Below are 57,671 nucleotides of genomic sequence, written 5' to 3'. Positions count from 1 at the left end.
TCTTGTGGTCGGTGGAGGTGATCCACTTGACGAGGACGTTGCCCTTGCGCTCGACCGTCGGGGCGCCGAACGGCTGCGACGACGCGGGTCGAGCCGGTGCGGTGGTGGTGCTCATTCGCCTTCGTGCTCCTCACTCAGTTCGGGCGCGCCCGTTCCGGGCAGGTTCTGGTTCCGGTCGTACTCGGTCGAGAGCTGGCCCTCGTTGCCCGAGTCGCGGAGCTCCTCGATGTAGTCCTCGTACTCGGCCTGCGAGACGACCTCGACGTTGAAGAGCATGAGCGAGTGGTACTCGCCGCAGAGCTCGGCGCACTTGCCGGCGTAGGTCCCCTCGCGCTCGGGGACGAACGACATGTAGTTCGTCTTGCCCGGGAACATGTCCTTCTTGTAGAGGAAGTCGACCACCCAGAACGAGTGGATGACGTCGCGCGACTCGAGCGCGATCTCGACGTTGGCACCGACCGGGAGCACCAGCGTCGGCAGTTCGTCCTGCTTCACCGACCCGGGGTCGCCCTCATCGTCGAGCTGGGCCTGGATGCCGGCGGTGTAGACGTCCTCGTTGACGTAGTTGAAGTCCCACGCCCACTGCTTGGCGATCGCCTCGATCTTGACGTCGATCTCGCCTTCGGCGAAGCGCTGCTCGATGACCTGCTGGTCGCGAGCGGTGAAGGCGAAGAAGCCGAGCACGAGGATCAGCGGCACGATCGTGTAGAACACCTCGATCGGCATGTTGTACCGGAGCTGCACCGGCAGGCCCGTCTGGCCCTTGCGGCGGCGGTAGGCGACGACGGCCCAGATGGTGAGTCCCCACGTCACGACGCCGACCACGAGCAGCACGATCCACGACGTGACCCACAGGCCCGAGACGCGCTCGGTGTGATTGGTCGCGGGCGGCTCGCCCTCGACGAAGCCGGGGAGGAATCCGTTCAGCTGAGCAGTCGTGCATCCGGCGAGGACGAGGCTGAGCGTCGCTGCGATCGGAACAGCAGCCCATCGGAGACGGCGATTGTGGCGCACCGGTGACCTTTCGGGAGATTCGAAGGCGCTTCTCAGCGAAGCGCATTGATCAGGTCTAGCCTACTCCGAGTCGGCGGCCCGCTCGTGCACCATCAGCGTGCGTTCAGCCCGATGTGCATCCGATCCGCCCGGTCGCGGCCCGAAACGCGACGAGGGAGACCGCGGTGGCGGTCTCCCTCGTGCGAGGTCCGGTGCGGGTCAGTGGAACGAGTCGCCGCAGGCGCAGCTGCCCTGCGCGTTGGGGTTGTCGATCGTGAAGCCCTGCTTCTGGATGGTGTCCTCGAAGTCGATCGTCGAGCCGTCGAGGTACGGGACGCTCATCTTGTCGACGACCACCTCGACGCCCTCGAAGTCCACGACCGCATCGCCGTCGAGCAGGCGCTCGTCGAAGTACAGCTGGTAGATGAGGCCGGAGCATCCGCCGGGCTGGACGGCGACGCGCAGGCGCAGGTCGTCGCGACCCTCCTGCGAGAGGAGGCTGCGCACCTTGTCGGCAGCCGGATCGCTCAGCTTCACGCCGTGGCGGGCGTCGGTGATCGTGTCGCTCATATCGCTCCTCGAAGAAGTACGGTCAGCCCGATTGTACCCGCGTCGGATGCGCGTTCGCCCTGTGGCGGCATCCGCCCGGCGCCCGGGCCGCGGACGTCACTCCCCCGTACGCGCCTCGAGGCGTGCAAGCAGGAGTGCCTCGGCCAGCACCGCGCGGCGGAAGACGCCGAGATGCAGGGACTCGTTCGGGCTGTGGGCGCGCGAGTCGGGGTCCTCGACGCCCGTCACGAGGATCTGCGCGTCGGGGAACTCCTGGACGAGCTCGGCGATGAAGGGGATCGACCCGCCCACGCCGATGTCGACGGGGTCGACCTCCCACGCGTCGGCCATCGCGGCCTTCGCCTCCGCCACGGCCCATCCGCTCGTGTCGACGAGGAACGGCTGGCCGGTGTCGATGTCGTCGATCTCGAGATGAGCGCCGAACGGCGCGTGGGCGAGGAGGTGCGCCCGCAGCGCCTCGAGGGCGTCGGCGGCGTCCTGCCCGGGGGCGATGCGCGTGCTCAGGCGCACCGCGACGCTCGGGATGAGCGTGTTCGACGCGTTGGCGACGCTGGGGGCGTCGATCCCGGTGACGGTGATCGAGGGCTGCGCCCAGATGCGCGAGAGGATGCTGCCACGCCCGATGGGGCTCACCCCGTCGAGGAGACCCGCCTCCGCCCGGAGCTGCGCCTCGTCGTACTCGGGCGTCTCGAGGTCGGCGGACGTGAGCCCGGGCACCGCGACCGAGCCGTCGGCGTCGTGCAGCGTACCGAGCAGGCGGATGGCGGCGAGCATCGCATCGGGGACGGCCCCGCCGAACATGCCCGAGTGCGAGGCGTGCGCGAGCGTCGAGACCGTGAGCCGGAACGTCACGTTGCCGCGCAGCGCGACGGTCAGCGCCGGCGTGTTGACGTCCCAGTTGTTGGAGTCGGCGACCACGATCGCATCCGCCTCGAGCAGCTCGCGGTTCTCCCGGAGGAACGCGGAGAAGGATCGCGACCCGAACTCCTCCTCCCCCTCGACGAAGACGGCGATGCCGAGGTCGAGGTCGCCGCCGAGCACGTCGACGAGCGCACGGATGGCGCCGACGTGCGCCATGACGCCGGCCTTGTCGTCGGCGGCGCCGCGACCGTACAGGCGATCGCCGCGGAGCGTCGGCTCGAACGGCGTCGAGTCCCAGTCCTCGTCGCGCCCCGGCGGCTGCACGTCGTGGTGGGCGTACAGCAGCACCGTGGGGCGGCCGTTCCGCGCCGTGCGCCGGGCCACGACCGCCGGTTGGCCGAGTTCGGCGCCCTGGCCGATCGGTGCCCGGCGGACGTCGACGACGTCGAACACGCCGAGGCCGCGGAGGAGGTCCGCGACCGCCTCTGCGCTGCGCGCGACGTGCTCGGGGTCGAACGCCGCCCACGAGACCGACGGGATCCGCACGAGATCGGTGAGGTCGGCGACGGTCGACGGGAAGCCCGCCTCGACGGCGTCGCGGATGCGCTCCACGATCGATGCGGCATCGGCGCCGGTCTCGGAGGAAGGGTCGGTTCGGGTCTGGCTCATGCGGCTAATCTTAAGAGGAACCGATTCGACGAGGACTCCCCCGTGGCCAAGCATCCCAAGACAGAGACGCCCGCTCCCGCACCCGACGACGCCGCATCCGCGACGCCGAAGGTCGGCAAGGGCGCACCCACCCCCACCCGCGCCGAGCGCGAGGCCGCGAACCGGCGCCCGCTCGTGCCGAACGACCGCAAGGAGGCCGCGCGACAGGCCCGGGCCAAGGCCGCCGAGGCGCGCGAGCGCGCCCGGATCGGCATGGCGGCCGGCGACGAGAAGTACCTGCCCGCTCGCGATCGCGGCCCGCAGAAGAAGTTCGTCCGCGACTACGTCGATGCGCGCTTCAGCATCGGCGAGATCCTCATCCCGGTGATGTTCGCGGTGATCGTGCTGACGTTCGTCCCGAGCTACGAGGTGCAGACCATCGGCATCTTCGCACTCTGGGGCTTCTTCCTGATCTCCGTGGTCGACGTCATCATCCTGGGCGTCACCCTGCAGCGGAAGCTCGCGGCGAAGTTCGGGGCGACCCGGGTCGAGCGCTTCCGCTGGTACGCCGCGATGCGTGCCCTCCAGCTGCGGCCGCTCCGCCTGCCGAAGCCGCAGGTCAAGCGCGGCCAGTACCCGGCCTGAGTCCGCTCAGACGACGACGGATGCCGCGGCTTCGCGCCGCGGCATCCGTCGTCCTCGTTCGGGCTGTCAGCCGCGCCGGTACGCGCCCAGCCGGATGAGCGGGATCCGCGTCTCCTCATCGGTGAGCGACCCGTGCTGGCCGACCATCTCCTCGCCGCGCCGGTCCGCCTCGCGACGGTCGTAGTACGCGACGCCCGTGCGGGCGGCGACGAGCACGTCGGCGATGCGGTCGAGGTTCCGAGGTTCGACGTCGCCGTAGAGCCCCGCGGCGATCGCCTCGTCGCGCGAGACGACCCACGCGCGCTCACCCTCGGCGTCGCGCCACCGCTCGAGCACGGCAGCGCGCGCCGATTCGTCGAGTCCGGGCTCGAGCACGAGGCCGAGGCACCGCGGCTCGCCCGCGACGTGGCGGACGCCGTCGACCAGGCCCGGGACGGCATCGATGAACAGGTGCCGGTGCGGCGGCACGTCGAGCACGCCGTGGTCGGCGGTGACGAGCAGGCCCGTGCCACGCGGCATCCGTCGTTCGAAGTCGGCGACCTCGGCGTCGAGCGCCTCGAGGGCGGCGAGCCACCGGTCGGACTCCCATCCCTGCGCGTGCGCGATCTGGTCGAGCTCGGACACGTACACGTAGACGAGCGCCGGGCCCTCCTGCAGCACCTGGAGCGCCTCGGCGAACCGGTCGTGGATCTTCGCGCCCGCGCGGTACTCCGCACCGCGCAGCACCGCACGGGTGAACCCGGAGGTCGCGTAGCGCGTGCCCCCGACCGCGATCGCACGCACGCCCCGCTCGACGGCGCGATCGAAGACCGTGTCGTGCGGCTGCCACGTCTCCGGGACCATCCGATCGTCCCAGCCGCTGAGCTGGTTCACGACGCGGTCCTCGGCGCGGTCGGGTACCCGGTAGCCGACGAGGCCGTGCGCGCCGGGCATGAGGCCGGTCGCGAAGCTCGCGATCGCGGCGGCCGTGGTCGAGGGGAACACCGTGCGGATGACGTCGCGCTTGGCCATCGCGGCCGACAGGAAGCGGGCGTGGCCCGCGCGGGCGCGCAGGTTGCTCGCGCCGAGCCCGTCGACGAGCACGACGACCGCCGACTCGACGGCAGGGAGGTCGAACGGCCCCGCTCCCCCGCCGATCGAGGCGAGCGCTGCGGGCAGCACGCCGGTGAGCCGCGGGGCTCCGTCGGCGGGCACCGGTAGCATTGCTGGCATCGCGCCCAGTCTGGCACAGGCCGGGCGCGGCCCCGTTCCCCGCGCGTGCTGCCCCGCACGCCCTGCGTAGAGACGACGAATGACCCCAGGCACGAGCGAACCCTCCTCAACACCGATCGCCGAGCGGATCGACGAGATCGACGTCGCGGAGGAGATGCAGGGGTCCTTCCTCGAGTACGCGTACTCCGTCATCTACTCGCGCGCCCTGCCCGATGCGCGCGACGGGCTGAAGCCCGTGCAGCGCCGCATCCTCTACATGATGAGCGACATGGGGCTGCGGCCCGAGCGCGGCCACGTGAAGTCGGCGCGCGTCGTCGGCGAGGTCATGGGCAAGCTCCACCCGCACGGCGACAGCGCGATCTACGACGCGCTCGTGCGGCTCGCACAGGCCTTCACGCTCCGGGTGCCGCTCGTCGACGGCCACGGCAACTTCGGCTCGCTCGACGACGGACCGGCCGCCGCGCGGTACACCGAGGCGCGGATGGCTCCGGCCGCCGTCTCGATGACGGAGGACCTCGACGAGGACGTCGTCGACTTCATCCCGAACTACGACAACTCGCACCAGCAGCCGGAGGTGCTGCCCGCGGCGATCCCGAACCTGCTCGTCAACGGCGCGAGCGGCATCGCGGTCGGCATGGCCACGAACATGGCGCCGCACAACCTGGTCGAGGTCGTCGCAGCGGCGCGGCACCTGCTGCTCCACCCGGAGGCCACGCTCGACGAGCTCATGGAGTTCGTGCCCGGCCCCGACTTCCCGTCGGGCGGCACGATCGTCGGCCTCTCGGGCGTCCGCGACGCGTACGCGACGGGGCGCGGCTCGTTCAAGACGCGGGCGAAGGTGTCGGTCGAGCAGCTCACGCCGCGCAAGACCGGCCTCGTCGTCACCGAGCTGCCCTACCTCGTCGGCCCCGAGAAGGTCATCGAGAAGATCAAGGACGGCGTCACCGCCAAGAAGATCACGGGCATCGCGGATGTCGCCGACCTCACCGACCGCACGAAGGGGCTCCGCCTCGTCATCGGCGTGAAGACCGGCTTCAACCCGCAGGCCGTGCTCGAGCAGCTGTACCGCATGACGCCGCTCGAGGACTCCTTCAACATCAACAACGTCGCGCTCGTCGACGGGCAGCCGCAGACGCTCGGGCTCAGGGAACTCCTCGACGTCTACCTCGCGCACCGGATCCGCGTCATCACCCGGCGCTCCGAATTCCGGCTCGCGCGCCGGCGCGAACGCCTGCACCTCGTCGAGGGCCTCCTCATCGCGATCCTCGACATCGACGAGGTCATCCAGGTCATCCGTTCGAGCGACGACGCCGAGGCGGCGCGCACGCGCCTCGAAGAGGTGTTCGACCTCAGCCGGCTGCAGGCCGAGTACATCCTCGAGCTGCGCCTGCGTCGCCTCACGAAGTTCTCGCGCATCGAGCTCGAGGCCGAGCGCGACAACCTGCTCGCCGAGATCGCCGCGCTCGAGGAACTCCTCGCGAGCGACGTGCGCATCCGTGCGCAGGTCTCCGAGGAGCTCGACCGCGCCGCCGACCTGTTCGGCACGCCGCGCCGCACGATGCTCACGGAGGCCCGCGTGCAGCCGAAGACCCGCAAGGCGATCGACCCGGCGACGCTCGAGCACGCGGATGTCCCGTGCCGAGTGATCCTCGGCGCCACCGGGCGGATCGCCCGCGTCGACGCCCCCGATGGCGAGGCATCCGTCGCCATCACTCCCCCGAGCCGCCGTTCCAAGCACGATGCGGTGCGATCCGAGGTCGCGACCACGAGCCGCACCGAGATCGGCGCGGTCACCTCGAAGGGCCGGCTGATCCGCTTCTCGCCGATGGACCTGCCCGAGCTCCCGCCCAACTCGGTGCAGCTCGGGGCGGGCGTCCGCATCGCGGACTACCTCGCCCTCGCCGACCGCTCCGAGCAGGTCCTCGCGGTCGTCTCGCTCGACTCGCAGCAGCCGATCGTCCTCGGCACCGAGCAGGGCGTCGTCAAGCGCGTCGCGCCCGGCAACCACCCCAACCGGCCCGACTTCGAGGTGATCGCTCTGAAGCCCGGCGACCGCGTCGTCGGCGTCTCGCAGGGCGGCGATGACGACGAGCTCGTCTTCGTCACGAGCGACGCGCAGCTCCTGCACTTCCCTGCGTCGACGGTCCGCCCGCAGGGCTGTCCGGCCGGCGGCATGGCCGGTGTGAAGCTCGACGCCGGTGCTCGCGTGGTCTCCTTCACGGTGCTGCGTCGGGCCGACGTCGAGTCGGCCGTGGTGGTGACCGTGGCGGCCACCGGCGACACGCTGCTCGGCGCCGACCCCGGCGCGGCCAAGGTGTCCGACTTCGCGGAGTTCCCCGGCAAGGGGCGCGCGACGGGCGGCGTCCGGGCGCACCGCTTCCTCAAGGGCCAGGACGGCCTCTCGGTCGCCTGGGTCGGTCCCGGTCCGGCGCACGCGCTCGGCACGGACGGCTCGGTCCGCGCGCTGCCCCCGGGCGGCGCGAAGCGCGACGGGTCCGGGCAGACGCTCGACGCGGTCGTCGGCGTGATCGGCCGCGCCATCCGCTGAGCGGGTGCGGCCGAGACGACGCCTCGCCCTCAGGCGTCGATACGGTCGCGCGTGAGCGCCGCGGCGCTGTCCACGATGAACTCCTTGCGCGGGGCGACCTCGTTTCCCATGAGCAGCTCGAACACCCGCCCGGCGTTCTCGGCGTCGGCGACGCCCACGCGACGGAGGGTCCGGTGCCGGCGATCCATGGTCGTCGAGGCGAGCTGGTCGGCGTCCATCTCGCCGAGACCCTTGTAGCGCTGGATCGGGTCCTGGTAGCGCTTCCCCTGCTTGCGCAGCGTCGCGAGAACGCCCGCGAGCTCCTTCTCCGAATACGTGTAGATCACGTCGTTCGGCTTGGAGCCCGGGTTCATGGCGACCACGCGGTGCAGCGGCGGCACGGCGGCGAAGACCCGGCCGTCCTCGATCATGGGCCGCATGTACCGGAAGAAGAGCGTGAGCAGCAGCGTGCGGATGTGGGCGCCGTCGACGTCGGCGTCGCTCATGATGATGACCTTGCCGTAGCGCGCCGCCGAGAGGTCGAAGCTGCGGCCGGAGCCGGCGCCGATGACCTGGATGATCGACGCGCACTCGGCGTTGCCGAGCATGTCCGCGATGCTCGCCTTCTGCACGTTCAGGATCTTGCCGCGGATCGGCAGGAGCGCCTGGTGCTCGCTGTCGCGTGCGAGCTTCGCGGTGCCGAGCGCCGAGTCGCCCTCGACGATGAACAGCTCGCTCTGCGCGACATCCGTCGACCGGCAGTCGACCAGCTTCGCCGGAAGGGACGAGGTCTCGAGGGCGTTCTTGCGCCGCTGCGTCTCCTTGTGGGTGCGCGCCGAGATGCGCGCCTTCATCTCGGAGACGACCTTCTCGAGCACCATCGACGTCTGCGCCTTGTCGTCGCGCTTCGTGGAGGCGAATCGCTCGCCCAGCGCCTTCTGCACGACGGATGCCACGATCGAGCGCACCGCGGGCGTGCCGAGCACCTCCTTGGTCTGGCCCTCGAACTGCGGCTCGGGCAGGCGGACGGTGAGCACGGCCGTGAGGCCCGCCATCACGTCGTCCTTGTCGAGCTTGTCGTTGCCGACCTTCAGTCGTCGGGCGTTCTGCTCGACCTGCTGTCGGATGAACTTGAGCAGCCCCTGCTCGAAGCCCGACTGGTGCGTGCCGCCCTTCGGCGTCGCGATGATGTTCACGAAGCTGCGCATGACCGTGTCGTAGCCGTTGCCCCACCGCAGCGCGATGTCGACGTGGCAGTGGCGCTCGACGTCGGTGGGGATCATGGCGCCGTGCTCGTTCAGCACGGGCACGGTCTCGGTGAACCGGCCGTCGCCGGTCAGGCGCCAGACGTCGGTCACCGGGCCGTCGACGGCGAGGTGCTCCGCGAACTCCGAGATGCCGCCGTCGAAATGGAAGCGATGGGTCTCCGGTGCCTCACCGCGCTCGTCGGAGACGGTGATCGTGAGGCCGGGGACGAGGAACGCGGTCTGCCTGGCTCGGTTCAGCAGGTCCTCCAGCTGGAAGCTCGCACCGCGCGTGAAGATCTGCGGATCGGCCCAGTAGCGCACCCGGGTTCCGGTGACCGACTTCGCGACACGCCCGACCTTGCGGAGCTCGCTCGACTGCTCGAACGGGCGGAACGTCGCGCTCGGCGACCGGGTGCCGTCGTCGTCGAAGACGCCGGGCTCGCCGCGGTGGAAGGACATGGCCCAGGTCGAGCCCCCGCGGTCGACCTCGACGTCGAGGCGCTCCGACAGCGCGTTCACGACCGATGCGCCGACGCCGTGGAGACCGCCGGAGGCCGAGTACGACCCCGACCCGAACTTGCCTCCCGCGTGCAGCTTCGTGAACACGACCTCGACGCCCGTGAGGCCGGTCTTCGGCTCGACGTCGACCGGGATGCCGCGTGCGCGGTCGCGCACCTCGACGCTCTGGTCGGCGTGCAGCACCACGTCGATCTCGGTGCCGTGGCCCGCCAGGGCCTCGTCGACCGAATTGTCGATGATCTCCCAGAGGCAGTGCATCAGGCCGCGGGAGTCGGTCGAACCGATGTACATGCCGGGTCGCTTGCGGACCGCCTCGAGGCCCTCGAGGACGGAGAGGTGGCGGGCGGAATAGTCGGAGCTCACGTCGCACAAGCCTACTGAGGGCCACCCCTTGCCCGGCTCAGGCGCTTCGCGCAGAGCGAAATGCGGGGTCGCACGGAAGGTTCGCAGGCGGAGTCGTGTTTTCATTGAGTGACGGAAACGGCTCGTGAACGACGGAGGAGGCGCCATGAACCAGATCACCGACACCGGTGCGGTCGACGAACTCGACACCCAGCACGAGCTGACGGCACTCGATCGCTGCGACGCCTGCGGTGCGCAGGCCTACATCCGCGTGGTCGTCGCGAGTGGCGAACTGCTCTTCTGCGCCCACCACGGTCGCAAGCACGAGGAGAAGCTCTCGCAGATCGCCCACAGCTGGCACGACGAGTCGAGCCGGCTCCTCACCGACACGCGCAACTGACGCGGTCCCACGACGCCAGAATGCCCCCGGAGGAATCCGGGGGCGTTCCGTCGTTCATGGTGAGCCGGGCGGGTGGCCCGGTTCAGGCGGAGGCGGATGCCGCGATGCCCGCGGCACGCAGCTGCAGCGTCCGCGCGCCGTCCGCGTACCGGTCGACCTCTGCGGCCCGCTCCCCCGGCGAATACTCGAGTCCCGCCCGTTCGCACGCGCGCGAGAGCATCGCATCGGCCAGTCGCGGGTTCTTGGCCAGCACAGGGCCGTGCAGGTGGGTGCCGATGACGTCGCCCATCCGGACCCCCTCTTGGCCGGACCCTCGGCCGTTGCCCGACCCGGCCTGGACGCGTCCCACGGGCGACGCCTCGGCGCCGACGTAGTCGCGGGCGTGGTTCTCGAAGCCGACGAGGAGCCCCAGTCCGCCCGATGCCTTCACGACGAGGTCGCCGGCGACGCGCGCGTCGCGCGGGACCGCGCGGCCCGCGACGATGCCGAGGCCCTCGACGGTCGTGCCGTCGGCGAGTTCGATCCCCCAGCTCAGCAGTTCCCAGCCCGTGCCGACCGCGAGGATCGGAACGCCCTCGGTGCCCCAGCGACGGAGCTCGTCGTGGAGCCCGAGCAGGACCTGCCTGCTGCGCTCGAGCGACGCGTCGCTCCCGGAGCCGAGCACGACGGCGTCGACGCGGTCCGGGAGGTCCGCGGCATCCTCGACGGGGACGACGCGCGCATCGATGCCCGCCCACCGTGCGCGGGTGGCGAGGACCGCCGCGTTCTCGGCGTCGCCGTTGGTGTTCTGGAGCGAGGGCAGCAAGGAGACGATGGTGAGGGTCATTCCGCTCCCGTGAGTCCGAGGTGCGTGCGGGTGCGCCGCATCGCGTCCGCCGAGAAGACGATGGTCTTCACGCCGTTCGCCGGCGCGGGCGCGGCCAGGAAGTCTTCGAGGGCCCGGACGAGGTCGTGCTCGACCCGTTCGATCCCGACACCGTCGTAGGCGAGCATGAGGGCGGCCTCGTCGGCCTTGGAACCGCTCACGATCGAGACCCGTCCGAGCGACGAGGCATCCGTCGGCCAGAAGTACGACGGGTCGCGGACGTCGGAGCCGATCGCGAAGAGGATCTGCTCGGTGCCCGGCGCGATGCTGTCGACGTTGAGCTGGTAGCTCGACGGGTTCTGCACGAGGACGAAGTCGACCTCCTGCCCGCGGACTGTGACCCGCTCGCCACGGCCGAACACGGCCGGGATGGCGCTCAGCGCCCGCGCGGCGACCTCGGCGTCGAACCGCTCGCCGAGCACCTCGCGTGCCGTCGCGTACGCCGCGGCCGCGTCGACGGCGTAGTGCGTGCCGCGGGCAGGCAGCCCGATCGCGACGTCGCGCCCGGCGTCGGCGAGCACTGCCGACGCGCCGTCGACGGATGCCACGACGACGCCGTCGGCCGGGTCGAGCCGCTCGGCGCTCGTCTCCGTGTGGCCGAGGCCGCGCGGAGACGCCGCGAGCACGTCGGCCGACACGCCGAACCGGCGCACCGCGACCCCGTCGTCGAGGTTCGCCGCGAGGCGCTCGAGGTAGGCGTCGTCGGCGTTCGCGACGACCGCGCCGTGGGCTCGCGCCGCGATCTTGGCCAGCATGGCGGCGACCATCTCGGAGTCGTGGAACCGGTCGATCTGGTCGACCATCACGTTCGTGAGCGTGACCACGCGGGCATCGACGCCCTCCATGACCCGGGCGCCGTGCCCCTCGTCCATCTCGAGCACGGCGACGTCGCCGGGAACGCGGCCGCGCCAGTCGGCCTGTTCGAGGAGCGCCGACGTGAGCCCTTGGCTGATGTTCGCGGTCGACGGGTTGGTGAAGACCCGCTCGCCGTGCGCGCGCAGGATGGCGACGAGCATCTTCGTCGTCGTGGACTTGCCGCTGGATCCGGAGACGACGACGAGTCCCTCGGGGAAGCCGGACAGCGTCGTGCGCAGGTAGCCGGGGGCGATCGTGTTGACGACGAGACCGGGGACCGCGGAACCGCCGCCCGGCTTGCGCAGCCGAGCGGCGATCCTGGTCAGCCGGCCGACGAGGATCGCCGGCGCGTACTTCACGGGCGGCCTACTCGAGGTAGTCGCGGAGCGACTGCGACCGCGACGGGTGACGGAGCTTCGCCATCGTCTTGGACTCGATCTGGCGGATGCGCTCACGGGTCACCCCGAAGGTGTCGCCGATCTGGTCGAGCGTCTTCGGCATGCCGTCGCCGAGGCCGAAGCGCATGCGGATGACGCCGGCCTCGCGCTCGCTGAGCGAGTCGAGCAGCGACTCCAGCTGCTTCTGCAGCATCGTGAAGCCGACCGCGTCGGCCGGGACGACCGCCTCGGTGTCCTCGATGAGGTCGCCGAACTCGCTGTCGCCGTCCTCGCCGAGCGGCGTGTGCAGCGAGATCGGCTCGCGGCCGTACTTCTGCACCTCGATCACCTTCTCGGGGGTCATGTCGAGTTCCTTCGACAGCTCCTCCGGCGTGGGCTCGCGGCCCAGGTCCTGGAGCATCTGGCGCTGCACGCGGGCGAGCTTGTTGATGACCTCGACCATGTGCACCGGGATGCGGATCGTGCGGGCCTGGTCCGCCATCGCCCGGGTGATCGCCTGGCGGATCCACCACGTCGCGTAGGTCGAGAACTTGAAGCCCTTGGTGTAGTCGAACTTCTCGACCGCACGGATGAGGCCGAGGTTGCCCTCCTGGATCAGGTCGAGGAACTGCATTCCGCGACCCGTGTAGCGCTTGGCGAGCGAGACCACGAGGCGCAGGTTCGCGCCGAGCAGGTGGCTCTTCGCCCGCTGGCCGTCACGCGCGACCCACTGCAGCTCACGGCCGAGCTGCGAGCGCTTCTCGGCGTCGGACATGTGCGAGAGCTTCTCCTCCGCGAAGAGGCCCGCCTCGATCCGCATCGCCAGCTCGACCTCTTCGGCCGCGTTCAGCAGCGCGACCTTTCCGATCTGCTTCAGGTAGTCCTTGACCGGGTCGGCGGTCGCACCGGTGATCGTCGAGGAGTAGACGGGGACCTCGTCCTCGTCGTCGGACGCACGGAGGACGATCGCACCGGTCGGGTGGGGGTCGACGGGCGCGGGCTTCGCCTCCTCGTCGTCACCGGAATCCTCGGTCGGCTCCTCGACCGCGGCCGCCTCCTCGGAGGCCTCCTCGACCGCGACGTCCTCGATCTCGGCGTCCTCGTCGAGCTCGTCGTCGTCGCCCTTCTTCGCGCCGGCCCTGGCCGTCTTCGCCTTGCCGCCCTTCGCGGTGGAGGTGCGCGGGGTCTTGGAGGCGGTCGTGCTGCGCGTGCCCCCGGTCTCGCCGTCGGCCTTCGCGCGCTTGGCCGCGGCGGTCTTCGTGGTCGCGGCCTTCGCCGACGTCGACGTGGCCGTCGACTTCGGCGCGGCCCGCTTGGTCGTGCCGGCGGCGCGGGGCGCCTCGGCCGACTCGTCGGTCTTCGCCGTGCTGGTCTTGGCTGCCATGTGTACTGAACCTCTTCCTCACCGTCGCACCGCACTGCCCCTGGGCGGGCCTGCGGAGATGCGTGACTGCGTCGCGACCCGGTGATTTCGGACACGATGAGGACCCATGTCAAGTCCGCGGCGTTGGCGACGGCAGTCGCACGGCGGACCAGAACGGGTCCTTCCCCCCATTATACAGGCCGCAGCGCGTCGACCGTCCGCAACGACGCGGGTTCCGGGACGCGATCCGACCTCCACGGGGTGCAACGCCGCCGATGGCGCCGGAATTCCCGCGACGGGCGTGCGCTCAGTGCTCGTCGGCGTCGCGATTGCGTCGCCTGGCGAGGAACTTCTCGAGTTCCGCACCGATCTCGTCGGCCGAGGGCAGCTCGCCGTCCTCGTCGGTGAGCGGCGAGCGCAGCGTGGTCCCCTCCATGTAGTCGTCGTGACGTTCCTCGAGGGTGCGGACGAGCTTCGCGAGCTCCCCGTTCTCGGCCACCTGCTCGTCGATGCGCGCGGTGAACTCGCGCCCCTGCTCCCGGAGCGCGTCGGTCGGGAAGATCCGCCCGGTCGAGGCGCTCACCGACTCGAGCGCCGCCACCGCCGCCGACGGGAACTCGGCGTCGGAGAGGTAGTGCGGCACGAGCAGCACGAACCCCGTCGTCGGATGACCGAGCGCCTGGAGCCGGTATTCGACGAGGTGCAGCGCGTTCGCGGGCACCTGAGTCGTGGGGCGCCAGATCGACATGGCCTCGATGAGGTCCTCGCGATTGCCGCTCACGGTCACGCCGATCGGACGCGTGTGCGGCACCGGCATCGGGATCGAGTTGATCCACGTGGTCGAGCCGACCTCGAACCGCTCGATGAGTCCGAGCACGGCCGCACCGAACCGCTCCCACTGGAAGTCGGGCTCGAAGCCGGTGAGGAGCAGGAACGGCTGCCCGATCTCGTCACGGGCCAGGTCCAGCGAGAGCCGGGGCGGGCGGTAATCGGTGAGGTGGTCGCCCTCGAACAGGATGAGGGGCCGCCGCGCCCGGTAGTCGAGCAGCTCGTCGGCGTCGAACGTCGCCACGACCTGCGTGTCGAGCGTGGACAGGAGGTACTCGGTGGTCTGTGCGACCGCCGATCCCGCGTCGGCGAACCCGGTGAGACCGGCGACGAGCGGGAGTCCGAGGGGCACCTCGACGTCGGCATTGAGCTCGTACAGGGAGCGGGGGTCGCGCATACCTCAAGGGTACCGACGGGCGAGCCGGGCCCGGCCGCGCGAGCGCGCCGGCGGTCATGCCCAGAGCGAACAGGCAGATGCGGCCGGGGACGGGGCGAACACCTACGATCGGACGCATGTCCGTTCCCACGATCGAACTCGCGACCTCACCCGCAGCACCGACCGACGCCGAAGCCGTCGTCGTGCCCGTCAGGCGCACGGGCGATGGGCCCGTGCCGCTCGTCGAGGACGGGTTCGAGTGGGTCGCCGCGGCCCTCGAGCGACTCGGCGCGAAGGGCGGGCTCGACGAGGTGACGAAGCTCATGGCCCCGGACCGCGACGGCCTCGTCGTCGCGACGGGCGTCGGCGAGGTGACGGATGCCGCCTCGCTGCGCCTCGCCGGCGGCGCCGCGTTGCGCGCGCTCGCGTCCACGTCCGCGGTGGCGCTCGCGGCCCACGGGCTCGACGCGGAGCTCGCCGCGGCATTCGTCGAGGGCGCCGCGCTCGGCGCCTACACCTTCATCGAGTACCGCGACGGCCCCACCGGGCCCGATCGGCTCGACCTGCACACCGCCCACGACGCGGAAACCGTCGGGGTCGACCGCGTCCGCGCCGTCGCGTCGGCCGTCGCCCGGACCAAGGACCTCGTCAACACCGCTCCGAACGACCTGCCTCCCGCGGTCCTCGCCGACCTCGCGTCCGAGGCCGCTCGTGCGGCGGGCGTCGAGGTGCGCGTCTACGACGAGGCGGCGCTCGCCGACGGCGGGTTCAACGGCATCCTCGCCGTCGGCGGCGGCTCGTCGCGACCGCCCCGGCTCGTCCGCCTCGACTACACGCCGGCCGAGGCATCCGCTCACCTCGCCCTGGTCGGGAAGGGCATCACCTTCGATTCCGGCGGGCTGTCGCTGAAGCCCGGTGCGTCGATGGTCGGCATGAAGTCCGACATGGCCGGCGCGGCCGCGGTGCTCTCCGCCATCGTCGCGCTCGCCGAGCTCGGGGCCCCCGTGCGGGTGACCGGATGGCTCTGCCTCGCCGAGAACATGCCCTCGGGGACCGCGGCCCGACCGAACGACGTCATCCGCATGAAGGGCGGCACCACCGTCGAGGTGCTGAACACCGACGCGGAGGGACGCCTCGTCATGGCCGACGCGCTCGCCGCGGCGAGCGAGGAGCAGCCCGACGCGATCATCGACGTCGCGACGCTCACCGGGGCCCAGGTCGTCGCGCTCGGGAACCGGATCACCGGGCTCATGGGCGACGGCGACCTCGTCGAGCGCGTGCGCGCCGCCGCCGACGCCGCCGGCGAACCGACCTGGCCGATGCCGCTGCCCGAGGACCTCCTGCCCCTGCTGAAGTCCGACGTCGCCGACCTCGCGAACACGAAGCTCGGCACCGTGGTGCCCGGGATGCTCCTCGCCGGGGTCTTCCTGCAGCAGTTCGTCGGCCGCCGCGAGGGCGAGGACGCACCGCGCATTCCGTGGGCGCACCTCGACATCGCGGGGCCGTCGTACAACACCGCGGGGCCTTGGGGATTCACCGGCGCAGGCGGCACGGGGGCCGCCGTCCGGACCCTCATCGCGCTGGGCGAGCGCGCCTCCGCCAAGTAGTAAGGTCGTCTGGGGCGATCCTCGCCCCAGACGTTCCCCGGCCACGAAACCGGGTGACTCGCGCCGCAGATCCGATGCGCAAGGGAGATCCGTTTGTCCGAGCAGAACTTTGACCTCGTCATCCTCGGAGGCGGCAGTGGAGGGTACGCAGCGGCGCTGCGCGCCGTCCAGCTCGGCCTCAGCGTGGCCCTCGTCGAGAAGGACAAGCTCGGCGGGACGTGCCTGCACCGCGGATGCATCCCGACGAAGGCGTTGCTGCACGCGGCCGAGGTCGCGGACAGCTCGAAGGAGTCGGCGAAGTTCGGCGTGCGCTCGACGTTCGAGGGCATCGACGTCGCCGCGGTGACCCGCTACCGCGAGGGCATCGTCTCGAGCAAGTTCAAGGGCCTGCAGGGTCTCATCAAGGCACGCGGCATCACCGTCGTCGAGGGTGAGGGCCGACTCGACGGGGCGAACACCGTCGTGGTCGGCGAGCAGCGCCTCGTCGGCAAGAACGTGGTGCTGGCCACCGGCTCGTACTCGCGCACGCTGCCCGGACTCGAGCTCGGCGGCCGGGTCATCACGAGCGAGCAGGCGCTCGAGCTCGACTTCGTCCCGAAGAAGGTCGCGATCCTCGGCGGCGGCGTGATCGGCGTCGAGTTCGCGAGCGTCTGGCGCTCCTTCGGCTCCGACGTGACGATCATCGAGGCGCTCCCCCATCTCGTGCCGAACGAGGAGGAGTCGATCTCGAAGCAGCTCGAGCGCGCCTTCCGCAAGCGCGGCATCGACTACAAGCTCGGCGTCCGCTTCCAGGGCGTCACGCAGCACGACGACGGCGTCGTCATCACGCTCGAGAACGGCGACACGGTCGAGGCCGAGCTGCTGCTGGTCGCCGTCGGTCGCGGCCCGGTCACGCAGAACCTCGGCTACGAGGAGGCGGGCGTCACGATCGACCGCGGCTTCGTGATCACGAACGAGCGCCTCGAGACCAGCGTGCCCGGCGTCTACGCCGTCGGCGACATCGTCCCCGGCCTGCAGCTCGCCCACCGCGGCTTCCAGCAGGGCATCTTCGTGGCCGAGGAGATCGCGGGCCTGAACCCGATCATCGTCGAGGACGTCAACATCCCGAAGGTGACCTACTGCGAGCCCGAGGTCGCCTCGATCGGCTACACCGAGTCCCGCGCGGCCGAGAAGTACGGCGCCGACCAGGTCTCGTCGTACGAGTACAACCTCGCGGGCAACGGCAAGAGCCACATCCTCGAGACGAGCGGGTCGATCAAGGTGGTCCGCGTCAACGACGGCCCCGTGGTCGGGGTGCACATGATCGGCGCCCGCGTCGGCGAGCTGATCGGCGAGGCACAGCTGGCGGTGAACTGGGAGGCCTACCCCGAGGACATCGCGCCGTTGATCCACGCGCACCCGACGCAGAACGAAGCGCTCGGCGAGGCGTTCCTCAAGCTCGCGGGCAAGCCGCTCCACGCGCTCTGAGCCCGTCGCGCCGAAACACGACTGCAATAAGCTAGAACGCGTCACACGCTGTGAAGGAGACAAGCGAATGAGCGAATCCGTCAGCCTCCCGGCACTCGGCGAGAGTGTCACCGAGGGCACGGTCACCCGCTGGCTGAAGAACGTGGGAGATCGGGTCGAGGTCGACGAGCCGCTGCTCGAGGTGTCGACCGACAAGGTCGACACCGAGATCCCGTCGCCCGTCGCGGGCGTCATCGAGGCGATCCTCGTCCAGGAGGACGAGACCGTCGAGGTCGGCACCGCGCTCGTCACGATCGGCGACGGCTCGGGTGCCGAGGCGCCGCAGGCCGCCCCGGCGCAGGAGGCTCCGGCTCCGGCGCAGGAAGCTCCGGCCCCGGCGCAGGAGACCCCCGCTGCCGAGGCACCGCAGGCAGCGCCCGCGCAGGAGGCCCCCGCCCCGGCGCAGGAGGCGCCCGCTCCGGCTGCGACGCAGGCTCCGGCCCCAGCCGCCGAAGCTGCCCCGGCGGCGCCGGCTCAGGAGGCCGCGCCTCAGGCCGCACCCGCGCCTCAGGCCGCACCGGAGCCGCAGGCGGCGCCCGCGCCTCAGGCCGCACCCGCGCCTCAGGCCGCACCGGAGCCGCAGGCGGCGCCCGCTGCCGCACCGGAAGCTCCCGCGGCGCAGCAGCCCGCCCAGGCCGCTCCCCCCGCGTCGGGCGGTGGCGCGCACGCCGGCACGTCCGGCTACGTGACCCCGATCGTCCGCAAGCTCGCGAACGAGCAGGGCGTCGACCTCGCGTCGGTCACCGGCACCGGCGTCGGTGGCCGCATCCGCAAGCAGGACGTGATGTCGGCCGGCGCACCTGCGGCCTCGGCCGAGGCGCCCGCCGCGAAGGCCGAGCGCCAGCCGCTCGAGACCTCGCCGCTTCGCGGTACGACGCAGCCGATGACGCGCCTGCGCAAGGTCGTCGCCGAGCGTGCCGTCGTCTCCATGCAGTCGACGGCCCAGCTCACGTCGGTCGTCGAGGTCGACGTCACGCGCGTCGCCCGCCTGCGCGACCGCGTCAAGGGCGCGTTCCAGGAGAAGACCGGGACGAAGCTCTCGTTCCTCCCGTTCTTCGCCCTCGCCGCCGTCGAGGCGCTTCGCGCCTACCCGATCATCAACTCCACGGTCGACGGCGACGCCATCGTCTACCCGGAGCGCGAGAATCTGAGCATCGCGGTCGACACCGAGCGCGGCCTGCTCACCCCGGTGGTGCGCGATGCGGGCGAGCTCGACATCGCCGGCCTCGCCGGGCAGATCGCCGACCTGGCCGAGCGCACGCGCAACAACCAGCTCAAGCCGGACGAGCTCGCCGGCGGCACGTTCACGTTGACCAACACCGGTTCGCGCGGCGCGCTGTTCGACACGCCCGTCGTGTTCCTGCCGCAGACCGCGATCCTCGGCACCGGCGTCGTCGTGAAGCGCCCGGTCGTGATCTCGGAGGACGGCTCCGACGCGATCGCGATCCGCTCGATGGTCTACCTCGCGCTCTCGTACGACCACCGCATCATCGACGGTGCCGACGCGGCGCGCTTCCTCACCGCGGTCAAGGCCCGCCTCGAGGAGGGCGACTTCGAGGGCGACCTCGGCATCTAATCGAACCACTCACGCAGACGCCAGCCGGCCTCGCTCCGCATCATGAGGAGCGAGGCCGGTTCGCGTCCGTCCGCTCCCGGAACACTGAGGACCACGGCGTCACCGAGGTCGGCCGCGACCGCGATCGCAGCCAGGTCGGCCTGCGGGGTGTTCCCCGCGGTCTCGGACGCCATCGACGCGAGGTCTCGCGCCTCGATCGGCGAACCCGGCTGCGCGTAGGCCGCGACGCACGCGAGGTCCCGGCTCGCCAGGCAGCCCGCCCTGACCTCGAGCAGGGCGGACGCCGCCTCGACCGGGTCCACCCGCTCCGTCTCATCGCCCGGCTCGACTCCGCCGTTCGCCCTGCTCGGTTCGCCGTCGGGCCCGGGCGCGCTCGGCGCAGCAGGGGCCTCCGAGGACCCCGACGACGGCTCCCTGCCGGCAGCACCGACGGCGACCTGCTCACCCGGCGCATCGGCCGAGCCCACGCCTGCCGTGGCGGGCGGCACCGCGGTCAGCAGGAGCACGAGCGCTCCCGCACCCACGAGGCCGCCGGTCGCAAGCACGGTCCGGCGACCGCCGGCCCAGTCGCGCCACCGGCGACGCAGGGTCGCCACGGGGCCGGCGTCGAGTGTTCCGGCGAGCCCGTCCACGATCCCCGGCAGTTGCGCCAACTCGGCGAGCCGGTACGCGCCCGTCCCGGCCGGCATCGCCGCGGGCGCGTCCGCCGACATCGACCCGGTCGGCGCGGGCGAACCGGGCGAACCCGCCGGTGGCGCCGTCCGGTGAGGTGGGAGGGCGACCGCATCCCGACCGGCACCTCCGCCGACGGGATTGCCGGTCGCCACCCGGGAGGGCACCGGTCCGGCAGCCCTCGTCGTGCGCGATGCGCCGATGAGGGGGGTCGGCTCGGCTGCGGCGAACAGCGCACGCTCGACGGCCCCGTGATCGGGAACGAACGGGCGCGCGAGCAGCATCCCGCGCGTGAGGGCGACCACCTCGGCGAAGCGGCTCGGCGCCGCGGAGGCACCGGCGAGCTCGTCGAGCAGGGCGATCAGGGCGCCGTGCGCCGCCCGCGACCGCTCGACCCGTTCGGTCGCGGGCACCGTGGCATCCGTCCGGCGAAGCGCGCCGAGGCCGATGAGCCGCGGGCGACCGGTGTCGTCGACGAGGACGTCGGAGGACGCGAGGCGCGAGTGCACGAGCCCGCGGCGGGCCAGTTCGCGCACGGCGACGACGAGTGGCGCGGCCGCGGTGACGACCTGGCCCGCCGACAGCGGCCCCTCGGCCAGGACGGACGCGAGCGACCGGCCCCCGAGGCGCTCGACGACGACGCACGCCCGACCGTCCGGGAGGGTCGCGACGTCGACGAGCCTCGGCAGGGTGCCCGTCGGGTCGTGCTCCATCGCGTCGATCTCGACCGCGATCGCCGCGTCGTCGGCGGCGAGGTCGTAGGTGCGGAGGACCACCAGCGCGGGCTCCGGGTCGGGCAGGTCGGGCGAGGGATTCGGCGCCTGTCGGGCGACCGCGAGGTGCACGTCCGCACGTTCGCCCGACGCGAGCCGGCGCAGGAGCCGGTATCCGCCGAGCACGGCCTCCGCGGCGGGCACCTCCCCTCGCGCCGGACCGGAGTCGACGAGGACCGGAGCGGGGGAAGCGCGGCGGCGGAACCGGATGGCCATGCCCGCGATGCTCGCGGACCGGACGCTCCTGCCCACCGGGTGCTCGTCACCCGGTGGACGGCCGCACGCGGAGTCGGACGGTGGAGGACGGGACCCCGCCTAGACTGGTCCCCATGCTCGACTACGTCGACACGGGGCTAAGCGCCAACTCCGTGCCGTACAGCGAGGGCCTCTCCCTCCAGCGCGCCGTCCATCAGGCGGTGGTCTCCGGTCAGCGACCGGACACCGTCATCCTCCTCGAACACGAGCCGGTCTACACCGCCGGCAAGCGGACCGCCCCCGACGAACGTCCGACCGACGGTACGCCCGTCGTCGACGTCGATCGGGGCGGGAAGATCACCTGGCACGGTCCCGGCCAGCTCGTCGGATACCCGATCCTGCGCCTCGCCGAACCCATCGACGTCGTCGGGTACGTCCGCCGGCTCGAGAGCGTCCTGATCGACGTCCTCCGGACGCACGGCATCGACGGCACCCGCGTCGACGGGCGCTCGGGGGTCTGGATCGTCCGCGACGGCGTCGAGGAGAAGATCGCGGCGATCGGCATCCGCGTCGCCGAGGGCGTGACCATGCACGGCTTCGCGCTGAACTGCTCGAACTCCCTCGAGCCCTACGGGAAGATCGTCGCCTGCGGAATCCGCGACGCCGGCGTCACGACGATGTCGCGCGTGCTCGGACGGACGGTCGGCCCGGCCGACGTCGCCGGCACGGTGCGCGCCGCGCTCGACGCCGAGTTCGCGTCGGCGGTGGCAGCATGAGCGCGGATCCCGCCGGCCGCCGGATGCTGCGCCTCGAGGTCCGCAACGCCGAGACCCCGATCGAGCGCAAGCCCGAATGGATCAAGACCCGCGCGAAGATGGGGCCCGAGTACCGCCAGCTCCAGCAGCTGGTGAAGGGCGAGGACCTGCACACGGTCTGCCAGGAGGCGGGCTGCCCGAACATCTACGAGTGCTGGGAGGACCGCGAGGCGACCTTCCTCATCGGCGGTTCGCAGTGCACGCGGCGGTGCGACTTCTGCCAGATCGACACCGGAAAGCCGGCGGACTACGACGTCGACGAGCCGCGGCGCGTCGCCGAGTCGGTGGTGCGGATGCAGCTGCGGTACTCGACCGTGACGGGCGTCGCACGCGACGATCTGCCCGACCAGGGCGCGTGGCTGTACGCCGAGACGATCCGCCAGATCCACGGGCAGTCCCCGAGCACCGGGGTCGAGATCCTCGTTCCGGACTTCTCGGGTGAGCCGGACCTGCTCGGCGAGGTGTTCTCAGCGCGGCCCGAGGTCTTCGCGCACAACGTCGAGACGGTCCCGCGCATCTTCAAGCGCATCCGTCCGGCGTTCCGCTACGAGCGTTCGCTCGACGTGATCACGCAGGGCCGCGACGCGGGCCTGATCACGAAGTCGAATCTCATCCTCGGCATGGGCGAGGAGCGCGCCGAGGTCTCGCAGGCCCTCCACGATCTCCACGACGCGGGCACCGACATCATCACGATCACGCAGTACCTCCGACCGAGCCCGCGTCACCTTCCGGTCGCACGCTGGGTGCGTCCGGAGGAGTTCGTCGAGCTCAAGGCCGAGGCGGAGGAGATCGGCTTCCTCGGCGTCCTGGCGGGGCCCCTCGTGCGATCGTCCTATCGTGCGGGGCGGCTGTGGGCGCAGTCGATGCACGCGAAGGGCCGCGAACTCCCGTCGGAGCTCGCCCACCTCGCCGACGCGTCGCTCGGATTCGCCCAGGCGGTCGGCTGAACCACCGCCCAACGGCCGGTGACGAGGGGCCGTCCGGATGCCGCGACTCGCGGTCCGGACGGCGCCCTCGCCGCCGGTATCCTTGACGCATGGCACGCACCAAGGACGCCGGGTCCGCTCCCAAGCCCCCGAAGGAGCCCGGCCGCATGAAGCAGATGTGGCAGGTCTTCCAGATGACCCGCCGCTACGACTCCAGCGCCCAGTGGCTCATGCTCCTCGGCTTCCTCGCACCCGTCGCCGTCGGGCTCGGTCTCGCGCTCTGGCTGAGCGGCGGCAACGGCTTCACGATCGCGCTGTGGGTCATCGCCGGCGTCCTCGCCGGCCTCCTCATCGCCCTCGTCATCCTCGGCCGTCGTGCCGAACGCGCCGCCTATTCGCAGATCGACGGTCAGCCCGGCGCGGTCGGCGCCGTGCTCCGCAGCGGCCTGCGCGGGAACTGGGTGGGCAACGAGATGCCCGTGGCCGTGAACGGCAAGACGCAGGATGCCGTCTACCGCGCCGTCGGCCGCGGCGGCGTCGTGTTGATCAGCGAGGGTCCGCGCTCGCGAACCCAGCGCATGCTCGACGATGAGAAGCGCAAGGTCTCGCGCGTACTCCCGAACGTCCCGGTGACGACCCTGTCGGTCGGCCACGAGGAGGGCTCGGTCGAGCTGCACCGTCTGGCCGCGACCCTTCGCAAGACCAAGCGCTCGCTCACGAAGCCCGAGGTGCTCGCCGTGACGAACCGCCTCAACTCGCTCCAGGCGCCGCTGCCCATCCCGAAGGGCATCGACCCCATGCGGGTGCGCCCGCAGCGCGGTCGCATGCGCTGACCCGCGACGGCTCCCTGCGGCATCTGCTCGACCGGAGCGGATGCCGCAGCCGTGTCCGGGCGCGCTCCGTCGGGTGCGCACCCGAGGCCTACGACCGGCGGGCGTGGTGCCCGGCTGCGCGGCGCGACCCGGCTCGGCGTCAGGCGCGGATCAGGACCGTGCCTGCGACCTTGTCGTGGAAGCCGCGCTGGTCCGAGTCCCAGACGAGCGCGGGGACGACGACCACCAGCAGCAGCGTGCGGACGACCGGTCGCCAGAACCCGACCCATCCCCCGCGGATCGGCACGACGCGCATGCCGAGGAGCCGGTGCCCGACGCTGCCGCCGATCGTCGGGATGAAGAGCACCTGCATGAGCGCGAAGATCCCCAGGGTCGCCCAGGAGTGCGCGTTGGTCGCGTACGGCCCCACGAGCAGGGCGATGACGTTCGCGAGCGCCCAGTCGACGAGGAGTGCCGCGATCCGCCGACCGACTCGCCCGACGGAGCCGACGCCCTCCTCCGGAAGTCCGAGCCGCTCGCCCGGATAGGTGCTGGGAGGGATGTCGCCGGTCGGGCTCGCGGGGTCTGGCACCGGACGAGTCTACCGATCGGCCGTCGTGTAACACGGTCGAAACATTAGTGACACGGCAGGGAAACCCCACCCGGATAACGTCGCAACCGGTCGAACGACTGCGTCCTCGCCCCCAACCTTCCCTTGGAGCACCGTCACATGTTCAGTGATTCTTCCGAAGTCCTCAAGTTCATCAAGGAGACGGACGTCAAGTTCCTCGACATCCGCTTCACCGACCTCCCGGGCGTGCAGCAGCACTTCAACATCCCGGCCGCCACCGTCGACGAGGACTTCTTCACCGTCGGCCAGCTGTTCGACGGCTCCTCGATCCGCGGCTTCGCGTCGATCCACGAGTCCGACATGCAGCTGATCCCGGATGTCTCCACGGCCTACGTCGACCCCTTCCGCGCCGAGCGGACGCTGATCATGGTCTTCGACATCTACAACCCGCGCAACGGCGAGATCTACGGCAAGGACCCGCGCCAGGTCGCGAAGAAGGCGGAGAAGTACCTCGCCTCGACCGGCATCGCCGACACCGCGTTCTTCGCCCCCGAGGCCGAGTTCTACATCTTCGACGACGTGCGCTACGAGGTGAAGCAGAACTCCAGCTTCTTCTCGGTCGACTCCAGCGAGGGCGCGTGGAACTCCGGCCGCGAGGAGGAGGGCGGCAACCTCGCCAACAAGACCGCGTACAAGGGCGGCTACTTCCCCGTCTCGCCGGTCGACCAGCACGCCGACCTCCGCGACGACATCGTGCTCAAGCTCATCGAGGCGGGCCTCGAGGTCGAGCGTTCGCACCACGAGGTCGGGACCGCCGGCCAGGGCGAGATCAACTACAAGTTCGACACGATGGTCCACGCGGCCGACGACATCCTGAAGTTCAAGTACATCGTCAAGAACACGGCGAACGAATGGGGCAAGACCGCCACGTTCATGCCGAAGCCGCTCTTCGGCGACAACGGCTCGGGCATGCACACCCACCAGTCGCTCTGGAACGACGGAAAGCCGCTGTTCTACGACGAGGCGGGCTACGGCGGGCTCTCCGACGTCGCGCGCTGGTACATCGGCGGCATCCTGAAGCACGCCCCGGCGATCCTCGCGTTCACCAACCCGACGGTGAACTCGTACCACCGCCTCGTCCCGGGCTTCGAGGCACCGGTCAACCTCGTGTACTCGGCGGGCAACCGTTCCGCGGCGATCCGCATCCCGATCACGGGCACGAACCCCAAGGCCAAGCGCATCGAGTTCCGTGCGCCGGATGCCTCGGGCAACCCGTACCTCGCGTTCGCGGCGCAGCTCATGGCGGGCCTCGACGGCATCAAGAACCGCATCGAGCCGCACGAGCCGGTCGACAAGGACCTCTACGAGCTCCCGCCCGAGGAGGCCAAGGCCATCCCGCAGGTGCCGGGTTCGCTCGACGCCGTGCTCGACGCGCTCGAGGCCGACCACGACTTCCTCCTCGAGGGCGGCGTGTTCACCAAGGAGCTCATCGAGACCTGGATCGACTACAAGCGCGAGAAGGAGCTGAAGCCGCTGGCCCAGCGTCCGCACCCCTTCGAGTACGAGCTGTACTACGGCGTCTGATCTCTCTCCCCCATCCCCCCAGAGAGCCGAGGGCCCGTGCCGCGATCGCGGCACGGGCCCTCGTGTCGTTCCCGGCGACCGCCGCTCGTCGACGCGGGGCGGGGTGGGACGGGCGCCGGGGCGACCCGTGGTGCGTCAGCCGATGGTCGGCTCGCGCCGCGGTTCGACGCCGTAGAACCCGCGTTCGAACACGGCACGCGCGCGGCGCGTGACGGCGAGGTAGTCGTGTTCGAGCGCCGTCGCTGAGCCGGGCGGGTAGCCCATGATGCGGGCGACGCCCTCCAGCTGGGTGCGCTCCACCGGAAGCACGTCGGTGGTCCGGTCGAGCCAGAGGGTGAGGGCCGAGCGGGCGCGCGACGCGAGCATCCATGCCGCCCTGAGCGTCTCCGCGTCGTCGGCGGTGACGAGTCGCGCGTCGACGGATGCGGCGAGGGCGTCGAGCGTCGACGTGGTCCGCAGCTCCGGGACGCGCGCGGCGTGCTCGAGCTGGATCAGCTGGACGAACCACTCGACGTCGCTCAGCGATCCCCGGCCGAGCTTCAGGTGGCGCGTCGGATCGGCGCCCTGCGGAAGGCGCTCGTTCTCGACGCGCGCCTTGATGCGCTTGACCTCGCGGACCTCCTGGTCGGCGATGCCGCTCGGATACCGCACGCTGTCGGCGAGCTCGGTGAAGTCGTCGATGAGCGCAAGGTCGCCCGCGACCCCACGCGCCCTGAGCAGCGCCTGCGCCTCCCAGGTGAGCGACCAGCGGGCGTAGTACGCCCGGTACGCGTCGAGCGATCGCGCGACGACGCCGTTGCGACCTTCGGGCCGGAGACCGGCGTCGAGCTCGAACGGCAGTCGCGCGTCCTCGCTCGTGCGGACGAGCTCGGACACGATCTTCAGTGCACGCGTGTGCGCGGCATCCGGTTCGGCGGTGGTCGGTCGGTAGACGTAGAGGATGTCGGTATCGGAGCCCAGGCCGAGTTCGCGGCCCCCGAACCGGCCCATGCCGATGACGGCGAACTCGATGCCGTCGTCGCCGCGGCGGATGGCGCGGAGCAGCGACTCGAGGTGGGCCTCCACGACGTCGCTCAGACCATGGCCGAGCTCCTCGACGGTGCAGACGTCGAGGATGGCGGCCAGTGCCAACCGGAGCACCTCACGGCGTCGCATCGCCCGCAGGACCTTCGCCGCGGCATCCGGCTCGCCGTGCCGGGCGAGCACCGCATCGCCCTCGTCGCGGAGCGAGGACAGCTGTCGGGGTCGGAGCTCGTCGAGGTCCTCCAGCCACGCGACCGCCTCGGGGATCCGCTCGAGGAGCTCTCCCGCGAAGCGGGAGCCGGAGAGCACGCGCGTGAGCCGCAGCGCGGCGTCCGAGGAGTCCCGGAGCAGGCGAAGGTACCAGTGCGTGGTGCCGAGCCCGTCGCTGATGCGGCGGAACGCGAGCAGGCCGTAGTCGGGGTCGGCGCCGCCGGCGAACCAGGAGATCAGCACCGGCATCAGGTGCCGCTGGATCGTCGCCCGACGGGAGACCCCGGCCGTCAGCGCAGCGATGTGCGCGAGCGCGCCCCGGGGGTCGGTGAAGCCGATCGCGGCGAGCCGTGCCTCGGCCTGCTCGCTCGTGAGCTCGAGGCCGTCGGCGGGCAGCGCGGCGACCGCCGAGAGGAGGGGCCGGTAGAAGAGGCGCTCGTGCAGCCCGCGAACGCGACGACGAGTCGCCTGCCAGGCCGCCGTGAGCTCGTCGGCGGTGCGCGCGAGCCCTGAGGCGCGGGCGAGGACGCGGCGCTCGGCGTCGTCGCGCGGCATGAGGTGCGTGCGGCGGAGCCGTGCGAGCTGCAGACGGTGCTCGAGCACCCGCAGCACCCGGTAGTCGCGCGAGAACTCGGCGGCCTCCTCGCGGCCGACGTAGCCGTGCTCGGCGAGCGCCGCGAGGGCGGGCAGCGTGCCGGCCTGGTGGATCAGGTCGTCGGATGCGCCGTGCACCAGCTGGAGCAGCTGCACGGTGAACTCGATGTCGCGGAGGCCGCCCGGGCCGAGCTTCAGCTGAACGTCGACCTCGTCGGACGGGATGTGGTCGGTGACGCGCTCTCGCATGCGCTGGACCGACTCGACGAACCCCTCGCGCGACGAGCTCGACCAGACCTTCGGCGCGACGCCCGCCGCGTAGCGCGCGCCGAGGTCGGCGTCGCCGGCGAGCGGACGGGCCTTCAGGAGGGCCTGGAACTCCCAGCTCTTCGCCCACCGGTCGTAGTACTGCAGGTGCGATTCGAGCGTTCGGACGAGCGCCCCGTCCTTGCCCTCCGGCCGGAGGTTGGGGTCGACCTCCCAGAGGGGAGGTTCGATCCCGGGCTCGCCGATCGCGCGCATCATCGTCATCGCGAGCCGCGTCGCGATCTCGATCGCGCGTGAGGTGGCGACGACCTCCTCGTCGGCGGACTCCGCCACGAAGATGACGTCGACGTCGCTGACGTAGTTGAGCTCGCGGGCGCCGGCCTTCCCCATGCCGATGACGGCGAGCCGCGTGGCGTCGACCTCCGGCGCAGGGAACCGGCCGGGCGCGGCCGCCTCGCCCTCGCCGCGTGCGGCGAGTCGGCGCGCGAGGTGCAGTGCCGCCTCGATCGCGCCGCCCGCGAGGTCGGCCAGGCCGGATGCGACGGTGTCGAGCGCATCCACGGCGTCGGTGCGGGTCAGGTCCCAGATCGCGACACCGGCGAGCGCTCGGCGGTACCGGACGCGCAAGGAGCGGGCGCCGGCATCCGCCAGCTGCGCGGTCGGCGCGTCGACGGATGCCACGGCCTCGACGAGTTCGCTCGAAGCCTCCAGGGCGGACGGCGGCGGCACCGGCGGCTCGTGGAACAGCGCCAGTTCGCCGGGGTTCCGGAGGAAGAACTCGGCGAACCCTCGGGAGGCGCCGAGCAGCCGCGCCGCCCGGTCGAGCGCGGGTGGGTCCTGCAGGATCGCTCCGACCGCGTCGGGCGCCCGCTCGTGGAGCCGCAGGAGCTCGGCGAGCGCCTGGTCGGGGTCCGCGGCAGCGCCGAGCGCGTCGACCAGGGCTTCGGGCTCGGTCGCGGCCGCCTCGGCGAGTTCCGTGGACTGCGTCGCCGTGAGGTCGAGGTCGTCGAAGCCGGCGCGCGCGAGCGCTCCGAGCGTCGGGGCGGTGCGCGTCATCCGATGCCGACCGTCAGAGGATCTCGAGGTTGCGCTGCAGCTCGAACGGGGTGACCTGCGTCCGGTAGTCGCGCCACTCGGCGCGCTTGTTCGCGAGCACGTAGTTGAAGACGTGCTCGCCGAGCGTGTCGGCGACGAGCTCGGAGGTCTCCATGTACTCGATCGCGTGGTCGAGGCTCGCGGGCAGCGGCCGGTAGCCGAGCGCGCGGCGCTCGCTGTCGGTCAGCGCCCACACGTCGTCCTCGGCCTCGGACGGCAGCTCGTAGCCCTCCTCGATGCCCTTGAGGCCCGCGGCGAGCAGCAGCGAGAACGCGAGATAGGGGTTCGCCGCGGAGTCGATCGCGCGGTACTCGACGCGTGCGCTCTGCCCCTTGTTGGGCTTGTACAGCGGCACGCGCACCAATGCCGAGCGGTTGTTGTGGCCCCAGCAGATGAAGCTCGGGGCCTCGTCGCCGCCCCAGAGGCGCTTGTAGGAGTTCACGAACTGGTTGGTGACGGCCGAGATCTCGTTCGCATGACGGAGCAGGCCCGCGATGAACTGCCGGCCGATCTTGGAGAGCTGGTACTGGGCGCCGGGTTCGTAGAACGCGTTCGCGTCGCCCTCGAAGAGCGAGAGGTGCGTGTGCATGCCCGAGCCGGGCTTGTCGGAGAACGGCTTCGGCATGAACGTCGCGTAGACGCCCTGCTCGATCGCGACCTCCTTGACGACCGTACGGAAGGTCATGATGTTGTCGGCCGTGGTGAGCGCGTCCGCGTAGCGGAGGTCGATCTCGTTCTGGCCCGGTCCCGCCTCGTGGTGGCTGAACTCGACCGAGATGCCGAGGTCCTCGAGCATGCGGACGGAACGGCGTCGGAAGTCGTGCGCGGTGCCGCCGGGCACGTTGTCGAAGTAGCCCGCCGAGTCGACCGGCTGCGGTCCCTCCGGCCCGTACTTCGAGGACTTGAGCAGGTAGAACTCGATCTCGGGGTGCGTGTAGAAGGTGAACCCGGCATCGGCGGCGCGGGCGAGCGTGCGCTTCAGCACGTTGCGCGGGTCGGCGACCGCCGGTTCTCCGTCGGGCGTCGTGATGTCGCAGAACATCCGCGCGGTGGGATCGATGTCGCCCCGCCACGGCAGGGTCTGGAAGGTCGTGGGGTCGGGGAACGCGAGCAGGTCGGATTCGAAGGTTCGGCTGAGGCCCTCGATGGCGGAGCCGTCGAAGCCGATCCCCTCGGTGAAGGCCCCCTCGACCTCGGCCGGCGCGATCGCGACCGACTTCAGCGTGCCGACGACGTCCGTGAACCAGAGCCTGACGAACTTGACTCCTCGTTCCTCGATGGTCCGGAGAACGAAGTCGCGCTGCTTGTCCATGCACACCCTTCCTCGATGCTCTCAGCGTAGTCGGTCGGGCTCCCCGGTCCCGTCCGGATGACGCCGGTGCTGTGCGAGACTGGCGCCATGTCCGACCACGCATCCGACGGCGCAGCGACCCCCTCCGAGGCCCCCGTGGCCGAGAACCCCTACGGCGGTGCATCGACCACCACGAGCGGCCCGAAGCGCGTCCGCACCCGGCACTTCCAGAACGCCAAGCGCGACGGCATCAGGATCACCGGGCTCACGAGCTACGACCAGCTCACCGCGCGCATCTTCGACGAGGCCGGCATCGACTTCCTCCTCGTCGGCGACTCGGCGGGCAACAACGTCCTCGGCTACGAGACCACCCTTCCGGTCACGGTCGACGAGCTGATCCCGCTCACGCGGGCGGTCGCAGGCGCCGTCGAGCGCGCTTTCGTGGTCGCCGACATGCCGTTCGGCTCGTACGAGAACGGCCCCGACGAGGCGCTGCACACCGCCATCCGGTTCATGAAGGAGGCCGGCGCCCACGCGGTGAAGCTCGAAGGCGGCGAACGCAGCCAGAAGCAGATCCGCCGCATCGTCGGCGCGGGCATCCCGGTCATGGCGCACATCGGCTACACGCCGCAGAGCGAGCACGGCCTCGGCGGTCACATCATCCAGGGCCGGGGCGAGGGCGTGAAGCAATTGCTCGCCGACGCCGAGGCGGTGCAGGAGGCGGGCGCGTTCGCGGTCGTGCTCGAGATGGTGCCGGCGGACGCCGCGCGCCAGGTCACCGAGCTGCTGCACATCCCGACGATCTCCGTCGGCGGCGGCCCGCACTGCGACGGCCAGCTGCTGGTGTGGACGGACTGGGCCGGGCTCACCACCGGGCGCATCCCGCGGTTCGTCAAGCAGTACGCGAACCTGGCGGGCATCCTCGGCGACGCCGCCCGCGCGTGGCGGGACGATGTCGCCTCAGGCGCCTATCCGACGGACGAGCACTCGTACTGACGCGCTCTCGCAGGTTCGGACGGCTCACTCCTCGGCGGCCTCCTCCTCGGCCCACTTCGCGCTGTTCGCACGCAGGATCTCGAGCGCCTGCTCGGCCTCGGCGCGCGTCTCGAACGGACCGACCCGCTCGACCGCCGGCGAGACGAGACCCTCCTCGACCTCGCCGGTGTTGAGGTTGTACCAGAACTGATGCTCCACGTCCCTCGACATAGGCTGATCCTATGCCCAAGGACCCTGCCGGCCATCTGATCCCCGGCCGACTGTCGCCGACGCGCGCCGTGCCGTCCTCGATCGCCCGACCCGAGTACGTCGGCCGGCCGGCGCCGTCGCCGAACACCGGCGGCGACCGCTACTCCCCCGACGAGATCCAGCGCATCCGCGCCGCCGGGAAGGTCGCGGCGGGCGCGATCGAGGCCGCCGCCGCCGCCATCCGTCCCGGGGTCACGACCGACGAGCTCGACGGGATCGCGCACGAGTACGTCGTCGCGCACGGCGCCTACCCGTCGACGCTCGGCTACCGCGGCTTCCCCAAGTCGTCGTGCACGTCGGTCAACGAGGTCGTCTGCCACGGCATCCCCGACGACACGGTGCTCGCCGACGGCGACCTCGTGAACCTCGACGTGACCGCCTACCTCGACGGCATGCACGGCGACCTCAACGCGACCTTCCTGGTCGGCGACGCCGACGAGGAGGCGCGCCTGCTCGTCGAGCGCACGCGCGAGGCCCTCGCCCGCGGCATCCGCGCCGTCGCCCCGGGCCGGCAGGTGAACGTCATCGGGCGTGCGATCGAGTCGTACGCGAAGCGGTTCGGCTACGGCGTCGTGCGCGACTACACCGGGCACGGCGTCGGCCGGGCGTTCCACACGGGGCTCGTGATCCCCCACTTCGACGACCCGAACGCGACCACGGTGATCGAGACCGGCATGGTGTTCACGATCGAGCCGATGCTCACGCTCGGGACGACCGAGTGGGACCTCTGGACCGACGACTGGACCGTCGTCACCCGCGACCGGTCGCTCACCGCCCAGTTCGAGCACACCCTCGTCGTCACCGAGCGGGGCGCCGAGATCCTCACGCTGCCGTAGCCGCCGGCCTCCGGGCGAGAGACGACCGCGCGGTATCGTGGCGCCATGGCGACTGAACGGGCGATCGGCATCGACATCGGCGGCACCGGCATCAAGGGCGCGGTGGTCGACCTGGGCACCGGGGACCTCGTCACCGAGCGGATCAAGGTCAGGACGCCCCCCGGCGGCCGACCGGACGACATCCTGCAGGCGACCGCCGAACTGCTCGCCGAGGTCGCCGATCGCGGCCACACCGGGCTGCCGCTCGGCGTGTGCTTCCCCGCCATCGTCAAGCACGGCCGCACCCTCTCCGCGGCGAACGTCTCCGACGAGTGGATCGGCCTCGAAGCCGAGCGCCTGTTCGAGAAGGAACTGCGGAGCGAGATCCACTTCATCAACGACGCGGATGCCGCCGGCTACGCCGAGGCGCGGTTCGGCGCGGCGAAGGACGAGGACGGCCTCGTGATCCTCACCACGCTCGGCACCGGCATCGGCTCGGCGCTCATCTTCGACGGAGTGGTCGTGCCGAACACCGAGCTCGGCCACCTCGAGCTCGACGGGCACGACGCCGAGTCGCGTGCGGCGTACTCCGCCATGGAGCGCGAGAACCTGTCGTGGGAGGCCTGGGCGGCGCGGCTGCAGCGCTACTACGCGCACGTCGAGTTCCTCTTCTCCCCCGACCTGTTCGTCGTCGGCGGCGGCGTGTCGAAGCACCACGAGCAGTTCCTGCCCATGCTCGACCTGGCGACCCCGATCGTGCCCGCGGTGCACCGCAACAACGCGGGGATCCTCGGCGCCGCGGCGCTCGCCGCGAGGTTCTGAGCCGCTCCTGCCGCGCGAGCCGCACGCGACCGCGGAGCGGGGACCGGGGGCGAGCGGGCCGGCTGATACGCCGGGTTCTGTTCACCGGGCGCTTGCGCGACACCGGCTGGACGGCCATCTCTCTCGGAGCTGCGTCACCGCAGCCCTCCAGCGGCCTACCCGGGAACGGGACGGGCAGCCCCATGGTTCCCTGTCTGACCTTGCTCCGGACGAGGTTTACCGAGCCGACCGCGTCACCGCGGCCGCTGGTGGGCTCTTACCCCACCGTTTCACCCTTACCGCGGGCCGGAGCCCGTGGCGGTCTGCTTTCTGTGGCACTGTCTCGCGGGTCACCCCGGGTGGGCGTTACCCACCGTCCTGCCCTGCGGAGCCCGGACGTTCCTCGGCGCCCGATCGCTCGGGCGACGCGGCCGTCTTGCCGACCCGCTCGCCCTCCAAGGCTACCGCGCGCCGCGCGTGACGCGGCTCAGAGGCCGGATTCGGCCGTGCGGACCAGGATCCGGTCGCACTCCGGGCACTGCACGACCTCGTCCTCGGCAGCGCGGCGCACGGCCTCGAGGTCGGAGCCCGTGAGCGTGATCGTGCAGCCCCCGCAGGTGCGCTGGCGCAGCAGCGCCGCGCCGATGCCGCCGCCGCGCACCCGGCGGTCCTCGTAGAAGCGGAGGAGGTCGTCGGGCAGGGTATCCGCGATGGTCGCCCGGTCGCGCTCGGCGTGCTCGCGCTCGGTCCCCAGCCCGCCCGCGGCCTCGTCGCGCGCGGCCTCCAGCGTCGCGGCCGACTCGGCGAGCTCGGCACGCTCGCGGTCGATCTCGGCCACGCGGCCCTCCGCCGCCTCGACCTTCTCCATCACGACCAGTTCGGCGTCCTCGAGGTCGCTCAGGCGCTTGCGGAGCGACACGAGCTCGGCCTCAAGCGCCTGGACGTCCTTCATCGACGACGTGTGCGTCAGCCGATCCGCGTCGCGGGCGATGCGCTTCTCGACGACCTCGACGTCGGACTCGATCCGGCCGAGCTCGGTGCGCGCATCCTCGAGCGCGCCGAACGCTTCGGCCCGTCGGCCCCGAACGGCGGTGTCGCGCTCGCCGAGGGCGGCGAGCTCGGCCGTCTGCGGCAGCGAGCGCAGCCGGTGCGCGAGCTGCTGCAACCGGGTGTCGATGGCCTGGAGACGGAGCAGCTGCTCCTGGTCGGCGGGGCTGGCCTTCACGTGGTGCTCCTCGTGGGGGTCGGGTCGGGGCTGACGGGTGTCGGGGGGATCGTCGCGGATGCGGTCACTGCACGACCTGGAAGTCCCACGGATCGGTGCGGAGGTCGCTGACGACGACCTCGAGCTCGGGGTGCGCGTCGCGCAGCTCGCGAGCCGCGGCATCCAGCCACAGCCATTCGCTCGCCCAGTGCGACACATCGACGAGCGCCGGACCGCCCCCGAGCACCGCCTGCTCGCGAGCCTCGGAGGCGGGGTGATGGCGCAGGTCGGCGGTGACGTAGACGTCGGCGGCACGTACGGCTTCGTGCGCGAGCAGCGAGTCGCCCGCTCCCCCGCAGACGGCGACGGTCTCGACGGTGTCGTCGAACCCGCCGGCGACGCGCACACCCGTCGCCGTGGGCGGGAGGATCTCCGCGAGGCGGCGCGCGAGCCGGCCGAGCGTCGTCGGTTCGGCGAGACGCCCCACGCGTCCGAGGCCGCGCGCGGCATCCGTCGCGTTCGCCACGATCGGCACCGCGTCGACGAGGCCGAGCCGGTCGGCGAGCACCGCCGACGTCCCGATCTCGACGATGTCGGCGTTCGTGTGCGCACCCACGAGGGCGCAGTCGGCGCGGATCAGCCGCGCGAGCAGGGCGCCCTTGTAGCGGTCCTCGGCGATGGAGGTGACGCCGCGGAGCAGCAGCGGATGGTGCGCGATCATCAGGTCGGAACCGGATGCCACGGCCTCCTCGACGGTCGCCGAGACCGCATCGACGGAGAGCAGCACGCGCGACACCTCGCGCGACGGGTCGCCGGTCACGAGGCCCGGCGCATCCCACGGCTCGGCCCCGGAGGCGGGCCACAGGCGCTCCACGGTCGAGAGGACGTCGGCGAGGCTGGCTGGCACGCGCCCCAGCCTACGCCGAACCCGCCCGCCCACCCCGACCGTGGTTGCCGCCCCGTCAGGGCGTCAGTAGCATCCGCCGCATGGCCGACTTCACGACCCCGGAGCTCCTCGCCCGCTACTCGGACGTCGTGGTCCGCGGCGGACTCAACCTGCAGCCGGGCCAGACGCTCGTCGTCCGGGCGCTCGTCGAGCACGCCGCGCTCGTCCGCGCCGTCGTCGAGGCGGCCTACGACGCCGGTGCGGGATTCGTCGACGTCGAGTACCAGGACGACCACGTCCGCCGGTCGGGCATCGTGCACGGGGCCGGCCCCGTGCTCGCGGCCGGCACGCCTCGCGACCGGGCCGCGGCCGAGCGCCTGGAGGAGCCGGGTCTCGCGTTCCTCCGGATCACCGGCAACCCCGACCCGCACCTGATGGACGACGTCGACTCCGCCGCAGCGGTCGCGGCGAACCCCGTCGAGCTCGCCGGACGCGAGCGCGCAGCCCTCATGGCCGGCGGGCTGCAATGGTGCATCGTGGCCGCGCCGAACGCGGGCTGGGCGCGCGCGGTGTTCGGCGAGCCCGACCTCGACCGGCTCTGGCAGGCCGTCGGCACCGCGGTCGGTCTCGACGCCGACGACCCGGTCGCCGAGTGGCTGGCCCATACGGCCCGCCTGCGGCGGCGTGCGGCCGCCGTCGACGCGCTCGACCTCACGGCCGTGCGGTACACAGGTCCCGGCACCGACCTCGAGATCGGCCTCCACCCGAAGTGGCGATGGATGGCCGCGACCATGCAGACCTCCGCCGGGGTGGAGTACAGCCCGAACATCCCGACCGAGGAGGTGTTCACGTCGCCCGATCCCACGCGGGCGGACGGCACGATCGCGACGACCCGGCCGTTCCTGCTGTTGCCGTCCGGGGTGCTCGTCGACGGGCTCGAGCTCACGTTCGAGGGCGGCCGGATCGTCGACGCGACCGCGGACCGCGGGCTCGACGCCGTGCTCGCACAGCTCGACTCGGACCCGAACGCGCGCCGGCTCGGCGAGGTCGCGCTCGTCGACGGCGCATCGCGCGTTCGACGCGCGGGCGTCCTCTTCCACGACATGCTCTACGACGAGAACGCCGGCTCGCACATCGCGTGGGGGCAGGGATTCCCGATGGTCGTGCCCGACGGCGATGGGTCGGCCGGGGTGAACCGCGTGGCCGCGGTGCACACCGACGTCGTGGTCGGCGGTCCGGGGGTCTCGATCACAGGCGTGGCGGCCGATGGCCGCGACGTGCCGATCATCGACGACGACGCGTGGGTGCTCCCGGCCTGATCGCGGGAACGGAGGGACGTCGTGGGTGGGCCCTGCCGGGCTCGAACCGACGACATCCACGGTGTAAGCGTGGCGCTCTACCAACTGAGCTAAAGGCCCCCACCGCGCGCAGCGGTACTCCGATCGTAGCGTCGCGAGCCCGCGGCATCCGCTCGCCCTCGCCTCACCCGAGCGAGTCGAGGGCCCCGCGGTACGCATCGAGCGGGCGCGCCTCACCCGGAGCGGCCTCGAACGACGAGCGGATGACGCCGTCGGCGCCGATCGCGAACGAGGCGCGTCGTGCGTACCCCGCGCGCTCGTCGAACGCGCCGTAAGCGCGTGCCGTCGCGCCGTGCGGCCAGAAGTCGGACAGGAGCGCGAGGCCGACGCCCTGCTCCTCGGCCCAGGCCCTGAGTGCGTGCTTGGAGTCGACCGAGGCCACGAGGAGCTCGGCCCCTGCGGCGTCGAACACGGGCCGGGCGCCGTCGAGCTCTGCCAGCTCCCGGGTGCAGATGCGAGAGAACGCGAACGGCACGAATGCGAGCACCACCGGGCGGACGCCGCGCCGGTCGGCAAGGCGCTGCGGGGCGCCGTGCAGGTCGGGCAGTGCGAAGTCGGGCGCGACCGCCCCGGGACCGAGGATCACGGCGCCTCCCTCGGGTGCTGACCGGACGCGCCCCAGCCTAGGCCGTCATGCAGCGGCATAGAATCACTAGGATGGCGTGGTGCCCCCGACCGTGACCCGGTCTTCGTCGTGCGCAACGCATGGATCAGAGGCACGATCTGCTGAAGAGAGAGGTCGAGTGTGACTGTCAACGACCAGGACCCGTACTCGGTCGAGGCGATGGACTCCGATCCGGAGGAGACCAATGAGTGGGCCGAGTCCCTCGACGCCCTCGTCGCCGAGAAGGGCCACCAGCGCGGGCGTGAGATCATGCTCAGCCTGCTCAAGCGCTCGAAGGAGCTCCACCTCGGCGTCCCCATGGTGCCGACGACGGACTACCTGAACACGATCGCGCCCGAGAACGAGCCGGAGTTCCCCGGCGACGAGGACATCGAGCGCCGCTACCGGGCGTGGATCCGCTGGAACGCCGCGATGCTCGTGCACCGCGCGCAGCGCCCCGGCATCGGCGTCGGCGGCCACATCTCGACCTACGCGTCGTCGGCCGCGCTGTACGAGGTGGGCTTCAACCACTTCTTCCGCGGCCAGGACCACCCGGGCGGCGGCGACCAGATCTTCATCCAGGGCCACGCCTCCCCCGGCACCTACGCGCGCGCATTCCTCGAGGGCCGGCTCTCCACCGACCAGCTCGACGGCTTCCGCCAGGAGAAGTCGCACGCCCCGAACGGCCTCTCGTCCTACCCGCACCCGCGCCTCATGCCGGAGTTCTGGCAGTTCCCGACCGTGTCCATGGGCCTCGGCCCGATCAACGCGATCTACCAGGCGCAGGCGAACAAGTACCTCACCAACCGCGGCATCAAGGACGCCTCCGACCAGCACGTCTGGGCCTTCCTCGGCGACGGCGAGATGGACGAGGTCGAGAGCCGTGGCCAGCTCCAGGTCGCCGCCAACGAGGGCCTGGACAACCTGACCTTCGTCATCAACTGCAACCTGCAGCGCCTCGACGGTCCGGTCCGCGGCAACGGCAAGATCATCCAGGAGCTCGAGAGCTTCTTCCGCGGCGCAGGCTGGAACGTCATCAAGGTCGTCTGGGGCCGCGAGTGGGACGACCTGCTCGCCCGCGACCAGGACGGCGCGCTGCGCAACCTCATGAACGTCACGCCCGACGGCGACTACCAGACCTACAAGGCGGAGTCCGGCGCGTACGTGCGCGAGAACTTCTTCGGCCGCGACCCGCGGGCGCTCGAGCTGGTCAAGGATCTCTCCGACGACCAGATCTGGAACCTCAAGCGCGGCGGCCACGACTACCGCAAGGTGTACGCGGCGTTCAAGGCGGCGACCGAGCACACCGGCCAGCCCACCGTCATCCTCGCCAAGACCATCAAGGGCTACGGCCTCGGTCCGGCCTTCGAGGGTCGCAATGCGACGCACCAGATGAAGAAGATGACGCTGGACAACCTCAAGACGTTCCGCGACACCATGCGCATCCCGATCTCCGACGCGCAGCTCGAGGAGAACCCGTACCTGCCGCCGTACTACCACCCCGGTGACGACGACGAGGCGATCCAGTACCTCCACGAGCGTCGCCGCGAGCTCGGCGGCTACCTGCCGGAGCGGAGGACGAACCACACCGCCATCTCGCTGCCCGACGACTCGGCGTACGCGATCGCCAAGAAGGGGTCGGGCACGCAGGAGGTCGCGACGACCATGGCGTTCGTCCGGCTCCTGAAGGACCTCATGCGGTCCAAGGACTTCGGCAACCGGATCGTCCCGATCATCCCCGACGAGGCGCGCACCTTCGGCATGGACGCGTTCTTCCCGAACGCGAAGATCTACAACCCGATGGGCCAGCACTACACGTCGGTCGACCGCGAACTGCTCCTGGCCTACAAGGAGAGCCCGCAGGGCCAGATCGTGCACGTCGGCATCAACGAGGCCGGCGCGCTGGCCGCGTTCACGGCCGTCGGCACCTCGTACTCCACGCAGGGCGAGCCGTTGATCCCGATCTACGTCTTCTACTCGATGTTCGGATTCCAGCGCACGGGCGACGCGATGTGGGCGGCGGGCGACCAGATGGCGCGCGGCTTCATCATCGGCGCGACGGCCGGCCGCACCACGCTCACGGGCGAGGGCCTGCAGCACGCCGACGGGCACTCGCCGCTGCTGGCGTCGACGAACCCCGCGGTCGTCTCCTACGACCCGGCCTACGGCTACGAGACCGGCCACATCGTACGGTCGGGCCTGCAGCGCATGTACGGCGGCGACCACGAGGACCCGAACGTCATGTACTACCTGACGGTCTACAACGAGCCGCTCGTGCAGCCGGCCGAGCCGGAGGGCGTCGACGTCGAGGGCATCGTCAAGGGCATCCACCGCGTCGCGGAGGGTTCGGGCGACGGGCCGAAGGCGCAGCTGCTCGCGTCCGGCGTCGCCGTGCCGTGGATCATCGAGGCCCAGCACCTGCTCGCGCAGGACTGGGGCGTTTCGGCCGACGTCTGGTCGGTGACCAGCTGGTCCGAGCTCGCGCGCGACGGCCTGGCCGCCGACGAGCACAACTTCCTGCACCCCGAGGCCGACCGCCACGTGCCCTACCTCACGCAGAAGCTCGCAGGCGCGCGTGGCCCGTTCGTCGCGGTGTCCGACTACATGCACGCCGTGCAGGAGCAGATCCGCCCGTACGTCCCCGGCCAGTACGCAACGCTCGGCGCCGACGGCTTCGGCTTCTCGGACACGCGCCCGGCGGCGCGTCGCTTCTTCAAGATCGACGGACCGTCGGTCGTGGTTCGGACGCTGCAGATGCTCGCCGAGCGAGGCGAGGTCGACCGGTCGCTGCCGGCGCAGGCGATCGAGCGGTACCGGCTCCACGACGTCAACGCGGGCACGACCGGCAACGCCGGCGGCGAGAGCTAGCAGGCGTCGAGACGGTGGCAGCGAAGCCCAGGACCAAGGCGGAGACGCTCGCGTGGTTGCGGACCATCTCGGGTGAGTTGTCCACGCAGACGCTGAAGCGCCTGGAGGACACGCTGCCCTGGTACGGCGAGATGCCGCCGAGCCGCCGTTCGGCGGTGGGCCTCGTGGCCCAGGCGGGCATCTCGTCGTTCATCGCCTGGTTCGACGACCCGAAGTCGACGCCGTGGATCGCGGCGGACGTGTTCGGCGCGGCGCCGCGGGAGCTGCTCCGCTCGGTGAGCCTGCAGCAGACGCTCCAGCTGATCCGCGTGACCGTCGAGGTCGTCGAGGAGCGCGTGAAGGACGGCGGCGAGCCGCTGCGGGAGGCGATCCTGCTCTACTCGCGCGAGATCGCCTTCGCCGCCGCCGACGTCTACGCACGTGCCGCCGAGGCGCGCGGCCTCTGGGACGCGCGCCTCGAGGCGCTCGTGGTCGACTCGATCCTCTCGGGCGAGTACGACGACGAGCTCCCGAGCCGCATCGCGGCGCTCGGCTGGCACGGGCACGGCGAGGTCGCGGTGCTCGTGGGCACCGCTCCGAAGCTCTTCGACGTCGACCAGGTGCGCCGTGCTGCCCGGCACATGCACGCCGACGTCCTGATCGGTGTCCAGGGCAACCGCCTGGTCGTGGTCATCGGCCGCGCGGAGCCGCGCGGCGCCGAATCCGAGGAGTCGGTCGGCACCGCGCCCGCGCTGTCCTTCATGGAGATCGCGACGCAGCTCGAGTCGAACTTCGGGCCCGGGCACCTCGTGCTCGGCCACGAGGTGCCGAACCTCGTCGACGCGTCGAAGAGCGCCAAGGCGGCACTCGCGGGCTTCGCGGTGGCGCGGTCGTGGCGGCATGCGCCGCGCCCGGTGCACGCCGACGACCTGTTGCCCGAGCGCGCGCTCGCGGGCGACCCGCTCGCGCGTGCGACGCTCGTGCACCGCATCTACCGCCCGTTGCAGGCGCACTCGACCGAGCTGCTCACGACGCTCTGGAGCTACCTCGACAACGGCCGCTCGCTCGAGGCGACCGCGCGCGAGCTCTTCGTCCACCCGAACACGGTGCGCTACCGCCTGAAGCGCGTCTCCGACGTGATCGGCTGGGATGCCACGGGCGCCCGCGAGGCGTTGATCCTGCAGTCGGCGCTCATCATCGGGTCGATGAGCGACCATGAGTCGGCGCCGCGCCGCCGTCCCGCGAACTGATCCCCGGCATGTACTGCCAAGACAAGGGTCCGGCGAATACCTTGTGGCGAGTGCACACACATCGCTCCGCCGGGATTGGCAGACTGAGACGGTGATCGTCGTCGTCTGCCCTGGTCAGGGCTCCCAGACCCCCGGCTTCCTCGCCCCCTGGCTCACCGAGCCGGCGTTCGCCGACCGCCTCTCGGGCCTCTCCGAGGCCGCGGGCGTCGACCTCGCGCTGCACGGCACCGAGAGCGACGCCGACACGATCCGCGACACCGCGATCGCGCAGCCGCTCATCGTCGCGGCCGGGATCCTCGCCTTCGACGCGCTCACGGCCGACGGCCGCGCCGCTCGTGTCGGCGGCGTGGCCGGCCACTCCGTGGGCGAGATCACCGCCGCCGCCGCGACGGGCGTCCTCGGCGACGCCGAGGCCATGCGCTTCGTCGGTGAGCGGGGTCGGGCGATGGCGGACTCCGCGGCGCTGGTCCCGACGGGCATGAGCGCCGTCATCGGCGCCGACGAGGCCGAACTGCTCTCGCGCCTCGAGTCCCTCGGGCTCGAGCCCGCGAACTTCAACGGCGGCGGCCAGATCGTCGTCGCGGGCGCGCTCGACGCACTCGAGCAGCTGAAGGCCGAACCCCCCGCGGGCGCACGAGTCATCCCCCTGCAGGTGGCCGGCGCCTTCCACACCCGCTACATGCAGCCCGCACGCGACCGCCTCGCCGCCGTCGCGTCCGCGTTCTCCCCTGCCGATCCCGCGCTCACGCTCTGGACGAACCGCGACGGTTCGACCGTGGCATCCGGGGCCGACTTCGTCGACCTGCTCGTCGGCCAGGTCGCCTCGCCCGTCCGCTGGGACGCGTGCATGGCGTCCTTCGCCGACGCCGGCGTGACCGGGATCATCGAACTCGCGCCCGCGGGCGCGCTCGTCGGCCTCGCCAAGCGCGCGCTGAAGGGCGTGCCGACGGTCGCCGTGAAGACCCCCGACGACCTGCCCGCCGCGATCGAGCTCCTCGAGCAGGCCGCCTGAACCCCGCACCCACGACACGAGAGAACGCATGACGCACCCCACGCTCAGCCAGTCGACCGGACCCGCCTACACCCGCCTGTACTCGGTGGGTGCCGCGCGCGGTGAGAACGCCGTGCCGAACGACGACCTCGTCGGGCCGATCGACTCGTCCGACGAGTGGATCCGGCAGCGCACGGGGATCATCACCCGCGTGCGCGCCGGCGCCGACGTCCTCGCGGTCGACCTGGCGACCGACGCGGGGCGCGAGGCGATCGAGCGGTCCGGCATCGCGCCCGAGCAGATCGACCTGGTGATCGTCGCCACCATCTCGAACGTGCAGCAGACGCCGTCGATCGCCGCGGTCGTCGCCGACCGCGTGGGCGCGAACCCGGCGGCGGCGTACGACATGAACGCCGCGTGCGCGGGATACGCCTACGCCGTCGCCCAGGCCGACGCGCTCATCCGCGCCGGGGCCGCGCACTACGCGCTCGTCATCGGCGCCGAGAAGCTCTCCGACGTCGTCGACCCGACCGACCGCACGATCTCGTTCCTGCTCGGCGACGGTGCAGGCGCGGTCGTCGTCGGCCCGAGCGACGAGCCCGCCATCGCCCCGACCATCTGGGGTTCGGACGGCTCGAAGGCCGGCGCAGTGGGCATGAACCACACGCTCACCGAGTTCCGTGACGGCGCCTCGGAGTGGCCGACGCTCCGTCAGGAGGGCCAGACGGTCTTCCGGTGGGCCGTGTGGGACATGGCGAAGGTCGCCAAGGAGGCGCTGGATGCCGCTGGCGTCACCTCCGACGACCTCGCCGCGTTCATCCCCCACCAGGCGAACATGCGCATCATCGACGAGTTCGCCAAGCAGCTGAAGCTGCCCGAGTCGGTCGTGATCGGCCGCGACATCGCGACGACCGGCAACACGTCGGCGGCGTCCATCCCGCTCGCGATGCACCGCCTGCTCGAGGAGCACCCCGAGCTGTCGGGGGGCCTCGCCCTCCAGATCGGCTTCGGCGCCGGACTCGTGTTCGGCGCCCAAGTGGTGGTTCTGCCCTGAGCCGCCGACCCCCGTCCATCTAGACTGTGTCTCGGTCATACGAGACACCCCCTGCAAGGAGAAGAACCATGGCATCGACCCGCGAAGAAGTGCTTGCCGGCCTGGCCGAGCTCATCAACGACGAGACCGGCATCGCGACCGACACGGTCGAGGCGGACAAGTCGTTCACCGACGACCTCGACATCGACTCCATCTCGATGATGACGATCGTCGTCAACGCCGAGGAGAAGTTCGACGTCAAGATCCCCGACGAAGAGGTCAAGAACCTCAAGACCGTCGGCGACGCCGTCGACTTCATCGTCAACGCGCAGGCCTAGGAACGTGCGGACGGGCCGGCACCTGCCGGCCCGTCCGTTCCGTTCCATCGCCTGACGTTCCCATCGCCCCATCGGAGTGACTTCGTATGACCAAGAAGATCGTGATCACGGGCATCGGTGCGACCACGCCGATCGGCGGCACCGCCCGTGACAGTTGGAAGGCCCTGCTCGCCGGTGATTCCGGCGCGCGCACCATCGAACAGGAGTGGGTCGGGAAGTACGACCTGCCCGTGACCTTCGCCGCGTCGGCCAAGGTGCAGCCCGCCGACGTGCTCGAGCGCCACGAGCTCAAGCGACTCGACCCGTCCAGCCAGTTCGCCCTGATCGCCGGGCGTGAGGCGTGGGCCGACGCCGGCGCACCCGAGGTCGCGCCCGAGCGGCTCGCCATCGACTGGGCGACCGGCATCGGCGGCGTCTGGACGCTGCTCGACGCGTGGGACACCCTGCGCGAACGCGGCCCGCGGCGCGTGCTGCCGATGACCGTGCCCATGCTGATGCCGAACGGCCCCGGCGCCGCGGTCGGCATGGACCTGCACGCACGCGCGGGCATCCGCACCGTGGTGTCGGCCTGCGCGTCGAGCACCGAGTCGCTCGTCAACGCGTGGGAGCACCTGCAGGACGGCGTCGCCGACGTCGTCATCGCCGGCGGCTCCGAGGCTGCGATCCACCCCGTCACCATCGCGTCGTTCTCGTCGATGCAGGCGCTCTCGCGCCGGAACGACGACCCGGCGATCGCGTCGCGCCCGTACGACGTGGGCCGTGACGGCTTCGTCATGGGCGAGGGCGCGGCAGCGCTGGTGCTCGAGACCGAGGAGCACGCGAAGGCGCGCGGAGCGCGCATCTACGCCGAGCTGCTCGGCGGGGCGATCACGAGCGACGCCTACCACATCACCGCGCCCGACCCCGAGGGGTCCGCTGCGGCGCGAGCGATGAAGGCCGCGATCGAGGGCGCCGGGGCCAGCCTCGGCGACGTGCGCCACGTGAACGCGCACGCCACGAGCACGCCGGTCGGCGACATCGCCGAGTACAACGCGCTCCGCCGGGTGTTCGGCGACGCGCTCGACGACATCGCCGTGACCGCGACCAAGGCGTCGACCGGGCACCTGCTCGGCGGGGCCGGCGCGATCGAGTCGATCTTCACGGTGATGGCGCTCCACGAGCGCACCGCTCCCCCGACGATCAACCTCGACGAGCAGGACCCCGAGATCCCGCTCGACGTGGTGACCTCGCCGCGTCCGCTCGGCGAGGGCGACCTCATCGCGATCAGCAACTCCTTCGGGTTCGGCGGGCACAACGCGGTCGCCGCGTTCCGCGCCGTCTGACGATGAGCGGATGCCGCGGCATCCGTCGCATGCATCGGGCCCCGATCGCCTCACGGCGTCGGGGCCCGATCCAGTCCACCGCTCTCGGTTTCGCTCGTACGCCTCCGGGACCTCGGTCGACCGGTCGACGCGTCACGCCACCGTGCGGTGCGCGTCAGCCCACGCGATGCAGCCAGACGACCGGGGCGAAGTCGCTCGCATGCCGGAACGGCTCGAGCTCGTCGTCCCACGCCTGGCCGAGCGCGAGCCGCAACTCGCGATGCAGTTCGCCGGCGTCGAACGCCGCGACCTCCATCGCGTAGCGGATGCGATCCTCGGGGATCACGACGTTGCCCGCCGTGTCGATCTGGGCGTAGAACACGCCGAGTTCCGGCGTGTGCATCCAGCGGGCGCCGTCGGTGCCGAGTCCCGGGTCCTCGCTCACCTCGAACCGCAGCTGCTCCCACCCGCGCAGGGCCGAGGCGATGCGGGCGCCCGAGCCCGGCTCGCCCGTCCACGAGAACTCGGTTCGCAGGGCTCCGAGCAGCACCGGCTGCTCGGTCCACTCGAAGTTCACGGGCGTGCCGAGTGCGCGGCCGACCGCCCACTCGACATGCGGACCGACGGCCCGCGGCGACGAGTGCACGAACAGCACGCCTCGCGCGGCGCGCTGGGCCCGCGTGACCTGTTCCGCCATCTCCTGCTCCGTTCCTCGTGAGGTGCGTCTTCCCCTACGACCTCTGGACCGGTGCTCGATGGCGCGGCGTGTTCGGTTGCGACGAGCGAGTCGTCAGGTCGAGTATGCCCCGCATCCCGCGCCCTGACAAGGGAGTTCCGCGGCGATCCGCGGCGCGGGGCTGCTCGGCCCGCTAAACTCCCTACTCGGTGAGTGATTCCGATCGACGGTGAGGAGGCGACGTGGCCGTCCGCGATGCGCTCCTGGTGCTGCTCATGAACGGACCCGCGTACGGTTTCCAGTTGCACGGCGACCTCGCCGCACGCACCGGGGGCCGGCGCGAGGTGAACGTCGGCCAGACGTACGCGACGCTCGACCGGCTGACGACGCAGGGCCTCGTCGAACCGGCCGGTGCGACGGACGACGGGCTCCCGCTGCACCGGCTGACGAGTGCGGGGCGGGCAGCGGCGGATGCCTGGCTTGGCGGGACGGACGGCGCCGGCGCCGACCCGTGGCATGAGAGCGTCGACCGCGTGCTCATCGCCGTCTCGATGCCCGACGTCGATGCGGCGCCCGTGCTCGCGGGCGAGCGCGCGCGCTGGCAGGTGCGACGCGATGCGGCGGATGCCTCGGTGGGGGCCGGGCCCGATGGGAGCGGGGTGCCCGATGCCCGCTCGTCGCTCGCGGCGACGGCCGCCGCCGCCGAGGTCGCGCGCGCTGACGCCGCGCTGGCATGGCTCGACGGCGTCGCGGCATCCGACCTCGACGGTTCGGCCTTCGCGCCGAGCGCCGAACGCCCGCGTCGCGGTCGACGACCGGCGCGCGCCGCGGCCTCGCCTCCGGCGTCGGCTTCCGCCGATCAGGCCCCGGCCGACGCGTAGCTCTCGGTCACGGCGAGATCGAGCGGGAACTCGACCGGCGCCTCGCCGAAGAGCAGGCGCCCCGCTTCGGCGGCCGACTCCCTGACGGCGTCGGCGACCGCGTCGACGAGCTCGGCGGGCGCGTGCACGATCAGTTCGTCGTGCAGGAAGTACACGAGGTGCGGCACGCGCCGGAAGACGGGCCCGGACGCCACGGCCGGCTCCCCCGTCTCGCCCATGGCCGCGAGGCGAGTCCGCACGCCCGCGAGCCAGCAGAGCGCCCACTCGGCCGCGGTGCCCTGGACCACGAAGTTGCGCGTGAATCGGCCCCAGTCGCGCGCGGACGACCGCGCCCGGCGTTCGTCGGCGGGTGTGGCATCGGGTTGCGACGCCGCGGCCTGCGCCGCATGCCAGGACGGCGGCGGCAGCGGCGACGATCGGCCGAGCAGCGTGGTCACCTGCCGGCCCGCCTCGCCGTCGCGCGCGGCCCGGTCGACGAGCGCCATGGCGCGCGGGTACGCGCGGGCGAGCTGCGGCACGAGACGGCCGCTGTCGCCGGTCGTCGCGCCGTACATCGCACCGAGCAGCGCGACCTTGGCCTCGTCGCGCGTGCTCACCACCCCCGCGTCGACGATCGACCGGTACATGTCGCGGCCGCGCCCGGCCGCCGCCATCGCGGGATCCCGTGCGAGCGCGGCGAGGATGCGGGGCTCGAGCTGCGAGGCATCCGCCACCACCAGGCTCCAGCCGGGGTCGGCGACGACCGCCGCCCGCACGGCCTTCGGCAGCTGCAGCGCGCCGCCGCCGGACGTCGCCCAGCGACCGGTGGCGGTGCCGCCGGCGACGTAGTCGGCGCGGAACCGCCCGTCGACGATCCACTCGTCGAGCCAGCCCCACCCGTTCGCCGAGAGCAGGCGCGCGAGGCGCTTGTACGCCAGCAGCGGTTCGACGGCGGGATGCTCGTGCTCGCGCAGCTCCCACTTGGCCGTGGAGTCGACGCCGATGCCCGCCGCGCGGAGTGCGCGGAGCAGGTCGGCCTGCGAGTCGAGGCGGAGCGCCGGTGCGCCCAGCTCGCTCCGCACGACCTCCGCGAGCTCCTCCATTCGGGCGGGCTTGCGCCCGAGTGTCGGACGGGGCCCGAGCGCAGCCTCGAGGACGCGCTCATGCACGACCCGCCGCCATGGCAGGCCGGCGGCGTGCAGCTCCGCGGCGATGAGCGCCCCGGCCGACTCGGCGGCGAGCAGGAGCCGCATCGCCGCCGGTCGATCGGATGCCTCGGCCAGCGCGACCTGGCGATCGTGCTCGCCCACGAGCTCGGCGGCCGTCGGCGCCGCCGCTCCGACGCCGGGGGCGACGTCGAAGTCGAACAGCGCGGGGCCCCGGTCGACGGATGTCGCGGGCGCGGCCTCGAGGTCGACCCCGCCCTCGGCGGGGCCCTCGGGCAGCCAGGCGGGTCGATCGCGCACGATCGATCCGGCAGCGGCCGTCGTTGTCGACGTGGCGAGGATCGCGCCGCACAGGCGCAGGTCGTGGCACCTCGCGACCCGGATGCCCGCCGCCAGGAGCGTCGGCGCCCACTCCCGCGTATCGCGCCAGACCCATCGCGGAGTCGCCGTCGCCTCAAGCCGGGCGATCTCGCGCGGCGCGTCCGGGACGGCGACCTCGGAGCGCACCCCGCCGTCCGGGTCGAGGAACTCCACGCGCCCTGCGCCCGTCGTCGCGATCGCGATCCGCACGGCTCGATTCTGCCCCGCGCCGCCGACATGTCCGCGCGCGCCGGCGCGCGGCGTCCGCGCGGCCGCGTGCGGCGTCTGCGCATCGTGCCGTCCACGATCCCGTGTCGGTGGCATCCGCGACCATGTCGTCATGCGAGGACGGCGGGCGACATGGTCGCGGTGAGGTTCGGGTGCGGGCACGGCGCAGATGCCGAGGACCCCGGCGCGGTGGCCCTGCGGCGCGCGTGCCCCGTCTGCATGCTCGTGCACGAGACGCAGCGCAGCCGCGGCGAGCTGCTCGGCCGGGTGACGCCCGCGCAGCGTCGGCGGCTCGCCGCAGAGACCCGCATCGGCGCCGAGTACGACTGGACCTGCGTGCGCGGCCACGACCGGTACCGGGCGAGCGTGGTCGACGTGCTGACCGGCACGGGCTGCGCGAAGTGCCGCGCCAACGCTGCGGCTCCCGGCGCGGCGCGCGAGGCCGGCATGCCGTTCATGAAGCACGGTTTGCGGGTGGGCACGTCCATGACCGAGCAACGGCTGCGAGTGCTGCTCGGTGAGCGGATCCGGCTGCATCACCGGGCGAACGCCGTGCGCACCGCTCGCATGTTCCACGGCCGGCAGGAGGTCTGGCCCGACATCCTCGTCGCCGAGCTGCGCGTCGCGATCGAGTACGACGACCCGGGGCGCTCAGGGCGGGCCCACCGAGGGCTCAAGGAGGGCTCCGATGTCGAGAAGGACGAGGCGCTGCGCGAGGTCGGCTGGGAGGTCATCCGTATCCGTGGCGGCGGGCTCGAGCCGTTGGGGCCCTACAGCATCCCGTGCCGCGGCATCACTCCTGTCGTCGCCGACGAGGTCGTGCGCCTCCTGCGCGTCATCCGAGGGGATGCCGCGGTCGACGCGCTGCTCGTCCGCCCCGCGGCGGCATCCTGAACCCGTTGCAGAGCCGTGACGCGCGACGGTGGCGCTGCTCCGAGCCCCGCCGATAGGGTGAGGGCGGTCTCCGCTTGACCCGGGCGGAGACGTCGTCGTGCAGAGAGGCCATCCGTGCTGCTCCCCTTCCTCATCGTCGGAGGCCTCGGCCTCGCCCTGCTCCTGATCTCGCTCGTCATCGGCGACGTGCTCGATCACTTCGAGATCGGCGACGGCGCGATCTCGGGCACGGCCCTGGCCATCGGCATGACGGTGTTCGGAGCGGCCGGCGCACTCACCGCGAGCAGCGGGCTCCAGCTCGTCTGGGCGTACGTCGTCGCCGGCGCGCTCGCGATCGTCGCGTACGTCGTCGCCGTCCTCACCGTGCGCTCCCTCGCGCGATCCTCCGACGGCGAACCGGCCTCGGCACTCGGGCTCACCGGCGTGGCGACCGCATCGATCTCCCCCGCCGGCGGCGAGGTCAGCCTCGATGGCCCCGGCGAACTCGAGCGCCGACTCGCCTACGCCGATTCCCCGATCGACGAGGGCGCACGCGTGCGCGTCATCGCCCACGCGGGCAGCCGCGTGAAGGTCGTCGCCGACCAGTCCTGACCCTCGGGCGTCGCACCGCGACATCCGTCATCCCCCGCACCACCGACCCGAACCGGAAGGACCCATGACCCCCGAGATCATCCAGATCGGCGCCATCCTCGCGATCGTCGTCGCGTTCCTCGGCCTCCTCGGCTTCATCGCCGGCCGCATCCGCCGCGTGCCCCCGAACGAGGCCCTCGTGATCGTGGGTCGCGCGGGCGGCCGCGGCGCCGCCGAGTCGGCCGGGCAGCGCGTCGTCATCGGCGGCCGCACGTTCGTGTGGCCCATCCTGCAGCAGGGCTTCCCGATCTCGCTCGAGCAGCGTCAGATCGGCATCACGGTCGAGGGCGTCGACCGCAACCGCATCAAGATCGCGATCAAGGCGTCGATCAACTTCAAGGTCAGCGGAACCGAGGAGGGCGTGCGCCGCGCGGCCCAGCGATTCCTGTCGCAGCAGGACCTGCTGACCGAGATCATCTCGGAGTCGCTCGAGGGCTCCCTCCGATCGATCGTCGGCGACATGACGATCGAGCAGATCATCTCCGACCGCAAGTCCCTCTCCGACCGCGTCGTCGCGGAGACGAAGACCGACCTCGCCGAGCAGGGCCTGCAGGTCGACCTGCTCAACATCAGCGACATCTCCACGCCGGGCAGCGACTACCTCGCGAACCTCGGTCGCGCCGAGGCGGCACGCGCGCGCCAGGTGGCCGAGGTGAGCGAGGCCGAGGCCGCGCGCGCGAGCGAATTCGCGCGCATCGAGGCCGCCGAGCAGATCGCGGAGCGCCAGAAGGCGCTGAGCCTGAAGCAGGCGACGATCAAGGCGGAGACCGACCGTGCCAACGCGGAGGCGGAGGCCGCCGGCCAGCTCGCCAAGGCCGAACAGGACAAGCTGGTCGCCGTCGAGGAGCGCGACGCCCTCTCGGAGCAGGCGCTCGTGACGCAGGAGCGTCTCGACATCGAGATCCGCAAGCCCGCCGAGGCGGAGGCGTACGCAGAGGTCCAGCGCGCGACCGCGAAGCGCGACGCCGCGAACGCCAGCACCGAGGCCGAGGCGTACAAGCGCACCAAGATCGCGGAGGCGAACAAGGTCGCGGCCGTCCAGGACGCCGAGGCCGCCGCATCCGCCGTCCGCTTCGCCGGTGAGGCCGAACGCGACCGCCAGGTGGCGCTCGCCGCGGGTATCCGCGCCGAGGGCGAGGCGCGCGCCGACGCCATCCAGGCCGAGGGCGTTGCCGAAGCCGCAGCGACCGACGCGAAGGCCGAGGCGCTGAAGAAGTACGGCGAGGCCGCCCTCGCGCAGGAGATCATCTCGCGCCTGCCCGAGATCGTCCGCGCCGCCGCGGAGCCGATCTCCAACATCGACACGTTGACGGTCGTCTCGACCGACGGCGCGTCGGCGATGACGAAGACCGTGGGCCAGGTGCTCGGCGAGGGCACGGAGGTCGTCAAGTCGCTGACCGGGCTCGACGTCGGCGCGATCCTCGCAGGTCTCGCTGGCGGTTCGATCGTGGCCGCGAACGACGGCGCGAAGCACAGCGCGGGCTGACTCCGCGGCCTTCGCGCCGGCTCGAGGGCCGATCCGGATGCACCGGATCGGCCCTCGGTCGTTTCCGGCGACGCGACTGGGGTTCAGCGGATCTCGAGGCGGATCGAGTCGTAGGCGGTCTCGTTCCAGAGGTGCTCGGCCCCTGCGTTGATCTGCAGGGAGATCCGGTTGCCCTCCGGCTCCAGCAGCGCTGCATCGAAGGTGAACTCCCTTCGATAGGTGCGGCCGCCGCAGCCGCTTCGGTAGGTGGCGCCGCGCGCATCGTCGGGCTGGAAGGTCCAGACGAACGGCTCACCGTTGACCGTGATCGTCAGGTTGCTCTCCTCCGGCGGCACGGGAAGCGCGGAGCCCATCGACCAGGCCGCGAGCCACACGGACAGGGTGGCCTGCGCTCCAGGCGGCGGAGCCTCGTCGAGGTCGAACAGGATCCGCCACGGGCGCTCCTGGCGAGTCGTGTGGATCCGGTACGTGGTCTGCGCCGACGCGTCGCCGCCCGTCACCTGGATCTCGATCACCGCGCGCCGCTCGTCGAGGGGGACGGTGAGGCCCTGGTCGGGTACCGCCACCCCGTCGATCGCAACCCGCGAACCGGCGCGGCCGATGGCGCGGACGGTCACCGACTGCTGGTCGTGCGGCAGGTCCACGGCGAAATCCGATCGGAATGCGCTGAAGTCGGGGACGAGCTCCGCTCCGTCGACGCTGAGGCTCTCGAGCAGGGGCACCGCCGCCTCGGCGGACAGGATCTCGACGGAGTTGATCCGGCCGTCTCCGCCGGTCGTCAAGTCGAGCCTGCCCGCGTCGACGGTCACGCTGGCCGTGTGCACCGCGTACTCGCCGCTGCCCGCATCGAGGTCGACGAATGCGCCGCCGTTGAACGAGATCCGGCTCTTGTTCGAGGCGATGGCGTCGCCGGAGGTGACGGTCACGTCGTACACGCCGTTCGGCAGGTCCACCGAGAACGTGTAGCCCGAGCCGACGGTGAAGTCACGCTGCAGGTCGCCGTCCTGTTCCCGGTCACGGTAGCTGACCACACGATCGAGTCCGAACCCCGCCCCCGAGCTGTAGAGCGTGTTCTGGGCCACCCGCTCGTAGCCCTGGGCGAGCGGGCTCCCGGTGCTCCCGAAGTCGAAGAGCCGGATGCCGTCGACGTCGTCGGGAAGCACCGAGCCCTCCGGGGCCTGGATTGCGTAGGCGCGCTGGTACTGGATGTAGTTCCAGTCGGCCTCCGTGCTCTGGCCGACGGTGTAGGTCACGCCGTCGGGAAAGTCCTCGTGGAACGTCCCGAACAGGCCGTACTGGCGGAAGTCCTTCCCGTTCCGGTACTCGACGGAGGTCCGGTTGGGCGAACCGATCTGGAAGACCGACCGGCCGTGGCTCTCGGGCTCCCACACCATCCGGCCGAGCCGGATGTCCTGACCGGCACCGACCTCGACGTCGTCGATCACGTACTCTCCCCAGAGTCCGTCGCCGTAGATCGTGAGCCGGTAGGTGCCCGGCCGCACACCTTGGACGTCGAACTGACCGCCCTCGTCGATGTCGGCCCAGTAGTTGTAGCCGAGCACGGTGCGCTGCATCTCGACGCGATTGTCGGACAGCACCACGACCGCACCCTTCAGGCTGGGCACGCCGGGGACCTGCGCCATGCCGCTCACGCGGGAGCGTTCGGCCGTGGGGGTCCACCCCTCCACGGCGAGTCGGTCGTAGAACCCGGCGTGCGCGGCGAACCGCGCGTGCCGGGCGGCATCCCGTCGCATCGCGCGCGCATCGTCGCCCGTGTTGAAGTACACGAAGTACGGGCCGTACGTCTTCTGCCATGCCTGGCCCGCCTCGACGCGCACCGGCGGCGCGCCGTAGTGGGTCGCGTGCGGCTCGACGAGCAGCACCGGGCCACCGCTGGTCTGGTGGAGGATCAGGTCCTGCCGGGCCGGGCCGCCCGTGAAGGCCTCGAGGTTCGGGAGGGCGGCCCACATGCCGAAGCCGTTCCCGTACAGGCCGTGGAGGTCGTGGTCCTTCATGTAGACGGCCCAGTCGTACTTCGTGTAGTGGCGGCGCGGATACGACGACCCGGTGTCCTTCAGGTCATAAGTCGCGTCCATCACCATGGGCGCGCGCGACAGCTCCCCCGCCGTCGGCATCCTCGCCGCAGCCTCCCGCCACGGGTTGCCGATGTCATCGTCCGGCACCGAGGCGTGGGTGAAGGTGTCGCCGGCCGTGTAGAAGACGTACCGGTGCTGGTCGATCCGGAATCCGTGGAACTCCGCGGGGTGGTCGTAGCTGTACGCGAGATGCACTCCCGCCTCGCCCGACCGCACGATGTGGTGGCGAGTCAGCCAGCAGGGCATGTCCCCCGACGGGCTGTACCGGAAGGCGATGTCGACGAAGTCCTGCTCGCGTCGGATGTCGATCCGGTTGGCCGCCGGCGGCAGCGGCAGGCCCGCGCCCTCGCGTACCGCGTTCATGTCGTAGTTGCCGCGGCCGACCATGTTGACACCGTTGTAGATCAGCGAAGTCATCCGACCATTCGACTTGTTCATCACCAGACGGATGACCCCGTTGTCGACGGTGATCTCGCTCGCAGTCTCCGTCAGCGCCGGCGGCTCAGCCGCGACTGCCGCTGCCGTTAGTGGCTGTGTCAGTGGAATCATGGCCGTCGCACTGACTCCGAGGATCTTCCCGAACGTTCGCCGCGTCATTGCGTGAGATGAAGTCATGCCCGCCAGTTAACACGATTCAGCGCGATGAGGAAAGAGAAACATCGGATGTCTCCTCGCGAGTTTGCGTGATGAGGTCCCGTCCCTACCGGGTGTCGAACGTCGAGAAGTCATCCTCGGCAGGCGGTTGTCCCTTCTTTGTAGTCGCATCGCCGGGGGTCGGGTACAGTCTGCGTGGGCGACGGGCGGTGACAGTCGCCGGCATGGGTGGAGCAAGGCGGGTGAACCGCTCTTGGGAGCAAGACTCGAGGCGCACCTGCGCCTGACAGACAGGCGGGAAGAGCGCGCGCGACTGGACGAACTGATCGCGCGGGCCCGGCTCGGCACAAGTGGCGCGCTCGTCGTTCGGGGCACAGCAGGGATCGGGAAGACAGCGCTCCTCGACCACCTACTGGCCAACGCCCCAGGCTGTCGCATTCTGCGAGCTGGTTCGGTCGAATCCGAGATGGAGCTCGCGTTCAGCGGACTCCACCAGCTGTGCTCTCCGCTTCTCGATCACCTCGACCGCCTGCCCGAGCCACAACGAGACGCCATCGCGACGGCGTTCGGGCTTCGCGCCGGCACGCCCGCTGACAAGTTCCTGGTCGGCCTGGCTGTCCTGAGCCTGATGTCCGACGTCGCCGAAGCGCAGCCGCTGGTCTGCCTCGTCGATGATGCGCAGTGGCTGGATCGCGTATCGGCGCAGGTGCTGGGCTTCGTCGCCCGCCGCCTCGCTGCTGAGTCTGTCGTCCTCGTCTTCGCAGCCCGCGACGGGGAGGACATCCCCCAGCTGGCCGGCCTGCCGGAGATGACGGTGACACCGCTCGGGGACAGGGACGCGCGTGCCGTCCTCGAGTCGGCGATACCAGGTCGACTCGACGAATCCGTCCGGGATCGCATCATCGCGGAGGCGGCGGGCAACCCCCTGGCCCTGCTGGAACTGCCGAAGGCGTGGACGACGCAGAGCATTGCCGGCGGATTCGGCCTTCCGGACAGCGTGGCGGTCCCGGCCCGGCTCGAGCAGAGCTTTCTCCTCCGACTGACGGCGCTCCCGGATCCGAGCAGACAGCTGCTGCTCGTCGCGGCGGCCGAGCCGGTCGGTGATGCCTCGCTGGTCAGAGCCGCCGCCGAACGGCTCCGGATCACCCCCGATGCGGCAGTGCCTGCGGCGACAGCCGGCCTGCTCGACAGCCGGCTCGAGCTGGGGTTCCGGCACCCGCTGGTCCGCTCGGTCGTGTATCGCGCGGCCGCCGTCGACGAGCGGCGCCGCGTACACGCCGCCCTCGCCGATGCGACAGACTCCGAGGCCGATCCGGATCGACGCGCCTGGCATCTTGCGGCCGCCAGCACAGGCCCGGACGAAGACGTCGCATCGGCTCTGGAGCGATCCGCCGCTCGGGCCCAGGCCCGCGGAGGGATCTCCGCGGCCGCGGCTTTCCTGCAGAGGGCAGCGGCATTGACGATCGACCCGGCCCGGCGCACCACACGCTTCCTGGCCGCCGCTCAAGCGAGCTTCCAGGCGGGCGCATTCGATGATGCCCTCGGTTCGCTCGACGAGGCACAGACAGATCGACTCGATGCCTTCCAGCACGCCCTCGCAGATCTCCTTCGCGGCCACATCGCCTTCGCGTCCGGCTTCGGCAGTGATGCACCGCCGTTGCTCGCCAAGGCTGCCGCGCAGATGCAGGCGATCGACGCCGATCAAGGCCGTCAGACCTACCTGATCGCCTGGGTCGCGACGGTCTTCGCCGGCCAGCACGCGGGACACGACGATCTCACACGGATCTGCCGGACGATCCTCGCCCTGCCTCCGAGGCCAGGTGATCCGGGAGCACTGGATCTCCTGCTCGAGGGGTTGGCGCGCCTGATCATCGACGGACATGCCGGCGCCGTCCCGACGCTGCAGCGTGCTGCGACGATACTGACCGAGATCCCCGCTGAAGATGTCGTCCGGTGGGGATGGGCGGCGACCGCCGCCACGGATGCCTCGTGGGACCCTGAAGGGACGAAGTCGATCGCCGGGCTGCAGAGCGCGATCTTCCGACGGGTCGGCGCCCTCGGACAGTTGCCGATCTCCTTGGCAGCCCTCGGGAACTCCGCAGTCTGGGCAGGCGACTTCGCCGGTGCCGCGTCCATCGTCGCGGAAGCGACGAACGTCGCCGCAGCCATCGGCAGCCACTTCCCGCCCACGATCGAATTGCGGCTCCTGGCTGCGCAAGGCGACGAACACCGAACGACGGCGTTGATCGCCGAGACACTGGCCGAGGCGGCGAAGGGCGGCCAGGGAATGGCTACGACCAACACGGATTGGGCGGCAGCTGTCCTCTACAACGGCCTCGCGCGATACGACCTGGCGATGGCCGCCGCCAGCCGCGCCACGTCCGCCACCTACGAGCCGTTCGTCTCCGTCTGGGCACTTCCAGAGTTGATCGAAGCCGCGACGCGCCTGGGGCAACCGGCTGAGGCGCGTGAGGCGATGGAGCGCCTCGTCGAGACGACGCAGGCGAGCGGGACGGACTCGGCGCTCGGCATCGAAGCCCGCAGCCGTGCACTCATCGGCAGCGGCATCTCAGCTGACCGCCACTATCGGGAGGCCATCGATCGCCTCGGCCGCACCCCGCTCCGTACGGAGCTCGCCCGTGCCCACCTGCTCCATGGCGAATGGCTCCGCCGTGAGGGTCGACGCATCGATGCACGCGGCCGTTTGCGGGACGCCTATGAGGAGTTCGCTGCGATCGGCATGACCGCGTTCGCGGAACGCGCGCGCCGCGAACTCGTCGCCACGGGTGAACGGGTCAGCAAGCGCGGCCCCGGTCGGCGCGACGTGCTGACCCCGCAGGAACAGCAGATCGCCCGTCTCGCTCGCGACGGGCATTCCAACCCGGATATCAGCGCGCAGTTGTTCCTGAGTCCCCGAACCGTCGAGTGGCATCTGCACAAGGTCTTCGCGAAGCTCGGGATCGCTTCCCGCAAGGAGTTGGCGGAGGCGCTGGCGCCCGGGAATGCGTCGTGACCCGAGCACCAGCACTCGGCTTTCAGCGCAGCGACGTGAATGCCGCGCGCATCTCGGAGGTGAAGAGCTCCGGCTCCTCCCAGGCAGCGAAGTGGCCGCCCCGTTCGACCTCGTTGAAGTAGGCCAGATCCGGGTAGACCGCCTCGACCCAGCTGCGGGGGGACGCCCAGATCTCGTCGGGGAAGGTCGTGAAGCCGACCGGCACGGTGACCGGCGGCGGCGCCTGCCCGCTCGCCAGCGCTGCAGCGAGCGCTCGTGCGTCCTCCCAGTACGACCGCGCGGCGGAGTCCGCCGTGCGAGTCAGCCAGTACAGGGTGATGTTGTCCAGCACGTGGTCTCGGGTGAGATTGCCCACGGGTTCGTCGTCGACGAACGCGCGTGAGATCTTGGAGTAGCTGTCCGTGTCGTGGTCGAGCATCCAGGCCGCCAGCCCGACCGGGGAATCCAGCAGTGAGTAGCCGATCGTCTGGGGACGCGTGGCCATCTCGAGGAAGTAGCCGAAGCCGTCCTGCCGGAATGTGCCGAATGCCTCGGCCGCGACGCGTTCCTTCTCGGTTTCCTTCGGCAGGTGATCGCCGACCGCGAGAACCGCCGTGAGGAGGCTCAGGTGGTAGCCGACCAGGCCCTCGACCGACTGACGGCCCATCAGGTCGGTGACGAGAGCGCCGACATCGCCGCCTTGGCCGACGTAACGGGAGTAGCCGAGGCGGCGCATCAGCTCGGACCAGGCGCGGGCGGTGCGGCCGGCATCCCAGCCGAGTTCGGTCGGCTGACCTGAGAACCCGTAGCCGGGTAGGGATGGCAGCACGAGATGGAAGGCGTCCTCCGGCGTGCCACCGTACGCGGTTGG

At 71.4% G+C, this 57,671-nt stretch carries 47 protein-coding genes, 1 tRNA gene and 1 other RNA gene (2 of these 49 only partly in view); 25 read left to right on the top strand and 24 right to left on the bottom strand.

The window, feature by feature from the left end; all coding sequences use genetic code 11:
• The 4 genes from ctaD to ACULK2_RS09130 form a co-directional block, all read right to left on the bottom strand.
• Positions 1-115: the 5' end (the start) of an aa3-type cytochrome oxidase subunit I gene (ctaD, locus tag ACULK2_RS09145; protein ID WP_445969462.1), read on the bottom strand. 1,619 nt of this gene lie to the left of the window's left edge; the window shows 115 of its 1,734 coding nt (coding positions 1-115); its start codon is at positions 113-115; its stop codon lies off the left edge, out of view.
• The gene (gene ctaC, locus ACULK2_RS09140) at positions 112-1,014 is read right to left on the bottom strand and encodes an aa3-type cytochrome oxidase subunit II (protein WP_445969463.1); all 903 of its coding nucleotides are present in this window, start codon (positions 1,012-1,014) and stop codon (positions 112-114) included. Before ctaC ends, ctaD begins: the two co-directional genes overlap by 4 nt.
• Before the next feature lie 198 nt (positions 1,015-1,212).
• Positions 1,213-1,563 carry an iron-sulfur cluster insertion protein ErpA gene (gene erpA / locus ACULK2_RS09135; protein WP_430646524.1) on the bottom strand — a complete coding sequence of 117 codons (351 nt, stop codon included), beginning with the start codon at positions 1,561-1,563 and terminating at the stop codon, positions 1,213-1,215.
• A gap of 96 nt (positions 1,564-1,659) precedes the next feature.
• Positions 1,660-3,093: a dipeptidase gene (locus ACULK2_RS09130; RefSeq protein ID WP_445969464.1), complete on the bottom strand. Its 1,434-nt coding sequence runs from the start codon at positions 3,091-3,093 to the stop codon at positions 1,660-1,662.
• A 42-nt stretch (positions 3,094-3,135) separates the two neighbouring features.
• Here ACULK2_RS09130 and ACULK2_RS09125 point away from each other — a divergent pair, with 42 nt between their 5' ends.
• On the top strand, positions 3,136-3,717 hold the full coding sequence (locus ACULK2_RS09125) for a DUF3043 domain-containing protein (protein ID WP_445969465.1): 582 nt from the start codon (positions 3,136-3,138) through the stop codon (positions 3,715-3,717).
• 66 nt (positions 3,718-3,783) lie between these two features.
• On the opposite strand, the gene ACULK2_RS09120 is transcribed toward ACULK2_RS09125, so the two are convergent.
• Positions 3,784-4,929, bottom strand: a complete 1,146-nt coding sequence (locus tag ACULK2_RS09120) for an alkaline phosphatase family protein (RefSeq protein ID WP_445969466.1) — start codon at positions 4,927-4,929, stop codon at positions 3,784-3,786.
• A 79-nt stretch (positions 4,930-5,008) separates the two neighbouring features.
• Here ACULK2_RS09120 and ACULK2_RS09115 point away from each other — a divergent pair, with 79 nt between their 5' ends.
• A complete protein-coding gene (locus ACULK2_RS09115; protein WP_445969467.1) occupies positions 5,009-7,477 on the top strand; it encodes a DNA gyrase/topoisomerase IV subunit A in 2,469 nt (822 codons plus the stop codon).
• A gap of 29 nt (positions 7,478-7,506) precedes the next feature.
• On the opposite strand, the gene ACULK2_RS09110 is transcribed toward ACULK2_RS09115, so the two are convergent.
• The gene (locus tag ACULK2_RS09110) at positions 7,507-9,585 is read right to left on the bottom strand and encodes a DNA gyrase/topoisomerase IV subunit B (protein ID WP_445969468.1); all 2,079 of its coding nucleotides are present in this window, start codon (positions 9,583-9,585) and stop codon (positions 7,507-7,509) included.
• A 145-nt stretch (positions 9,586-9,730) separates the two neighbouring features.
• On the opposite strand from ACULK2_RS09110, the gene ACULK2_RS09105 reads away from it, so the two are divergent.
• A complete protein-coding gene (locus ACULK2_RS09105) occupies positions 9,731-9,964 on the top strand; it encodes a DUF7455 domain-containing protein (RefSeq protein WP_445969469.1) in 234 nt (77 codons plus the stop codon).
• An 82-nt stretch (positions 9,965-10,046) separates the two neighbouring features.
• On the opposite strand, the gene ACULK2_RS09100 is transcribed toward ACULK2_RS09105, so the two are convergent.
• From ACULK2_RS09100 to ACULK2_RS09085, 4 genes are all read right to left on the bottom strand, one after another.
• The gene (locus tag ACULK2_RS09100) at positions 10,047-10,790 is read right to left on the bottom strand and encodes a type 1 glutamine amidotransferase (RefSeq protein ID WP_445969470.1); all 744 of its coding nucleotides are present in this window, start codon (positions 10,788-10,790) and stop codon (positions 10,047-10,049) included.
• Positions 10,787-12,043, bottom strand: coding sequence for a Mur ligase family protein (locus tag ACULK2_RS09095; RefSeq protein ID WP_445969471.1), 1,257 nt, complete (start codon positions 12,041-12,043; stop codon positions 10,787-10,789). The genes ACULK2_RS09100 and ACULK2_RS09095 overlap by 4 nt, the downstream gene beginning before the upstream one ends.
• A 7-nt stretch (positions 12,044-12,050) precedes the next feature.
• On the bottom strand, positions 12,051-13,445 hold the full coding sequence (locus ACULK2_RS09090; RefSeq protein ID WP_445969472.1) for an RNA polymerase sigma factor: 1,395 nt from the start codon (positions 13,443-13,445) through the stop codon (positions 12,051-12,053).
• Between the two features lie 286 nt (positions 13,446-13,731).
• Positions 13,732-14,649: a proteasome assembly chaperone family protein gene (locus ACULK2_RS09085; protein ID WP_445969473.1), complete on the bottom strand. Its 918-nt coding sequence runs from the start codon at positions 14,647-14,649 to the stop codon at positions 13,732-13,734.
• Positions 14,650-14,765: 116 nt separating this feature from the next.
• On the opposite strand from ACULK2_RS09085, the gene ACULK2_RS09080 reads away from it, so the two are divergent.
• The 3 genes from ACULK2_RS09080 (at position 14,766) to sucB (ending at position 19,317) form a co-directional block, all read left to right on the top strand.
• Complete coding sequence (locus ACULK2_RS09080; RefSeq protein ID WP_445969474.1) at positions 14,766-16,235, top strand: leucyl aminopeptidase; 1,470 nt, start codon at positions 14,766-14,768, stop codon at positions 16,233-16,235.
• Between the two features lie 93 nt (positions 16,236-16,328).
• The gene (gene lpdA / locus ACULK2_RS09075) at positions 16,329-17,702 is read left to right on the top strand and encodes a dihydrolipoyl dehydrogenase (protein ID WP_445969475.1); all 1,374 of its coding nucleotides are present in this window, start codon (positions 16,329-16,331) and stop codon (positions 17,700-17,702) included.
• Positions 17,703-17,769: 67 nt separating this feature from the next.
• On the top strand, positions 17,770-19,317 hold the full coding sequence (gene sucB, locus ACULK2_RS09070) for a 2-oxoglutarate dehydrogenase, E2 component, dihydrolipoamide succinyltransferase (protein ID WP_501044910.1): 1,548 nt from the start codon (positions 17,770-17,772) through the stop codon (positions 19,315-19,317).
• On the opposite strand, the gene ACULK2_RS09065 is transcribed toward sucB, so the two are convergent.
• On the bottom strand, positions 19,314-20,978 hold the full coding sequence (locus ACULK2_RS09065; RefSeq protein WP_445969477.1) for a serine/threonine-protein kinase: 1,665 nt from the start codon (positions 20,976-20,978) through the stop codon (positions 19,314-19,316). The genes sucB and ACULK2_RS09065 overlap by 4 nt on opposite strands.
• Positions 20,979-21,091: 113 nt before the next feature.
• Here ACULK2_RS09065 and lipB point away from each other — a divergent pair, with 113 nt between their 5' ends.
• From lipB to ACULK2_RS09050, 3 genes are all read left to right on the top strand, one after another.
• Entirely contained in the window at positions 21,092-21,733 is a 642-nt protein-coding gene (gene lipB / locus ACULK2_RS09060; protein ID WP_445969478.1) for a lipoyl(octanoyl) transferase LipB, read from the top strand.
• Entirely contained in the window at positions 21,730-22,719 is a 990-nt protein-coding gene (gene lipA / locus ACULK2_RS09055; protein WP_445969479.1) for a lipoyl synthase, read from the top strand. The genes lipB and lipA overlap by 4 nt, the downstream gene beginning before the upstream one ends.
• Before the next feature lie 89 nt (positions 22,720-22,808).
• Positions 22,809-23,531: a DUF4191 domain-containing protein gene (locus ACULK2_RS09050; RefSeq protein ID WP_445969480.1), complete on the top strand. Its 723-nt coding sequence runs from the start codon at positions 22,809-22,811 to the stop codon at positions 23,529-23,531.
• Between the two features lie 139 nt (positions 23,532-23,670).
• Here the strand turns inward: ACULK2_RS09050 and ACULK2_RS09045 are convergent, their stop codons facing one another.
• The gene (locus tag ACULK2_RS09045) at positions 23,671-24,102 is read right to left on the bottom strand and encodes an RDD family protein (RefSeq protein ID WP_445969481.1); all 432 of its coding nucleotides are present in this window, start codon (positions 24,100-24,102) and stop codon (positions 23,671-23,673) included.
• A gap of 138 nt (positions 24,103-24,240) precedes the next feature.
• Here ACULK2_RS09045 and glnA point away from each other — a divergent pair, with 138 nt between their 5' ends.
• Positions 24,241-25,665 (top strand): type I glutamate--ammonia ligase, encoded by a 1,425-nt coding sequence (gene glnA, locus ACULK2_RS09040; protein ID WP_445969482.1) that lies wholly within the window; start codon positions 24,241-24,243, stop codon positions 25,663-25,665.
• Between the two features lie 135 nt (positions 25,666-25,800).
• On the opposite strand, the gene ACULK2_RS09035 is transcribed toward glnA, so the two are convergent.
• Together ACULK2_RS09035 and ACULK2_RS09030 are read right to left on the bottom strand one after the other, a co-directional pair.
• Positions 25,801-28,815: a bifunctional [glutamine synthetase] adenylyltransferase/[glutamine synthetase]-adenylyl-L-tyrosine phosphorylase gene (locus ACULK2_RS09035; protein ID WP_445969483.1), complete on the bottom strand. Its 3,015-nt coding sequence runs from the start codon at positions 28,813-28,815 to the stop codon at positions 25,801-25,803.
• A 13-nt stretch (positions 28,816-28,828) separates the two neighbouring features.
• A complete protein-coding gene (locus ACULK2_RS09030; protein WP_155051276.1) occupies positions 28,829-30,166 on the bottom strand; it encodes a glutamine synthetase family protein in 1,338 nt (445 codons plus the stop codon).
• Positions 30,167-30,253: 87 nt separating this feature from the next.
• Between ACULK2_RS09030 and panB the strand changes: the two genes are divergently transcribed.
• The gene (panB, locus tag ACULK2_RS09025; RefSeq protein ID WP_445969484.1) at positions 30,254-31,141 is read left to right on the top strand and encodes a 3-methyl-2-oxobutanoate hydroxymethyltransferase; all 888 of its coding nucleotides are present in this window, start codon (positions 30,254-30,256) and stop codon (positions 31,139-31,141) included.
• Between the two features lie 24 nt (positions 31,142-31,165).
• Here the strand turns inward: panB and ACULK2_RS09020 are convergent, their stop codons facing one another.
• Complete coding sequence (locus ACULK2_RS09020; protein ID WP_129233531.1) at positions 31,166-31,351, bottom strand: SPOR domain-containing protein; 186 nt, start codon at positions 31,349-31,351, stop codon at positions 31,166-31,168.
• Positions 31,352-31,362: 11 nt separating this feature from the next.
• Here ACULK2_RS09020 and map point away from each other — a divergent pair, with 11 nt between their 5' ends.
• Together map and ppgK are read left to right on the top strand one after the other, a co-directional pair.
• Entirely contained in the window at positions 31,363-32,226 is an 864-nt protein-coding gene (gene map / locus ACULK2_RS09015) for a type I methionyl aminopeptidase (protein ID WP_445969485.1), read from the top strand.
• Between the two features lie 45 nt (positions 32,227-32,271).
• A complete protein-coding gene (gene ppgK, locus ACULK2_RS09010) occupies positions 32,272-33,027 on the top strand; it encodes a polyphosphate--glucose phosphotransferase (protein ID WP_445969486.1) in 756 nt (251 codons plus the stop codon).
• Between the two features lie 50 nt (positions 33,028-33,077).
• On the opposite strand, the gene rnpB is transcribed toward ppgK, so the two are convergent.
• The 3 genes from rnpB to ACULK2_RS08995 form a co-directional block, all read right to left on the bottom strand.
• An RNA gene (gene rnpB / locus ACULK2_RS09005) (RNase P RNA component class A) lies at positions 33,078-33,453 on the bottom strand.
• 40 nt (positions 33,454-33,493) lie between these two features.
• Entirely contained in the window at positions 33,494-34,231 is a 738-nt protein-coding gene (locus ACULK2_RS09000; protein WP_445969487.1) for a zinc ribbon domain-containing protein, read from the bottom strand.
• 64 nt (positions 34,232-34,295) lie between these two features.
• Positions 34,296-35,117: a Nif3-like dinuclear metal center hexameric protein gene (locus tag ACULK2_RS08995; RefSeq protein WP_445969488.1), complete on the bottom strand. Its 822-nt coding sequence runs from the start codon at positions 35,115-35,117 to the stop codon at positions 34,296-34,298.
• 80 nt (positions 35,118-35,197) lie between these two features.
• On the opposite strand from ACULK2_RS08995, the gene ACULK2_RS08990 reads away from it, so the two are divergent.
• The gene (locus ACULK2_RS08990; protein WP_445969489.1) at positions 35,198-36,415 is read left to right on the top strand and encodes an aminopeptidase; all 1,218 of its coding nucleotides are present in this window, start codon (positions 35,198-35,200) and stop codon (positions 36,413-36,415) included.
• Positions 36,416-36,441: 26 nt separating this feature from the next.
• Here the strand turns inward: ACULK2_RS08990 and ACULK2_RS08985 are convergent.
• Positions 36,442-36,514, bottom strand: a tRNA-Val gene (locus tag ACULK2_RS08985).
• A 64-nt stretch (positions 36,515-36,578) separates the two neighbouring features.
• The gene (locus ACULK2_RS08980; RefSeq protein WP_445969490.1) at positions 36,579-37,040 is read right to left on the bottom strand and encodes a peroxiredoxin; all 462 of its coding nucleotides are present in this window, start codon (positions 37,038-37,040) and stop codon (positions 36,579-36,581) included.
• Between the two features lie 159 nt (positions 37,041-37,199).
• Here ACULK2_RS08980 and aceE point away from each other — a divergent pair, with 159 nt between their 5' ends.
• From aceE to ACULK2_RS08950, 6 genes are all read left to right on the top strand, one after another.
• Positions 37,200-39,926, top strand: a complete 2,727-nt coding sequence (gene aceE / locus ACULK2_RS08975; protein ID WP_445969491.1) for a pyruvate dehydrogenase (acetyl-transferring), homodimeric type — start codon at positions 37,200-37,202, stop codon at positions 39,924-39,926.
• Between the two features lie 14 nt (positions 39,927-39,940).
• The gene (locus ACULK2_RS08970) at positions 39,941-41,155 is read left to right on the top strand and encodes a PucR family transcriptional regulator (protein WP_445969492.1); all 1,215 of its coding nucleotides are present in this window, start codon (positions 39,941-39,943) and stop codon (positions 41,153-41,155) included.
• A 91-nt stretch (positions 41,156-41,246) separates the two neighbouring features.
• Positions 41,247-42,167, top strand: coding sequence for an ACP S-malonyltransferase (locus ACULK2_RS08965; RefSeq protein ID WP_445969493.1), 921 nt, complete (start codon positions 41,247-41,249; stop codon positions 42,165-42,167).
• A gap of 28 nt (positions 42,168-42,195) precedes the next feature.
• The gene (locus tag ACULK2_RS08960; RefSeq protein ID WP_445969494.1) at positions 42,196-43,200 is read left to right on the top strand and encodes a beta-ketoacyl-ACP synthase III; all 1,005 of its coding nucleotides are present in this window, start codon (positions 42,196-42,198) and stop codon (positions 43,198-43,200) included.
• Positions 43,201-43,268: 68 nt separating this feature from the next.
• Complete coding sequence (locus ACULK2_RS08955; protein ID WP_129234072.1) at positions 43,269-43,517, top strand: acyl carrier protein; 249 nt, start codon at positions 43,269-43,271, stop codon at positions 43,515-43,517.
• Between the two features lie 86 nt (positions 43,518-43,603).
• On the top strand, positions 43,604-44,839 hold the full coding sequence (locus ACULK2_RS08950; RefSeq protein WP_445969495.1) for a beta-ketoacyl-[acyl-carrier-protein] synthase family protein: 1,236 nt from the start codon (positions 43,604-43,606) through the stop codon (positions 44,837-44,839).
• A gap of 154 nt (positions 44,840-44,993) precedes the next feature.
• Here ACULK2_RS08950 and ACULK2_RS08945 read toward each other — a convergent pair whose 3' ends face one another.
• Positions 44,994-45,515, bottom strand: coding sequence for a DUF3145 domain-containing protein (locus ACULK2_RS08945; protein ID WP_445969496.1), 522 nt, complete (start codon positions 45,513-45,515; stop codon positions 44,994-44,996).
• Positions 45,516-45,736: 221 nt separating this feature from the next.
• On the opposite strand from ACULK2_RS08945, the gene ACULK2_RS08940 reads away from it, so the two are divergent.
• Entirely contained in the window at positions 45,737-46,375 is a 639-nt protein-coding gene (locus ACULK2_RS08940) for a PadR family transcriptional regulator (RefSeq protein ID WP_445969497.1), read from the top strand.
• Here the strand turns inward: ACULK2_RS08940 and ACULK2_RS08935 are convergent.
• Positions 46,354-48,090: a bifunctional 3'-5' exonuclease/DNA polymerase gene (locus ACULK2_RS08935; protein WP_445969498.1), complete on the bottom strand. Its 1,737-nt coding sequence runs from the start codon at positions 48,088-48,090 to the stop codon at positions 46,354-46,356. The two genes, ACULK2_RS08940 and ACULK2_RS08935, sit on opposite strands and share 22 nt — an antisense overlap.
• A gap of 150 nt (positions 48,091-48,240) precedes the next feature.
• Between ACULK2_RS08935 and ACULK2_RS08930 the strand changes: the two genes are divergently transcribed.
• From ACULK2_RS08930 to ACULK2_RS08920, 3 genes are all read left to right on the top strand, one after another.
• The gene (locus ACULK2_RS08930; protein WP_445969499.1) at positions 48,241-49,002 is read left to right on the top strand and encodes a putative endonuclease domain-containing protein; all 762 of its coding nucleotides are present in this window, start codon (positions 48,241-48,243) and stop codon (positions 49,000-49,002) included.
• A 114-nt stretch (positions 49,003-49,116) separates the two neighbouring features.
• Positions 49,117-49,593 (top strand): NfeD family protein, encoded by a 477-nt coding sequence (locus ACULK2_RS08925; protein WP_445969500.1) that lies wholly within the window; start codon positions 49,117-49,119, stop codon positions 49,591-49,593.
• Positions 49,594-49,657: 64 nt separating this feature from the next.
• Entirely contained in the window at positions 49,658-51,118 is a 1,461-nt protein-coding gene (locus ACULK2_RS08920; RefSeq protein WP_445969501.1) for a flotillin family protein, read from the top strand.
• Between the two features lie 83 nt (positions 51,119-51,201).
• On the opposite strand, the gene ACULK2_RS08915 is transcribed toward ACULK2_RS08920, so the two are convergent.
• The gene (locus tag ACULK2_RS08915) at positions 51,202-53,811 is read right to left on the bottom strand and encodes a polysaccharide lyase family protein (protein WP_501044984.1); all 2,610 of its coding nucleotides are present in this window, start codon (positions 53,809-53,811) and stop codon (positions 51,202-51,204) included.
• Between the two features lie 82 nt (positions 53,812-53,893).
• Here ACULK2_RS08915 and ACULK2_RS08910 point away from each other — a divergent pair, with 82 nt between their 5' ends.
• On the top strand, positions 53,894-56,821 hold the full coding sequence (locus tag ACULK2_RS08910) for an AAA family ATPase (RefSeq protein ID WP_501044983.1): 2,928 nt from the start codon (positions 53,894-53,896) through the stop codon (positions 56,819-56,821).
• Positions 56,822-56,843: 22 nt separating this feature from the next.
• Here ACULK2_RS08910 and ACULK2_RS08905 read toward each other — a convergent pair whose 3' ends face one another.
• Positions 56,844-57,671: the 3' portion of an epoxide hydrolase family protein gene (locus ACULK2_RS08905; protein ID WP_445969504.1), read on the bottom strand. It continues 375 nt past the right edge of the window; 828 of the gene's 1,203 nt are visible here — the last part of the coding sequence; its start codon lies beyond the right edge, outside the window; it ends in the stop codon at positions 56,844-56,846.

The sequence above is a fragment of the Agromyces molybdatiresistens genome (genome assembly GCF_052748445.2).
Note: the sequence above shows the minus strand (reverse complement) of the source record. Positions and strands in the feature narration are given on the sequence as shown.

What these genes read in the sequence shown, in the direction of transcription:
- erpA (WP_430646524.1), bottom strand. Translation starts at nt 1,563, where the DNA reads ATGAGCGACACGATCACCGACGCCCGCCACGGCGTGAAGCTGAGCGAT.
- ACULK2_RS09130 (WP_445969464.1), bottom strand. Translation starts at nt 3,093, where the DNA reads ATGAGCCAGACCCGAACCGACCCTTCCTCCGAGACCGGCGCCGATGCC.
- ACULK2_RS09120 (WP_445969466.1), bottom strand. Translation starts at nt 4,929, where the DNA reads ATGCCAGCAATGCTACCGGTGCCCGCCGACGGAGCCCCGCGGCTCACC.
- ACULK2_RS09115 (WP_445969467.1), top strand. Translation starts at nt 5,009, where the DNA reads ATGACCCCAGGCACGAGCGAACCCTCCTCAACACCGATCGCCGAGCGG.
- ACULK2_RS09105 (WP_445969469.1), top strand. Translation starts at nt 9,731, where the DNA reads ATGAACCAGATCACCGACACCGGTGCGGTCGACGAACTCGACACCCAG.
- ACULK2_RS09100 (WP_445969470.1), bottom strand. Translation starts at nt 10,790, where the DNA reads ATGACCCTCACCATCGTCTCCTTGCTGCCCTCGCTCCAGAACACCAAC.
- ACULK2_RS09090 (WP_445969472.1), bottom strand. Translation starts at nt 13,445, where the DNA reads ATGGCAGCCAAGACCAGCACGGCGAAGACCGACGAGTCGGCCGAGGCG.
- ACULK2_RS09085 (WP_445969473.1), bottom strand. Translation starts at nt 14,649, where the DNA reads ATGCGCGACCCCCGCTCCCTGTACGAGCTCAATGCCGACGTCGAGGTG.
- ACULK2_RS09080 (WP_445969474.1), top strand. Translation starts at nt 14,766, where the DNA reads ATGTCCGTTCCCACGATCGAACTCGCGACCTCACCCGCAGCACCGACC.
- sucB (WP_501044910.1), top strand. Translation starts at nt 17,770, where the DNA reads ATGAGCGAATCCGTCAGCCTCCCGGCACTCGGCGAGAGTGTCACCGAG.
- ACULK2_RS09065 (WP_445969477.1), bottom strand. Translation starts at nt 20,978, where the DNA reads ATGGCCATCCGGTTCCGCCGCCGCGCTTCCCCCGCTCCGGTCCTCGTC.
- lipB (WP_445969478.1), top strand. Translation starts at nt 21,092, where the DNA reads ATGCTCGACTACGTCGACACGGGGCTAAGCGCCAACTCCGTGCCGTAC.
- lipA (WP_445969479.1), top strand. Translation starts at nt 21,730, where the DNA reads ATGAGCGCGGATCCCGCCGGCCGCCGGATGCTGCGCCTCGAGGTCCGC.
- ACULK2_RS09050 (WP_445969480.1), top strand. Translation starts at nt 22,809, where the DNA reads ATGGCACGCACCAAGGACGCCGGGTCCGCTCCCAAGCCCCCGAAGGAG.
- glnA (WP_445969482.1), top strand. Translation starts at nt 24,241, where the DNA reads ATGTTCAGTGATTCTTCCGAAGTCCTCAAGTTCATCAAGGAGACGGAC.
- ACULK2_RS09035 (WP_445969483.1), bottom strand. Translation starts at nt 28,815, where the DNA reads ATGACGCGCACCGCCCCGACGCTCGGAGCGCTCGCGCGCGCCGGCTTC.
- ACULK2_RS09030 (WP_155051276.1), bottom strand. Translation starts at nt 30,166, where the DNA reads ATGGACAAGCAGCGCGACTTCGTTCTCCGGACCATCGAGGAACGAGGA.
- panB (WP_445969484.1), top strand. Translation starts at nt 30,254, where the DNA reads ATGTCCGACCACGCATCCGACGGCGCAGCGACCCCCTCCGAGGCCCCC.
- ACULK2_RS09020 (WP_129233531.1), bottom strand. Translation starts at nt 31,351, where the DNA reads ATGTCGAGGGACGTGGAGCATCAGTTCTGGTACAACCTCAACACCGGC.
- map (WP_445969485.1), top strand. Translation starts at nt 31,363, where the DNA reads ATGCCCAAGGACCCTGCCGGCCATCTGATCCCCGGCCGACTGTCGCCG.
- ppgK (WP_445969486.1), top strand. Translation starts at nt 32,272, where the DNA reads ATGGCGACTGAACGGGCGATCGGCATCGACATCGGCGGCACCGGCATC.
- ACULK2_RS08990 (WP_445969489.1), top strand. Translation starts at nt 35,198, where the DNA reads ATGGCCGACTTCACGACCCCGGAGCTCCTCGCCCGCTACTCGGACGTC.
- ACULK2_RS08960 (WP_445969494.1), top strand. Translation starts at nt 42,196, where the DNA reads ATGACGCACCCCACGCTCAGCCAGTCGACCGGACCCGCCTACACCCGC.
- ACULK2_RS08955 (WP_129234072.1), top strand. Translation starts at nt 43,269, where the DNA reads ATGGCATCGACCCGCGAAGAAGTGCTTGCCGGCCTGGCCGAGCTCATC.
- ACULK2_RS08950 (WP_445969495.1), top strand. Translation starts at nt 43,604, where the DNA reads ATGACCAAGAAGATCGTGATCACGGGCATCGGTGCGACCACGCCGATC.
- ACULK2_RS08945 (WP_445969496.1), bottom strand. Translation starts at nt 45,515, where the DNA reads ATGGCGGAACAGGTCACGCGGGCCCAGCGCGCCGCGCGAGGCGTGCTG.
- ACULK2_RS08930 (WP_445969499.1), top strand. Translation starts at nt 48,241, where the DNA reads ATGGTCGCGGTGAGGTTCGGGTGCGGGCACGGCGCAGATGCCGAGGAC.
- ACULK2_RS08920 (WP_445969501.1), top strand. Translation starts at nt 49,658, where the DNA reads ATGACCCCCGAGATCATCCAGATCGGCGCCATCCTCGCGATCGTCGTC.
- ACULK2_RS08915 (WP_501044984.1), bottom strand. Translation starts at nt 53,811, where the DNA reads ATGACGCGGCGAACGTTCGGGAAGATCCTCGGAGTCAGTGCGACGGCC.